Source organism: Pseudoalteromonas sp. Z1A8 (assembly GCF_011378855.1).
Lineage (GTDB): Bacteria > Pseudomonadota > Gammaproteobacteria > Enterobacterales > Alteromonadaceae > Pseudoalteromonas.
The window spans coordinates 57,672-102,565 of record NZ_WTLB01000010.1 but is presented as its reverse complement, the minus strand read 5'-3'; the positions used below and the strand labels follow the sequence as shown (position 1 = coordinate 102,565).

Below are 44,894 nucleotides of genomic sequence, written 5' to 3'. Positions count from 1 at the left end.
GTAATAAAAAACCAAGAAGCGTTTAAGCTCCAAGAAAGTTAAATACGACCTTGAAGCTTAAAATGAGAGATGGTATCTACAGGTGTTTAGGCGGGCTTTGCTTGTTGATTGAGGTAATGAGCTAGTTACTAAAGAGCTAGTTACTAAAGAGAAAGTGCGATGTAAAATCGCACCTGCGGGGTTGGTGCTTACGTTTGGTAGGTGAGGTTTTATACCTCGCTTTTAAATACATTTTTTACCACAGAAAAGTGAATTATTGTTCTAGGTGTAGCGAGCCGCAGCTCTGTGCCCTTGGTGATAAAAAGTGTTGTTGCATGAGCGCTATAAAAATTTGTGCCTACGTTTCCGGTGTATAAATTTATGTAGGTGGAGTTTTATATCCCACATGGCGTAATTTTGCTCTCTAAGTTTTAATTACTGAAACGCTTTAGTTAACAGTAACAGCCCCCAGCCTGCTATATGTATAAATGAGGCTACTTTAAACAGGGTATTTTGGTTGTGTTATCAACGAGGCATATTCGGGAGGGACCAAATATGCCTTTAACCACTAAATTGTGAACTGAAAGGTTTTCGTTAATAAAGGCAGCATCTCTGCTTTTATTGGTATTGGTTTACCATTGCTGAATCGCTTTGGATCAACGCTAATGAATCCCCAAAACTGTAAGCAGCGATTTATAAATCGAGATTCTATTAATAAGCCCAGTAGACTTTTTGAATCATGATATTCATTAGGCGTAAGTTGCAGTAGTAAATCTGGGAATGCGGTAGCTACTTCTTCAATTAACCTTTCAATCGAACCGTGGCTTTGTACTCGCCAAAGCATGAATACCCAAAAATCACGTAAATCTATATCATCGGGAAAGCTGTCGAAGTAAGCCCAATTATATTTTGTGGTTGCAGCTTCGAACATAGGTAAATAAAAGGCTTTAAGACCATGAGTTTGATACTGCTTTTGCGCTGTCTTTTTTATATGTAAACGCCCACTTTTATTGTAAATAATGCCTGCTGCGATCGCTAAAATACGTGTGTAATGTAGCGCATTAAACTTATCTTCATTACTACCAGCAAACTCATTAATACTAACCGGGGTAGAGTATTCGGCGACTGCAAATTTAGGGAGTAACTCTGTAGCTTGTTTTACTAATTTAGCTGGTAAGTTGCCTTTGCTTGTTGTTTTAAATGAACCACCTTGCTGCATGGCTTCGTCAATAATCAACGCTAAATAACACATTACAGGGGACGTTGATAAATCAACTGGAGTATTAATTATAACGCCTTCCAGTTCGCTAAAGGGGGCGTATATCCAATTGTGCATTTGGGCTGGCGAAAGCCCTGCAAAGTCAGCATTAGCTTTATTATTACGCTCTGTATTTTTATGCTGTACTACAAGGTTTAGTTCATCAAGGCTTAGCTCGGGGCTCATTGCTACAGTTTGAGTTATATCGTCAAATATTGAGGTATGCTGTTTTGATATATTATCCATACAGCAGTGTTTATATTTTTTACTGCTGCCGCAAAAACAAGGATCGTTTCTTCCTGGTGCCATTTTAAGTTACCTTTAACCCTGCTACATTTTTAATTATATTAGCCTATTATACTCAAATCATTTAGCAATACCCAAGCCTCAATTTTTTAAACTAACCTTTACTTATCGATGAGCTATCAAAACAGAATTCTATTCTCGGCAAACACCAAGTGCTTAATCTTTTTAAAAACGATGCTTGCACATGGATGTGCTTTCATCGCGTTTACGTTCATATTAATTTAGTGTTTAAAGATAAGTGAAATTGAGTGGCGCTGTGGGTGACGAATGACCAAAGCGTAGCTTTGCAGCTTGAGGAAGTGGAAGCATGGATGCTGACAGGAACCCGGCTTCAGGGATGAATTATTAGCAGCAGAGCTTATTTGAAGAAGACCGCCCCTTGGTTGCCATCGCCAATGCGATATAAGTAAATTAAATTACAAACCAAAAGCGCGAGGTAAACTCCCGCCTACGGCTTTTCGCGCGAGCAAACTTGGCGCCAGCAGGTGTTTGGGTGAGCTTTGTAGCGTTGATTGGGGTAATGAGTTAGTTACTAAAGAGCTAGTTACTAAAGAGAAAGTGCGATGTAAAATCGCACCTACAAGTGCTAAAGCTTAATAGGCATACTTGTCTCACAATCTTTGCACACTAAAGAGTAATTTTCTTTACGTTTGCTTGTTTTAGTATTAGTGCTTGAGCACTTAGGGCATGGTGATTTCATTGGCGTATTTGCATTGCAATTACCGCATTTTACAAAGTAACCATAGCGTCCAGAAAGAGGCTGTAAATTACTCGAGCTATTACATTGCTTACAAGCTAATGTTATCTCTTTGATTAGATCAGTTTTAGGTTTTACTTGTTCAGTAATGGTTTGCTCAGAAGCGATTAAAGTATCATCGTAAACAGATTCTGGTTCGCTTATTTCCGCAGATACATATGAAGGCTCTTGTAAGTTAGGCGATATATTTTGCTCTAAAATAAATTGGCAAATTCTATCGAGTGTTTCTTCACTGAACCACGGTCGAACGTTTGTTGTAAAAAGGTGAAACGCATTAGGTTTAGACGCAGGAAGCTTCATTATTTCGAGTAATTTATCAGTTATAAATTCTGATTTAACCAATCGATCTTCAATTGCTTTTGGTGTGTTTTTTCGGTTAATAATGGCGTTGCTCGATATGGCACAAATACTATGCCACTCTCTGCCACCAAACCCCTGTTGCAGTTTGCCAAATAATTTAGTGAGTAAGTTAGGTGCATTGTCGCGCATTAGGCTTTTTAATAGTTCTAGTTGTAATTCAACCTGTTTTATTGGCGATGGCATACCTTGCCAGTTACCGCGATAACTGCGACTCCATTCTTGATGTTCATTAATCGTTACTTCCCCTGTAATGCTTTTAGATTCGATAAGAATAAAGCCATAGGTGTATGCGATTAGGTGGTCTATTTGTGCGGTTTCGCCATTGTGTTTAAATTTCACATCGTTAAACACAAATACCTGACTATGATCTTTAAAGGCGCGGCGTAAATAAAAGGCAATGTCGAGTTCTTGCTTTTGACCTGCTTGTATTTTAGCCGAGTTGCTGCTGATGAGGGTTTTATCTTTTAGAATCATGAGGCGTCCTTTCAATCATGTATTTGCTTAGAATATCATTGAAGTACCGAATAATAATACTGCTTAAGTTCAAAAAATGCGAGGTAAACTCCCACTTACAATTTAAAAGCTACGCTTTTCGCGCGAGCAAGCTGGGCGCCTACAGGTGTTTAGCTTGGCTATTAAGCTCAAAATGTCATTAACTTACCATAAGTAATTTATGCTTTACTTATGGGGTTGGGTTTTATTTTACTGCCTATAAGTAAAGTAAGATTTACTTATAGTTGATGAATATACATTCAAACTTAAAAGTAAGTTATGTTTGACTTTTGGGAGGGCTACCACGGATGCAACTACTTATGAGTCAAACTGTTGACTCTGTATTAGCCGCAATTGATACGGCTAAAGTTTCTGCTGTTAAAAATAACTTATCTACTGCTGAATTAGCACACATTGATTTATGCATAAAAATAATTAATAACGCTGCAAATAAGCTGAGTGAGCAAATAATACAACTACCAAATATGGATGCATTTATTTAAGTTGATTTAGGTTCGAAAAATAAACACGTGTATTTTGATCGCTAGTGTTAGCGCGATATAAACTCCCACCTACAACTTGAAAGCTTTAGTGTCTGTGTCAGTAAATAATATGCCTGTAAAAATGAGGCAATTAAATTGTTATTCGCCTCACCATGTGAGGCGAATAGGTGTTTAATTGTTGTAGGTGAGGTTTTATACCTCGCATGGTGTTTTTATAAAGCCAAAGCGCGAGGTAAAATCGTACCTACAATTTAAAAGCTTCGCTTTTCGCGCGAGCAAGCTGAGCGCCTACAGGTGTTTAGCTTGACCTTATTTAAAAGCCAAAGCGCGATGTAAACTCGCACCTACGGGTTTGTTGAGTGCGGTGGTTTAATTATTGTAGGTGAGGTTTTATACCTCGCGGGTGCTTTTTAAAAACCAGGCACAAGGTGAACTCCCACCCACAGCTTTAATTTTTGCTTTTTGGATTAGTAATGTTGATGTGTTTTTTCACATTTATAGGTACACTCTTTTAAAGTTTTAATTCAGGGAATGAATAATGATTAAATGGGTTGTACTGGTATTTATTAGCGTATTTACAACTTTCCCTCAAGCTGGTGAGGCTTACACACAAGCCCAATGCGATAGCATTAAAAAGCAGCGCGAAGCTATTCGCTCTCAATTTAGAAGTGGCTACAGTAATAAAGAAGGTGAGCGTTTAACTGCGCGCGATAAAGCGCTATTTACCTTACTTGCTAATCACTGCCGTAAACCTAAAAAGAGTGGTAGCGCTTATCAGGCTACTTCTTCTACCCCAACTCGTACGCCTAATAGCAATTGGTTACTCAATCAAAAAGTGTCAAACATGTCTTTGCACAGCGATAGCTATAAAGGTGCCGCTAAGCTTGATGCTTGGTCAAAATTTTATAAATTGCCTAAACGTTGCCGTAAAAAAGGGATGGAGTCGGCCGATTTTGTATGGTGTAGCGAGTATCGGGGTAAGCAAAAAGAGTTGTTTGAAGCACAGTGGCAAGGGCGCCCATAAATATGTTTAAAACAAAATTACGCGTGGTGTTTGTATTTTTTGTGCTGCTAATTGCATCGGCGCTCATTGCTAATCATTTTACTGGGCGGGTATTTAATTATCATGATCCTATAGGCGAGGTTAAACGAATTTATAGTAGTTTATCGTCGCAGGTAGTTACTGAACCGTTAGCAACTAAACAGCTCAAAAATATAAGTACGGCTACTTTACAAAATGTATCAGTACCTGCCGATAATCATTTATCGCAAGCTAACAATACGCGCTGCGTGGATGTATCGTTAGGGCAGGTTAAATATAAACGTAATGGCGATATATTTACGTGGACAGACAGTGACGGTGTGCCGCATTTTAGTGACAAAAAACCGGATTTTGCGGTAGCAACTTACGATACTGGTTTTATTGAACCGTTAGATTACTTTGACCTCACTTTAAATACGCCTAATTTACCTTCGTCATTTAACCAAGCGTTACGCATAAAACTCAATACTGTATTTAAAGTATATGGACAGATTATTGGCGTGCATGCACTTAAAAAGGTAAAGCTTAATTTAACGGTATTGCCTACGCGCGGCGCTTATGAAGCCGTAATTAAGCAACGCAGTGCTGACCCTACAAACACTGCGGGTATGTATTTTCACGCGAGTAACTCTGCTTTTATTCATTATGATAATGCACACAGTGCAATGCGAACCGCCGTACATGAGGCAGTGCATGCCATTAATAAAGCAGTTTTAGGTTATACCCCTAGATGGTTTAATGAGGGATTTGCTGAATACTTTGAGCTTACTAAAAATAATATGCAAATAGCTATTATTGAGTCTAATAGTTCATGGACGAAAAATAATAATATTACTAAAAGTGTATTTTTAATTGATTCGTTAGTGGGTTTAGATGACTCGTGGAAAAAAGGTGATACCAGCAAGCTGTATGCAAGCAGTTGGGCTGCAATTTACTTTTTAATGGATACGCAAGCAGGGAGAGCGTTACTTAAGAATATAATGCTTGCTGAGCAAGAATTCCTTTGTAAAAAACTATCTGAAAAGCAATTAAAAATGATGATGAATAAGCAATTTCCTAACCTTAATCGTGAATATTCTAAGCGGTTAAAAAGTCCTTTAAAAGCGCATATATTTTAAATTACAAACCAAAAGCGCGAGGTAAACTCCCGCCTACAGCTTTTCGCGCGAGCAAGCTGAGCGCCTACAGGTGTTTAGCTTAGCCTTATTTAAAAGCCAAAGCGCGATGTAAAATCGCGCCTACGGTTTTGATGAGAGTGGTGGTTTAATTAATGTAGGTGAGGTTTTATCTATGAATCTTTGTTTAGCTCTGTAATCGCTTTAATACTAAATGCGTGCATAGTTATGTAGTGTTGCTTTTTAATGATTGTTTTTACGATACTTTGATCAATATTTAAGTAATCGTGAACAAGTGCATTTCGTAAGCCTATAATTTTACGCCATGAAAGTAGTTCCGCCTCGCTCAAAAAGCCTAAATTAGTAAGTTCGCTAAATGTTTGATAGGCGTTGCTACTGGTACTACTTTTATGCTGCTTTAGCCAATGCTTTGATAAACCAATACACACCTCGGTCATTAACTGTAGTAATCGCTCTGCAGCTCGGTAGTCTCTGCTATTAAGTGAATCGATTTGACTGAGTTCGTCGAGTTCTTGTATATATTCGTCAATATGGCGTGTTACTTCACTTAAATAAAGTGTAATTCCGGTATCAGTCATGTTTACTCGCTATGGTTTCAAATTCGAACTGGCTATATATACGCTGCTGCTCTTTCATCGCTCTAACACTATTATTGCTTATAATTATTTTTCCATATTCAATAACGTTGAAAGCTAAATAACTTGGAATAATATTTATATCAACAATCGAAATAAGTTGTTCATTAAGGTTAAGTGCATTACTTATTTCAAGCTCAAGCTCTTTTGGCCTAAGGCGCTTATCGAACGATTCCAGATCAAAGTTTTTAAATGCTATGGCTAAGTCAATGTCACTATGGGGCTGGGCTGTCCCTTTTGCGTGGGAGCCATATAGCCAAACTACATCAATGTCGGTGTTTTGATGTAAATACTCAATTATTTTTTGTATAACTTTATTTACCACGAAAAGTAACCATTGATAAAAACAGTAATAATAACCTATCAGTTTTATAGTGAACATTAAAACTGATATTTGTTTTATTTAATTTAAAAGCTTCGCTTTTCGCGCGAGCAAGCTGAGCGCCTACAGGTGTTTGGGTGAGCTTTGTAGCGTTGATTGGGAGTTATGAGCCGTTACTAAAGAACAAAGCGCGATGTAAAATCGCACCTACGGGTTTGTTGAGTGCGGTGGTTTAATTATTGTAGGTGAGGTTTTATACCTCGCGGGTGTTTTTATAAAGGCAAATCGCGATGTAAAATCGAGCCTACAATTTAAAAGCTTCGCTTTTCGCGCGAGCAAGCTGAGCGCCTACAGGTGTTTAGCTTGGCCTTATTTAAAAGCCAAAGCGCGATGTAAAATCGCACCTACGGTTTTGATGAGAGTGGTGGTTTAATTAATGTAGGTGAGGTTTTATACCTCGCTTAAAAATGGATTGTTTTTACCATTGAAAAATGAATTATTGTTCTATGTAGCCCTTAAAAGTAATGAGGCAATTAACTCTGCTATTCGCCTCATTGCATGAGGCAAATAAATAACATAAACTGAAGCTAATTAATTTTAGGACTAAAGACTATGTGGATATGGCAACAGCAAAACTGGCCAAACTTTACGTGGGATGCTGCGGCGCTTGCTCCTTTACTAAGGGAGCTTTCATATAATCAAGGTTTATTAGTAGGGCGTATGGGCGTGCAAAGTGCTCAACAAAAGCAGCAAGCTCTTGATACTTTACTAGCAAATATTATTCACTCCAGTGCGATTGAGGGTGAAAAGCTTAATGCATTTTCGGTTCGCTCTTCACTTGCTAAAAAGCTCAATATTAATGAGCAGCCTTACCCAACAACTGTGCAAAGCGATAATCTTGCAGAGATTATGCTTGATGCAATAAATAACACAGATTCTGCGCTTAATTTAGAACGAGTGCTTAATTGGCATCGCTTATTGTTTGCAGGTGAGCAAAGCTTATTTACTAAAATTGAGGGCGGGCAATTGCGTGGTGACGAGCCAATGCAAGTGGTGTCGGGGCGTTTAGATAAACCGGTATTACATTTTACAGCGCCTCCTAAAGAGCGAGTAAATAAAGAGCTTTCGCTATTTTTTAAGTGGTTTAACAATACGCAAAACGAATCACAAATAGACCCTTTTATTCGGGCAGCTATCGCACATTTATGGTTTGTAACAATACATCCACTTGAGGATGGTAATGGGCGTATTACACGCCTTATAACCGACCTAGCATTAGCGCAAGAACATGCTGAGTCAATTCGATTTTACGCTATGTCGGTGGCTATTTTAGAAGACAGAAAAAGCTACTACGAGGTGCTTGAAGCGACTCAACGTGGAGATCTTTGTATTACAAAGTGGATTAAGTGGTTTTTACGTACGCTCAATAATGCGATACACCATACGCTTAATAATATTGAGCAAACAATTTTTAAAACCAATTACTGGGCAAATAAAGATCAAACAAAGCTAGGTGAGCAGCAAGTAAAAGTGCTTAATAAGTTACTTGATGGCCAATTTGAACAGGGTATTAGCGCGAGTCAGTATCAAAAGGTGGCTAAGGTTAGTCGTGCAACCGCAACACGCCATTTATCGGACTTGCAAACGCTTGGATTTTTAACAAAAACCGCCGCAGGTGGGCGTAGTACACGTTACAAGGTTGCCCAATGAGGCAATTAAATCGTTATTCGCCTCACTATGTGAGGCGAATAGGTGTTTGAATTGTTGTAGGTGAGGTTTTATACCTCGCATGGTGTTTTTAAAAAGTCAAAGTGCGATGTAAAATTTTAAAAGCTTCGCTTTTGCGCGATGTAAAATCGCGCCTACAATTTAAACGTTTCGGTTACCTCTTATCCCAACCGCGTTACTTTCACTTTTATTTTACCCGCATTAGCGCCATAAAAGCGGCTTAGGTCGTTTGCAAATGGGCAAAACTCGCCTGATTTATCTATTTTAATATCGGCACCGTCGGCTATTTCAAAAAGGTGGTCGTCGTTTTTATTAATAGCACCAATGAGTGAAAACCATTGCGCGCGAGGGAATCGTCTAAATGGTTCAAGCACGGCCATTGGGATTTCTTTTACGCCAAGTTGAACGTTGTCTCGGTTCCAGCCTAATGGCGTGCACTTTATGCCATCGTCAAACCAGTATTGATTTGGGTATGGGGTAAAGCGGTACGTAGCGCCTTGCTCTAGCATGAGGCCGGTTGTGTTGTATTGCTCAGAGGCAAATACCACTATATCTTGGCTTTGGTTAATGCTCAGCACACTCATGTTTTGATTAGCGAGCTCTATATGTTGGCTTAAACCAATAAAGCTAAGCGTGGTGTTGTCGTTGTAGCTAATTTTGTAATGCAGTTTTTTAAGCGATTCTGGGCGATAGCTGGTTAGTTTATTAATGCGTTCGGCTACGCTGTAGTGCACTAAAGGCTTAAGGTTGCTGGCTTGATCATCAATTAATACATAGCACTCTCTATCTACTAATTTAAAAAACGGGTTAAACCAAAAGTAATTTTGCTGATGACTTAATGCGAGTGGGTCGGGTGTTACGGTTACGTCATCTTGTGCTACTAAGTTGCTGTCGGGGAGTAGGGTTTCGTAATCTATGTCGTGGCTAGTGAGTAACGATATATTAAGCGGTTGTTCTATTAACCACTCAAGTGCATAGCGCAAGCTAATATCGGCTAGGCCATCGCGGTAGTAACCGCCGCCAATGTCTGAATGCGCACCTGCAAACCATAGCTCAGTAATATTGTTTTGATGGTTCATGAGTGTGGGTTCAAATGCGCGGCGTTTTTCGTCAAGGGCTACGCAGTGCAGCGCGTGAGTAATGTTGTTGGCAATGGTGTGGTTTTCAAAAATAACATGCTCTGCGCCACGTGTGGCTTTACTTACTTTTGACAAGCCAATAGAGGCAACGGTATCAAACACACATAGATACACGTTGTTGCTTATTAAGGGTTCTAAACATTTAGCAAAGCGTCTGGCAAGCGCGGCGCCTCGGCTAAAGCCCGTTAGCAGTATAGTGTCACCTATTAGGTAGTGATCTTTAAAGTCGCTTAACGCTTGATTTAAAATACTGGCTACGTCGTCACCACGAGGTGCAAGGGTTTGGTTTAAAATACGTTTAAGCCGGCTGCCTTTAGTACCAATACCTTGATAATAAAAACTGAGTTGGTTAGCAAAAGGAGTAATGGGGGAGTCTTCTAATTTACCGCCAAGCAGTAAATGCAATTTTAGAATGTTGGTAATATTAGAGTCTTCTTTAAAATGCTCTGAGCTAAATTGTTCTGCGTCACGGGGCTCGTTTCCTGTGCCGTCAAAGTTAAAAATTAGCGTTTTACCCGTCATAACCCAATTCCCTTAGTTGTTTTAAATACTCTACACAGACAATGTTAAAAATTAAAGACAATATTCATCAGGTAATGACGAGCTAATTTATGGCTCGCCTGCTATGAAGATCAGTGATTATAAAAAGTATAGCTATTTAACGTTGTTTCCTCTAATGGTTTAAGCGCAGAGTTAAGTTGTACCAACTGCTGATAAACTTCAGGGTAAAATATTTTTAATCGGGCAACGCGAGAAAAGTGGTTTGGTTCAAATTTTTCAACAAGCTGCAAAGCTAAAGGAACCATTGGGCTTAACTCACCTTTGGTGTAGCTTTGTTCTAGCGCTAAGTCGAGTATATCTACGCCAAGTTTACTGGGAACAGTCGGTATTTTGTTATCAATTAGAAATTGGACTGCTTCGACAGAAGACGACGCAGCTTGTGTATAAACGTCGCGTCCATGTATATCGGTAATCGAAAAATCAAAACCAAGTTGTGCAAGTTCTTGCCATTGACTAAGCGGAATCCAGCTTAGTCTAACCAACTCTGTTGGAGGGATAGGTAGCGTTCGACTATTCCAAATAGGCACTAAGTCATATGGATTCTTAAGTAACCTAATAAATAGCACGTTTGTCTCTGTTTGATTTAGTGGAGTTGTCTGGCTGTATTCATGTGCTTTTTGAAATTCTTTTTTAGCTAAATACTCACGAAATACACTATCGCTTCTATCTGAAGAGGTGCGGCGGGCAAGAGTGTTCCACCAATAATTAACTAAAACAGGGTCTATATTTTGTAATACGTCTTCAAAGTTACTGCCATACTCTTTTTCAATTTTGCGCACTTTGTCGTAAGCATCACTATCTCGTATGAGCTTTTGGGCTGCAAACAGCTTTTCTGTTAATTGATTACAATTGCTTGAGGCTGAATCTAGGTCTTCTTTTTTATGTTGTAGCTCTAGTAAAAATTGAGATATTTCAGAGTTATCTGGCTCAGTTACTCTAGGCAGCATAGAGTTTTCAATTATAGATATTTGGCTAAAGTAGAGGTAACTTAAAGGGTTTGTTTGCTCACTAATAAAAGTACCTTGTTGATATTTAAATTTGTTTTCAAAAAGTAGAGTCTTATCTGATGAATTTTTATAATTAAACTCACCATGGGCTTTATATCCTTCGGCGATTAAGTAATCCAGCATATCAGTCTTACTTTTATCTAAATCTTCTAAAGTTAAGTTTCCGTTTTTAGGTAAATTAATTATGGCAATATCTAACGCTGTAAATAGGCCTGCTTTATTGGTTGGCGAGACTCCTGCTTGTTTTAATGCTTTTACTAAGGGTAAATTAAATTGGCTAATAGCTAAATCGGCTAAGTTATATAAAACGGTAAAATTGTCATAAATAGGCATATCATTAAGTGAAGGTACTTGCTTCATTAACGCAAAAATATACTCATTAGGTAGACCGTTATTTATAGCTACTGCGAGTTCATTTACCGTAAATTGATTTACTGCGATTACATGCTCAAATTCGTCAATTGAAAGTTTATTTGCATTGAGCATAAGTAGCGTGGCGGGAGAGATAACATTACTACCTTCAATACGAATAAACGACTGCAAATAAGTGGTAAACGTGTCGGAATTGTTTAATAGTGCATAGAGGGTTTCTTTTTTTACATTTTCATCAAGTGGAACGTTAAATGTTAAACCAGCAGGGCTTTGGGTAGCCGAACCTAACTGCTGCACCATCTCTTTTACTTTATCAGTGGTGAAATTTTGAATAGCTTCAATGCCTTGCCAGTCAGCTAAAATAGCTATGCTTTCAATTATTTTATAGTCTTTTTTTTGTTTATCTTTAATCGCTTCTTTAAGTAGCGTTGTATATGACTGATAAGATGCCTCATACAAACCTGAATACATTAATAGGTCGGCGACAGAAGTACCTTTGTTGAGTTCATTTTTAAAAAATAAAGTAAGCGATTGGTTTATTTCATTTATTTTGTATGCTTTATCAGCCGATTTATTTTTACAAAGGCTAATTTCGTGTTTTAGTTTTACTACTTTCTGTTGTGGGGATGCTTGAACGATCTGCTTTTGTTGTTTTATTTTGGGCTGAACTATATTTGAGGCAGGTTTTAAATTTTGCTTTACTACTGGTGAGCTGGATTGAGCTATAAATATATAAGTTGCCAATACAACCGTAGCAATGGCAATAAGCGCCAGGGGTCCTTTTTTCATAAACGTTAATCCTTTAGGTTCACTATTTCAATTATCCACATGGTACTATTTTAGATACTAATAGTGTAAGAGGCTTTAATAAAGTATTAATTTATTAAAGCCATTTTATAGGCTGCTAATTCAGTTTGCTTTTAATGCAATTTCATTTTAGGACGCACTACACGCAGTACTTTTTCGCTTATCCATAATGCAAAGGTTTTTGCGCTGCCATGTATGGCGCGTTGATGCATACGGTATAAAGATATATACATAAAGCGGGCAATTTTACCTTCAATAAAAAAGGTATTGCTGGTTAGGTTGCCCATTAAGTTACCTACCGTGCTGTAGCTCGATAAGTTAACTAGCGAGCCATGGTCGCTGTATTTAAAGCCGCGTAGTGGTTGCTGCTTTAACGTGGCGATGAGATTTTTTTCGACGCATAACGCCATTTGATGCGCCGATTGTGCGCGTGGTGGTACTTGCTTGCCGTCGGCTTGGGTAAATGCGCAGCAATCGCCTAATACAAAAATGCTTTCGTCTACGGTGCTTTGTAAAAACTCGTTTACTTGAATTTGATTGCTGCGAGTAAGCTCAAAAACACCTAAGTCTTTTATAAAATCAGGTGCTTTTACGCCTGCCGCCCACACCATAATATCGGCATCAATGTGCTCTTCGTCTTTGGTGATAAAGCCTTGTGCGGTGCCTTCTTTTACTTGTGTGTGCTCGCGCACGTTTACGCCAAGTTTTAATAGCTCGCGTTTGGCACTAACGGCAATACGCTCTGGTAATGCAGGTAAAATACGTGGGCCGGCTTCAATTAAATGAATATGTAATCGCTTAGACGACATATTAGTAAGCCCATACAACTTTAATAGCTCAGACACATGGTAAAGCTCAGCTGAGAGTTCAACACCGGTAGCACCGCCGCCTACAATGGCAATATTAAGTGATTGCTGTTGGTTGTCGTCTTGATGAAGGCGGGTAAAGCTATCTAGTAATGAGTGCTGAAAGCGCTCTGCTTGTTGGCTTGAATCTAAAAAGTAGCAATGATCTTTTATGCCGGGGGTATTAAAGTCGTTACTTACGCTGCCAATGGCAATAACAAGGTGATCGTAGCGTACGGTACGCCCAGGTAAAATAGTGTGGCCTAATTCGTCGTTAAGTGGTGCAAGGGTAATTGTTTTATTGCTTTGGTCTATATTGCAAAAAGTACCAAGTTGAAAGTTGTAATGATGTTTTGCGGCATGGGCTGAATACACAACGCCATCTAAATCGGGGTCAATAGAGCCTGTCGCTACTTCGTGCAGTAACGGCTTCCATATGTGGGTACGGTTTTTGTCTATTAGTAGAATTTCTGCTTGTTTTTTCTTTCCTAGTTTATGACCTAATTGCGTTGCGAGTTCTAATCCGCCAGCACCACCGCCAATAACGACAATTTTAGGTGTAGTAATATTCATAACGTTGCCCTCAAAAATAATATACCCAAATAATCTGTATTATTTTTATTGTTTTGAGGTTACTTGGGTATGGAAAAAAGTTATTTTTGGCAAACGTGACTATTAATTTTTACGCTATTAGTCTGCGCCTAAATAAAGGATATGTCAGCAAAAAATGCTGAATAAAGGCATATAAGTTATACTCACTTTTTTATCGTTTAGCTGTGCAGTTAAATTGCTGTTAAAACACCAAAAGGACATTTATGACCACGCCACTAATTCAATCACTTGAGCAGCACTTTGGTTTTAGCCAATTTAGAACAGGCCAACAACAAACTATTGAGCAGCTTTTAAATGGTCAGTCGTCGTTGGCTATATTTCCTACGGGCTCGGGTAAATCGTTGTGCTACCAGCTAACTGCGTTGCATTTACCCAACTTAACCTTAGTGGTTTCGCCTTTACTTGCATTGATGAAAGATCAAATTAGCTTTTTAAATAGCAAAGGTATTTATGCTGCCAGCCTTGATTCGAGCCAAGATCAAATGCAAAGCAGCACCGTAATGAACGATGTGCGAAACGGTAAAATTAAAGTATTAATGGTGTCGGTTGAGCGTTTTAAAAATGAGCGCTTTAGAGAGTTTATAAGCCAAGTTGCGCTTTCTATGTTGGTGGTAGACGAAGCGCATTGTATATCTGAATGGGGCCATAACTTTAGACCCGACTACCTTAAATTGCCGCGTTACCGCGAAGAGCTTAATATTCCTTTAGTGTTGTTACTTACGGCAACGGCCACTAAAAAAGTTAAACGCGATATGGCTGAGCGCTTTGCTATTGCCCCTGAGTGCATTGTGCAAACGGGTTTTTACCGCGCTAATTTAGATTTAAGCGTGCTGAGTGTTAAAACCGCCGATAAAAACACCGAACTTGCTAACATTGTACGTGCGCAAAGTGGCCCTGGTATTGTGTATGTAACGCTGCAGCAAAGTGCCGAGCAAGTAGCAAACACACTGAGTGCGCAAGGCATTCATGCTGTTGCCTACCACGCAGGGCTTGAAGATACGCTACGCTGGCAAATTCAAGATGACTTTATGGGCGGTAAAATTAACGTTGTTGTGGCAACTATAGCCTTTGGTATGGGCGTTGATAAATCGGATATTCGTTTTGTTATACATTACGATTTACCAAAATCGATTGAAAACTACAGCCAAGAAATTGGCCGAGCAGGGCGCGATGGTAACCCATCAAACTGCTACACGCTTGCTAATTTAGATGGCCTAAACACAGTCGAAAACTTTGTATATGGCGACACCCCAGAGCTTAGCGGTATTGAACATGTAATTAACGATATTCGCCAAAGCCACCAGCAATGGGAAATGCAAGAATATAGCCTTTCAAGCGAAAGCAATATTAGGCAACTGGCCCTTAAAACCTTACTTGTACAGCTAGAAATGCAAGGCGCTATAACGCCGCAATATGCTTACTACGCCGATTTTAAATACAAATTTTTGGTTGATAAAAACGAGCTACTTGGTCATTTTGATGAGCAACGCCAAGCATTTTTAACACAAATATTTAGCCATACCGATTTTAAAAAAATATGGGGCACGCTAAATTTTGACTCCCTTACACAAGCCGCGCAGGTTGATCGAAAACGCGTAGTGGCAGCGCTTGACTACCTAGCCGAAAAAAACCTAATAACGCTCGAAACCAAACGTATTACCCAAGTATACAAAGTGCATGAAGAGGTTATAAATAACCCTGAACTTGCCCAGCAACTTCACGACTATTTTACTGACAAAGAACAAGCCGAAATTAAACGTATTGCTGCACTGGTGCGCTTTTTTGAGCTACAAAGTTGCTTAAGCTATAACTTAGCGCGCTATTTTGACGATCAAAATGCACCACAGCAATGTGGGCATTGTAGTGTGTGTAGAGGTTATGCGGTTAAGCTTGAATACTCTATAGAGCCTGCATATATTGACGAGCAACTTATTTATCAAAAGGTAGATGAGTTTTTAGCGCATATGGCAGGCAAAGGTAATCATAATGTGGGTGTTGAAACCCAATGCCGCTTTTTAGCAGGGATGAGTGTGCCGTTATTTGCGCGTAATAAAGTGCGCCAATTGAGTGGTTTTGCGCTGTGCGAGCAAATGCGTTACAGCGATATTAAAGCAAAACTACTAGCGCGTTAAATTAGTTACTGTATCCTAGTGGCTTATTCAAAAAAGTAAGCCACTATGCCTCATATTGTTATCCCCGTTGAAAATATTTCTACTACCCCAGAGCCCGTTACGTGTGCTAACTGCCAAGCCTGTTGTTGCCAATTAGAAGTGCGCATAGTAACCGACACCGGCGTGCCTTTTAACTATATAGAGTACGATAAATGGGGCAGCGAAGTAATGAAACGCGCTGACGACGGCTGGTGCCAAGCACTCGACCGTAATACGCTTATGTGCTCTATTTACGAAAACCGCCCATTAGTATGTCGCGAGTTTGAAATGGCGTCGGGTGAGTGTATTACCGAGCGCGATTTAGCGGGTATATAGTCCGCTATTATTAAAGTACATAAACAACAAAGGGGCTTAAAAGCCCCTTTGTTTATTGCTTACTATAAAAATTAAACTTTAAAGTAGCTAATATACTTTTTAAGTGTGTTTGAAAGGTCAGCTAATGCAACAGCTTCTTGTGCGTTACTGTTAAGCGACATGCTGGTTTCTTTGGACATACTGGCAATTTCTTCAACGCCGGTACTAATTTGCGCCACGGTGGCTACTTGGTTTGATGTTGATTCAACAATTTCAAGCACGTTACTTAATGAGTCGTTAGCTTGTTGCTGTATTTGATGCAGTAACTCGTTTGCTTCGTGAGTAAGCGTTAAGCCATTTTCTACTTGTGGTACTGTGGTTTCCATAGCTGTTACCGACGCTTGCGTGTTTTCTTGTACTTGCAAAATCATCTTTTCAATATCGCCTGTTGCGTCGCCAGTGCGCTGGGCAAGTTGTCTTACCTCGTCAGCAACAACAGCAAACCCTCGGCCTGTTTCGCCTGCTCTTGCTGCTTCTATTGCCGCATTTAGTGCAAGCAAGTTTGTTTGATCAGAAATACTGCGGATCACACTTAAAATATCGCCAATGTGTTTTACATGTTCTTGCAAAACATTTACTTGGGTAACGGTAGCTTTTACGGTTACTGAAATTTGCTCAATTTCGGCCGCTACTTTTTGCACAGCAATACTACCTTGCTGCGATAATTGCGCGGTTATTTTTGAGTTATCTTCTGTTTGTTTAACTGAATCGGCTACGGCATGAATACTACGGCTCATTTCTTCTAGGCTGCTTACTGCCGAGTTTGTATAAGTTACTTGTGCGTCAGCGGCACTAAGTGCTTGCTGCGAGCCAGACGCTACGCTTGCAGAGTGAGTAGAAAGCTCTTCAGATGAATTAATAATGCTATCTACAATGGTTTTTAATTTAGATTGCATCACCCCTACAGAAGCCATCATGCTATTTGGGCAACACGACTGTACATCGCCTCTTAAGTCGCCTTGTGCAATAAGGGCAATTACTTCAGCAGCTTCTTGTGGTTCGCCACCTACTGAATTTCTGATCAGTTGGCTAATAACATACGCAACGCTTATGCCTATTAAAACAGCAATTACAGTAAGCGCAATCATCCAGGTTTTAAACGAGCTAGCTACTTCGCGGGTATCAATTGTTGTTATTTGGTTTGCTTGCTCTTGCAGGTTTATAAATTGGTTTATAACATTTAGCCACTGGGTAAACGCAGGGCGTGCATCAGTTAATAAAATGCGCTCTGCTTCGTTTAGGTTTCCAGTACTTTTAGCGTTTATAACACCTTGAATAAAAGGCTGAGTGCGTTGCTCTATTTGATTTATTTTATTAAGTAATGATTGCTCTTCACTCGACATTTTGTCGGTAAGGTCGCGCATTGCGCGGCTAGATGTTTGGTAAAAAGCATCTAGCTCTTTTATGTTATTTAAAACAGTGCGTAAATTGTTTTGGTCGGTAATTAACACTACATCGCGCACGGCTATGGCTCTGTCGTGTACGCTGCCTCTAAAGTTAATAGCGTAACGCTGTTTTACCGAGTTTACGTCGGTCATGTGGGTAATGTTATTATTAATGAGGCTAACGCGGGAAATGCCAATGATGGTTAAAATAAGCATCATTGATAAAATTACGCCAAAACCGGTCGCTAAACGCATGTTTATTGTCATGGATGATTCCAAGTTTGAGTTAATACCAGTAAGGGGAGCCAGCATTATTAGTGATAATTTCAAAATAATATCGGCATTATGCCCTATAAACTGAAGCTTTATTAGCAATAAGGGGGTATTTGTTAATTTAGTTTACAAGCGTAACTTTAGTGGGGTTGTTTTACAGGTATATTTTACTGACATATTTATAGGCATAAAAAAGGGGCTAAATGCCCCTTAGTGTTACATAAAAAGATTATATAAAAAGATTATATAAAAAGATTATATAAAAGTAGTTAGTCGTACTTTGCTTCTAGCTCATTCGCTGTATGAAACTTCTCATGGCTTTGTAATTGCTCGTCGTATTTAACGAGGTTTTTAAAGTGCGCTAATTGACCTGAATTTTTAACAATTTCAACAATAAACGACATCATAAAATCAGCGCCCGTTAGGGTATCGCCCACTAAATAACGCTTACCTTCAAGGCGGTCGTTAAAGTAGCTAATTACTTTAACTGTTTCGGCGTCGGCATAGCCCTCTAAAAACTGCGTTTTAGCGCCGTCTTTTAGTACAAACATTTTAAGTAAAAGTGGCAAAATTGCTGAGCTTTCTGCAAAGTGTAGCCATTGCTGATAATCAACGTATTCAGCGGTATCTACTTTTGGTGCAAATTTAGCGTTACCGTATTTAGTAATAAGGTAGTCGGTAATAGCGCCTGATTCAGCAATAATTAGGCCGCCGTCTTCAATCACTGGCGACTTACCAAGTTGATGTATATGCTTTAATTCGTCAGGAGCTAAGAAGGTGTCTTTATTGCGCTGATAAGCCACAATTTCGTAATCAACATTTAGCTCTTCTAAAAGCCAAATTACGCGTTTTGAGCGTGACTTATTTAAATGGTGTAGTTTGATCATGTCAGTCCTTTTGAGCTTATAAGGGCTAAGCCCTTATAAGCTATTTAAATTAAAGAGGGTTATTAATTTTAACCACTGTTTTACCAAAGTTTTTGCCGCATATCATATCGTTGAACGCGCCTACTGTATTTTCGATGCCTTCTACCATGTGTTCACGGTATTGAATTTTTCCGTCTTGCAGCCATTTTTGCATGTCTTGTGCAAACTCGTCATAACGGTCGCCGTAATCATCAAAAATGATAAAGCCTTGCATTTTAATACGCTTAGTAAGCAATTGACCCATTAGCATACCTAAACGGTCTGGGCCTTCTGGCAAGCTAGTGGCGTTATATTGCGATACTAAACCACACAGTGGTACGCGTGCTGCGGTATTTAGTAGTGGTAGTACGGCGTCGAATACTTTACCGCCCACATTTTCGTAGTAAACATCAATGCCTTTATCACAGGCTTTTTCTAGCTGTTCTTCAAAGTCATCTGCTTTATGATCAATACAGGCATCAAAACCTAGCTTTTCAACAGCATGTGCACATTTTTCGCTACCACCAGCAACACCCACTACTTTACAGCCTTTAATTTTAGCTATTTGACCAACCGTTGCGCCCACCGGGCCTGTTGCTGCTGCAACTACAACTGTTTCACCTTCTTTAGGCTGGCCAATATCGAGTAAACCCATGTACGCGGTAAAGCCAGGCATACCCATAATACCTAATGCGTAAGAAGGATTAGCAGGCTCTTTACCTAATTGCATTAAGCCTTCGCCATTGGTAATGGCGTAGTCTTGCCAACCAGTGTAGGCAAGTACCCACTCGCCTTCGCTAAATTTATCGTTTTTAGATTCTTCTACTTGGCACACTGTTGCGCCAACCATTACATCGCCAATATTAACTGGGTCAGCGTACGACTTAGCATCACTCATGCGACCACGCATATACGGGTCTAGTGATAGGTAAATAGTGCGCAGTAAAACTTCGCCGTCTTTTAATGCAGGAAGCTCTACCGTTTTTAATTTAAAGTTTTCGTCTGTTGGAGCGCCATTAGGGCGTGATTCAAGAGTAAGTTGGCGACTAGTCGTAGACATATAAGATCTCCTATTAATATAAATAAACTACTTACCGAATGTTTACGCTTTAAAAATCGTGTTCAGCTAAACAATAATGCGCGCTAAGTAGTATAAGCATGTACAAATTTGTACCTTATAACAGGAGTTTTGGGCGGGGGACTGGTAATTCAACCCTTATAGGCAGAGTATTTATTCTAAATACTTTATTTAAGCTTGCTAAAAATGTGACTACTGTAAAATTCTCCATTTTTATAAATAGCTTGTTTTAGGACGGCTTCTTGCTCAAAACCACTTTTAGTAAGTGCTTTTATAGAGCCGGTATTACCAGCAAACACAGTGCCAAAAATTCTATTTAGGTTAGATTGGGCAAACGCTTCTTCGCAAATAAGTGCAATAGCGCGAGTAATAATGCCTTGTCCCCAGTAGGTTTTATTTAGCCAATAACCAATTTCGCCACTGCGGCTGTATTCAAACTCTCCTGGGGTTATGCCAATACAGCCTGCAAATTGCTCATTTACTACAATGGCCTTAACCGTTGCATCAATTACGTCATTTTTAGAACCTTGGTTTATCCACCAATCAGCGTCGGCTTGCGTATACGGAAATGGAATTTTTGACGATAAATACCGTGTTACCTGCTCATCGTTTAAGGTTTCAATAATGTGTGGCGCATCGTGCGGTTGAAAATCTCTGAGCGTGATCATAGCGATAGTTAATTATTAGTTGAATACACACTAACTTAGCAATCATTTAAACCTTGTACAATCATTAAGATTAAACGGTTTACGGCTATTACTTTGTTTTAAAGTACTCTAATATAAGCAAAATATTACACCTGTTTAGATGCCATTATGCACCCACATATAGCCGCCCTTTATAATAGTGCCCAAAAGCCAAGCCGTTTAATTATTGGTTTAATGAGCGGTACCTCGTTAGATGGGCTCGATGTTGCACTCTGCAAAGTAACGGGCGCAGGCTTAAATACACACATTGAGGTTTTAAATTTTACCACCGTTGACTACAACGACGACTACAAAACCAAAATAAAGCAGGTATTTGCTAAGCGAGAATGCGATTTAGAGCTAGTTACCTTACTGCACCCTTGGGTAGGTAAGCTGCACGGTAATATGGTTAATCAGTGCTTAGCTAAGTGGAATATAAACCCAGCAAATATTGATGTAATAGCAAGCCACGGGCAAACCATTTACCACTGCCCGCAGTCGCAGCATAACCATAAAGACTTTAATAACGGCACCTTACAAATTGGCGACAGTGACCAAATAGCCGTTACTACCGGTATTACTACCATTGGTGATTTTAGGCAAAAACACATAGCCGCAGGAGGCGAGGGCGCACCACTGGCGGTGTATGGCGATTATTTATATTTTTCAAGCGCTGCTGAAAGTCGGATTTTGCTAAACATGGGCGGCATAGCTAACTTAACGTTCCTACCCAAAAATGGCGATGCAAACGGTGTGTTTAGCGCCGACATTGGCCCCGGTAATACCATTATGGATGCCTACGTACAGCAACACTTTGCAGGGCTACATTATGACGACGGTGCAAAAATAGCAAAAGCAGGCAAGATAAATACGCCATTATTGAATGCATTATGTAATAACGCATTTTTTAAACTCCCAATGCCTAAAACAACTGGCCCTGAGGTATTCAACTTAGCGTATTTAAACGCCGCACAGCAGCAAACACATACTCAGCATTTAAGCCATGAAGATGTTATGGCTACCTTAAATACCTTTACAGCCACAGTAATAGCAAATGCATTAAATGAGTGTGCGGAGCGCGCACAAAATTGTGTGGTGTATGCAAGTGGTGGCGGTATTCATAACCCGTTACTAATGGCGCAACTTAAAGCGCTTTGTCCACGTATTAAGGCTTTTAAAAACACCGACGATTTAGGTATAAATCCCGACGCAAAAGAGGCTGTGTTATTTGCTATTTTAGCAAACGAATGCCTAGCAGGAGAGCAGCAACACCTAAGTAATACTGCACAAGGTATTGCGGGAGTTACTATGGGTAAAGTAAGTTTTGCTGATTAAGGTTTTATAAGTAGCGTCGCGTAATTTAAGTACAGCCAGCACTAAAACAGTGATAAAAACGTAGATCCCATACTCGCAAAGTAACTACGAACGCCCTGAGGCTTAGCATGTTCAGTTGTTATGTGTTCAGGAATATAGCCTTGCTCAAATGCTTTAATGTACACATCGAGTTGTTGGCTTTCTTTTAAGGTCGTGTTTTTTCCGTGCAGCATCATTTGCACTACAAAACATTGGCTTTGTGTAATGTTACTTAAAGTAAGGTTGACAGTACCAGATTCAAGGTCGTCATTGCTCAGCGTTTTTTCAGTAAAATACTGCGCTCCACGTGCACTGGGCTGCGTAGCACTTAGTGAAATAACATCGCTCTCATTTGCGCCATCAGGCAACACACACTGCAGCGTAATGTTATGCGCAGCATTGGCTTTTAGCGATAGTTTTTCGTATTCCATAGCGTGGCTCATCGCCGCAGACATAGAATCATCAAATGATTGCGGTGCAAATGTTAGTTGCACTAGTGGTGTACTCATCTTACTTAGTCTTCTTGATTATAAAAAATACAGTTCGAGTTTGAATTATCATCTATTTTGATTGCACTTTTATGACAAATTGCACTTAATCGGATAATCACTGTTTTTTGATCAAAAAAGATCGCTATAAGCAAAGCTGTTTTAGTAACTTATGAGGAACATGAGAATTGTATCGGGCGGTTTCAATAGCGATTACTTTATATATAAAACAAAGCAGCCATTAAAACAGTTAAGAAGTATTTAGCTGCTTAGAAATAATACTTAAAAGCTCTTCAGCATCACTATATTCAATTTGAACTGCTCTGCTTATATCTAGTACTAAATTGTCTACTTTGGACTCAACATTGAACAATTTTTCATTAATGAACGAAAGAACTTCTGCGTTAGCGATGTTGCAAGCATCAGTGGCTAGTTTCATTGTGCTCGCTTTATGTTCATCATAGTCTTGTGCGTCCATAAAATCATCTTCATAAAGTGAGTCTGTGATAGTAGGTATTTTTGAGTAGTGCCTAGTAAGATAAAAAATATCCATTGCGTCTTTACGTCTAACGCCATGCTCCCTTTCTAGCCATGAGATTAACTTCAACAGTAGCATTCCAGCAGGCGATGCAACTTTAATATTAAGGTTGGGGCTATTGGTAATTTTTACGTCAAGTGCATGTTTAAATGCCTCGTTAAAGCCTGTTACTGATATTCCAATATCGTGCTGTGGCGGCCAAGTAATAGAGTTACCATCACCAGCAATATTTCCAAATGGAATAATATCAATTTCCCATTTTTCACCGCTAGGAACGGTAGTTACTAGTTGGTGTACTTTTGTTTTATCAGGTGTAAAACCATTTTTTAGGAGATGCTCCTTTAACTGTTCAAACTGATCCCAGTTTTGGAATTGTATACCAAAATCAATATCTCTTGTACCTCGCTCAATTGCAGCACCGTAACCATGATGGAGTATAATGTCTCTGGCGGTAGCACCTATGACTAGGTAAGGGATCCCTAATGCTTCAGTTTGGACGTTTATTTTTTGATAAAGGCTAACTAACCCTTGTGGTAATTTACCAACGACATCAAGCAATGTGCTTTTCATAAAACCTCGTTGCGGCATCTATGTTTCTTGCATCTCTACTAGCTAATAAATTGGCATAGATTAAATACGGGTGTGCTAAATTAACCTTTGGGCCGACAAGTTTTTCTATGGCTAAAAATGGCTCCACTAAAACTACTTTTGTTAGTGCATCGTTTATATCATCTTCTGCTTTTACTTTTCGTAATCGTGCGGTTTTTAAAATGACTTTTTTATGTTCAGGATTTACGTAAATTAGATAATTTTTTGCATTTAAATAATTGTCATATTGTTGAACAGCATATTCGCCTCCCCACATCGCTTTTACATTATTTAGTTTAAGTTTTTGTAGTAGCTCTGTGTTATCAGTGGTGAAGATTTCTTGTTTTAATTTAGCTTCAACAGTTACAGGGTAAGCGTCTAACCACTTATCTAGTAAAGCTTTTGAATTGTAGATTATTTTAGTGTGTTGGTCTTTTTGAACTATAAACTCTTGATATATTAAATCGTCAATTACTTGTTTAACCGTTCCCAGTGCAACTTCGGCCACCTTTGCAATTGTGCGCATGGGTTTATTTACTAGCTCCGGCTGCACTAAAAACATAAATACTACTTTCATGCCCTTAGGTTGAAATGCCTTACCTAATTGTTTAGCCAAGGCTATTTTATTGTGGGCTTTTTCGGGCTTATTTCCCTGAATATCAATATAAATTGGAGGGCAATTAATATACGTGTTACCAACACAGTCTATAAAAGATATTTTTTGCTCTTTTAATAAGGCTGCTTGATTTTGATTGATGTACTCAGTAATTAATAGGGCATCGGTTATCTGATTCTTTATTTTGAATTCAGCAATATACTTTTGTAAGGTGGTTGTATGTAGGTGTTTTTTGCATTTAATAATTAAATTGCTTTTAACATTAGGCAAAGTGAGTTCGCCCTCAACACACTCTTTTTTAAAAGTTTTATACTCTGCGCCTAAACCTGTTTGCAAGTTTAGTTTTTCAATAGCTGCCTGTATTAGCCCTTGGTTTATCATTTGTTCACTAAATTAAACTGTTCATTATTTGTGAACATAGATAAAATTTGAACGACAGTCAAGTTTTGTTCACTAAGGTCGTATGTTCATTGTTATTGAACAGCTACTTTTAATGAACGCGGAGTATGGTAAGTTCTATTCTTTATAAAAGCTCAATATAAATAGCCCCTGTGTTAAACGTAAAAAAGCAGATACCTAATTAGCATCTGCTTTTATATTTAAAAACCACAGTGCTAAGCGCTGTGGTTTTTAATTTTTAACGAAGAATATTTAATTAAGCTTGAGGTTTAATTAAGTACTTTTCGCCTGTTGCTTGTTTAGAATAAGCCGCGATTGATTGTAAATGTAATACCTCAGCTAATGACACTTCGTGCGTATAGTTGCTCGCAAATGTTGTGGTGATTTCGTCTACAATACGTTTGCGCATTTTTATTACTGTATCTGTGCCTAATTTACCTAAGGCATTAAATAATAAGAACCCGTTTACACCCCACGCAAAACCAAAGTTACGGTTTAATGTAATAGGGCCGCGGTCTAGTGCGCCATAAATATACACTTGTTTGTAAGTGTCTGAGCCATAAACACTGTGCTCTTTCATATCGCGTGCAGCTGCAACTTCCATACAGTTAAGAATATCACTTGTTAGTTGGCCGCCACCGATTGGGTCGAACGCTATAGTTGCACCCGTTTCAATTATTGCAGCGGTTAGATCAGCAATGAAAGTGTCGCTGCTTGAGTTAACAATATATTTTGCACCCATATCACGCAGTAATTTTTCTTGTTCTGGTTTACGAACAATATTAATTAAATCAACGCCATCAGCAATACAAATACGGTTTAGCATTTGGCCAAGATTAGAAGCTGCAGCCGCGTGAATAATAGCTTTATGGCCTTCAGCGCGCATGGTTTCTACCATTGCTAGTGCGGTAAGTGGGTTAACAAAAGATGATGCACCTTCTTTAGCGGTAGTCCCTTTTTTTAGCTCTAAGCAACTTTGTACATTGGCACATATAAATTGACGATACGTACCACCGCCAATTACAGCAACGGTTTTACCCATTAATGCTTGTGCGGTTGGTGATGAGCCTGCTGCTACTACGGTGCCTGCGCCTTCATTACCTACTTGTGTGGCTTTACCTACGCGTGTTTTAAGTGATGGCATAAATTGAGCTGGAACATCGGCAGTAATTACTGGATTTTCATCAGTACCCGATTGCTTTGCAGTAGACATATCAGCTGCACTGAATAAAACGCCTAAGTCTGATGGGTTTAATGGTGCAGCTTCAATACGAATAACCACTTCATCGGCACTAGGCTTTGGCATCTCGATGTTTTTTAAGGCAAGTGTTAGTTTATTGTCTTCGCTGATAGTTGAAGTAAGTTGGATATTTTTATCTGTCATTATGTTTGCTCCCACAAAAATGAGTATTGATTACTGTTATAGCTAAGGGCTTCTTATATAGTTAAGGGCTATTTAGCACTTGCTGCTTGAATTTGTGCTTTCACTTTTTGCATAAAACCAGCCATATTTGCTTGGCGGTCGGCCTCTATGCTTTGTGCAATGGTTAATTGACTCATTGATTCGTTCCACTCTTTCATGCCGGGAACTTGTGCTAGTACATCCCAATCAAGCTGGCTTGAGCCAAAGGCGCTAACAATGGTGTTTACGTAATAAACGTAAATGTCTGCCATTGTGAATTGCTCGCCTGCAATCCAAGGTGAAAACTTACCTAGTTTGCTTAATGCAGTAACGCCGCGAGTTAATACTTGGCGTACTTCTGTTTTAAGAGCCTCAGGAACTTCATTACCCGAAAATACATAAGGGATGAACCGTCTGCTTGGCAGTTCAAAATAAAGCTCTGCTATTTTCATAATTTGACGAACAACTGCGCGCTCACCTGCATCTTTAGGGTATAGCGGAGTTTGTGGGTACGACTCCTCTATAAAGTCGCAAATAACACTCGACTCAGAAATATTAAGGCCATTAGCTGTTGTGATTGCAGGCACTTTGCCTGCAGGGCTGATTGCTAGTAACTCTTCACTACCGCCGTAAACAAGGTGTTCTTTAAATGGCAGTCGTTTGTGTAAAAGTAGATGTTTAACTAGGTTGTAATAATTGCTAGCAGCAAAACCGTGCAAAGTAATCATAAGTCAGCTTTCCATTATTAACGTGAGGATACGCATTGCCAAATAATGCAATTTTGGTCACCGTGTTTAAGTTGAGCCTATTATTACTTGTTTTAATTTGCTTATATATAAGGGAAAATGCGAATCACTTTTGTCTTTAAGACAATAAAGAATTTTATTTAATGGAGAGGCGACTTGGATCAACTAAAAGCCATACGGTATTTTATTAAAGTGGTTGAAACGGGCAGTTTTACCAAAGCTGCAAAAGCATTTGGTGTGCCGCCTTCGTCGTTGTCGAGGCGAGTTGCCGATTTAGAAAAAAGCTTAGGAGCAACACTTTTAAAACGTTCAACCCGCATAGTTAAGCTGACCGAAGTAGGGCAAATTTACTACAGCGATGTACAAAAAATAGTGAACCAGCTTGAGCAAAGCCACGAAACGGTTCGAAGTTACCAAACAACCCCAAAGGGGCGTTTATCTATAAGTTGCATGGTAGGTTTTGGCGACAAAATGCTCATGCCGCTGCTTGATGAGCTTAGCGCGTTATACCCCGAAATAATACTCGATGTAAGCTTAAGCGATGAGCTGTCGACACTTGGCCGTGACGATGTTGATATTGCTATTCGTGGTGGTTATGCACCCAATGAGCGCGTGATAGCAATAAAACTTATGGATAATGGCTTTATACCTGTGGCGTCCCCCTGCTATTTACAAAAACACGGAGTGCCAAGTAACGCCATGGAATTAAAGCACCATAATGGGCTTTATTTTAAAACGCCTTCAGGGCCAACGCCGTGGTTATGTAAAGTAGATGAGCAATGGCATGACGTTTCTGGGCCTGCGGTCGCTATTTCAAATAACGGGTCGTGGCTTGCCAAAAAAGCATGTAACGGGGAAGGTATTTTAATGTCAACTCGATGGGCACTGGCTTCATATCTTGAGCTGGGTGAGTTACAAGAGCTTAAGTTTGAGCATGAGGTGGCAATAACTCAAAATTCTAATATGGCTGTTTATTTGTTGTATCAAAAACAACGTTATTTGGTACCAAAGGTAAAAGCGGCGGTCGATTTTTTAGTACAAAGAATAAAAGAAACAGGTGAAGGTAGTAAGCAAATAAAATAGCCCTTAAGAGTAAGGTGAGTTGATTAATAGAGTGTCGGATGGCGCTGCGCTTATCCGACCTACGCTTATCTGGTTTATCTTATCTGGTTTAGATTTATGTTTGTTTAACTTATTAATAAATTATTTGTATAAATAATAGGTAAAAAATGCGCCTTTAGGCTAAAGCTTTTAACTAAGCGCCCGATAAGTTACTTAATAGGGTTTAGCGATTAAGGATAATCATGGTTAATAATATATTAGGCAGTCAGGCTAATCTAAGCACTATGATTGCCCTATCAGTTAATAACGCCAACCAAACATCTGCGACACCTTCACTGCACAGTAGTGGCGACCTTCAAGCTATTAATGATTTACAAACTAATGCCTCAAAAATAACCGACGAGCTACTAAGCCAGCTAAATGATGAAACGATTTACGAAACGATAAGTAGCAATCAAAAAGTAGGGGATATTTTACAACAGCAACTTACCTCGCTATTTATTATTACAAGCACGCCTAGCACGCTTAACTATAAACTCTCCGATGAAGAACTCGCCCTGCGCACCGTAATAAGTTCTCGGCATGAGGGGTTATTAAAAAACGAAAACAGTACCCAATTAATTGAGCGATTAAATACATCCGTTAAAAATATTCAGGGTGCTTATGCTAATACCAGCGATATTTTATCAAGCTTGGGGCAACTTGGGCATGAGCAAAAAACGTTTTTAGCCTCAAGCCAGCAACGTGTTGAGCGCACGCTTAATCCTTATATGGAAAGTGCTAATCGTAGCAAGTACGAGGATGACGATAATTATTTATTTGAGCTCTCGGTAAAAACCAAAGAGGGTGATGTTATAAACATTACCTTTAACTCATCGCAAGGCTTTGATGAAAAAACGGGCGAAGCCGTTGATGGCTTTGGCATAAGTTACGAAGTAAATGGCGATTTATCTGAGGCTGAACATGCGACTTTAACGCAGGTTATGGCGGGTGTTGGCGAAATGGCCGATGAGTTTTTTAAAGCGAGTGAAAACTCATTTAATCCTATTATAGTGCCAAACCAAACAGATATGAGTTTAGATTTTTTATCAGGCTTTAATAGTGAGCAGCTAGCGGGTTTTAATGTGTCGTTTTCAACAACGCAAAATGATGCGCTTGATACAGGCGAAAACACGCTTGATTTAAGTTACTCAATTGATGAAGCGACAAATCAGCAAGCACTTGTGTTTAAATCACAAAGTGGGAAAAACGAAATCGACTTTGCACTCGATATGTCAACCATTGGCGCTAAAGACACACAGCAAATGCAGCAATATTTAGCGTCGCTCGATCAAAGCTTAAAAGATAGTCGAGTAAACAGTACCGAAGATAGTAAAGACTCGGCATTTGGTCGCAAAGGGGATGAGACAATGCAACAAGGTTTTGCATTGTTTAAAGGTGCTTTTGCAAGTATGTCGTCGGCGGCTGAACGTTATAGCAATTTAGAGTCACTTGCAGAGCAGCAATTTAATGACGGGCGCGCCATGGTTGCCGATTTGGTTGATAACATGATCGAAAACGATCCTCGTTACCAAGGGTTAGGTGATAAAGCGCCAAATACATTGGGGGCGGGTGTGTCTAAGCTCGCTGATTTTGATGCTACCTTTTCGTATGCGCTGGATAGTGGCGACTATCAGCCTAAAAGTACCATTGAGCTAAGCCAAGCGACTGAGCAAACCCAATTAGGCGAGCTTAGTGGTTTAACACAAAGTAAAAATGTAAGTAGCCACTTTGATTATCAATATAGTCGCCCCGACTACTACGACAAAGAAGAAAGTTATAGCGTAGGTACCGCAGTTAAAAATAAAGAACTTGTGGGGCTTGATCAGTCTCACGAAGTTGATGTTGATACAAAAATGTATGCGTTTAACCCGCAAACAAATCAATACGAGCTGCAAATGGCGATGCAAGAGCAAACCGTTAGTAAAAGTGACATTCGCTTAATTGATGATATTTGGCTCGAAGAAAACGAAAACAGCTACAACATGAATAAAAAAGAACGTGTTGAGAGCGATGAAAAGCAAGACGAATTTAAACAAACAAGCAGCCACTCTTACAATAAGTTAGTTACCTTAATTGGTGATTTAGATAAGCTTGCCGAGAATAAAGACGTAAGACGCGAGTATTTAACTAACTTATCGCAAGTTAACTTTTTTATGGATAAAAAGTAACGGTCTGAGTTGTTCACTCCACACTCAATATTGGGTATAGTCTTTAAATGCTTAATTAAACACCTAATTAAAGAGTACCTTATGTTTAAACAATTAATTTTATTGTGTGCTTTAAGCATGCCCCTGGTAGGCTGTGCTGCCAATGCGCCGTTTTCGGGCGGAATTACCGCCGATGTACTGCTAAGCGACTACGACAAGTTTAGCGAAGAATACAAAGCTTTTACGCCAACAACACAAGATATTGCGTTAATGCAAAAGCTAGAAGGTAAAGAGCTTATTGTATTATTTGGTACGTGGTGCCACGACAGTGAGCGCGAAGTGCCAAAGCTCATTAAGTTACTTTCTACGTCGAAAGTGGAACTTGCAAGCATTGAGTATGTGGCCGTAGGTTACAACAAGCAAGACGATGCAGGCATTGCACAGGCTCACGACTTACAATACACACCTACGTTTATTGTTAAACAAAATGGCAAAGAGTTAGTACGCGTAATTGAAAAACCAACGGGTACATTGGCACAAGATTTAACGCAGGGTTTGTAAGGTCTATTCTTATGTTAGGGTTTACCGATTTAGCTAATAGGTTTATAGGTTAGCTGATGAATGATATAAACGATGAGTTGTCAGTTAATAATTGTGATATATGAAGTCAAGGTTTAATGATTTGACTTTTTCTGATTATAAAAATGGGATCGTAGTGAATGTTAATTAAAGGAATACTTAGTAATATCAAGAAGAAAGCAAATAGGAGAATATCTGAAAAGTTAATAAGGTCAGAGAAGCGAGGAGGCAAAGCATTTACTGGAACTCGTAAACACCCTCATAAAAAATCTAAATTAAAATCAGAGATTAAAATAATTGCGCCTAAGTTTATTGATCTCTATAAAGCAAGAAATCACACCAAAACAATGGACTTCATACAGAAGCTCGAAACCTCCAGTTTTCAAGCGGTAAGAAGTAATGCAACGTTAAGAATATGTTTTCGTGAAACGATGGTGATTAGTGCAGCAGCTGGAATATTACTTTTATCAACTATCGAAATTATTGCTAAAAACCACCCTAGCTTAAAGATAACTATCTCAAGACCCCCTAATAGTAAACAAAATGGTGATAAAGGTACTATTAACGTTGTTCATGCAGTTTTACAAAGGATTGGCTTCTATAAAGCAATCCGTCTAGGACCCTTTAAAACAAAACCTTTTCCCCATGTAGATAATTGGTATATTGGCTCTTCAACTCAAGTTGACGGGCAAAATTTAGCCGATGCGATCAAAATTACCGAAGATTTAGGAGTAAAAACAAGCGAGTTGTATCGTAGTGGTATAGAGGCTATAAGTAACGCTGTAGAGCACGCATATTCAGATAAAGTACCGACTAATAAAGCTTTTTCTTTAAAAAAATGGTGGATTTTCGTTGGTGTTATCGATTCAAGACTAGTCATTCTAGTATGTGATAGGGGCCATGGTATTCCTGAAACTCTTCCTTACACACAAAGCACTAAACTTCTAGGATCAATTAAAGCTCATCTAGCTAATTTTTATAAATTAAAAACAGCTAAAATAGCTCATGATGGTGATGTTGCACAAATTCATGCTGCTACATTGGTCCAAGAAACTAGGACTAAACTTGGTCATCGTGGTAAAGGGGGGAAAGACATAAAGAGTTTTGTTAAAGCCAATAAAGATGCAAGACTAATTATTTTTTCTAATAGAGGCCAATATAGATTTGTGAAAAAGAATTCAAGGCACGTTGATTTAGGATACAATAACCACCATTCTATAGGTGGCACCATTATTGAATGGTCTTTACCTATACACGTTGATTAAGAGAGTGATAAGTGGAAACTATAAAAGTTAGTGATTTTTCTCATTATCCAGGCCCTCGTTATGTCAAGTTGGGCAAATATAGTGGTGAAGAATTTCGAGATGAAAAACTAATACCCGCTATAAAAGTTTATGGAGATAGTATCCAGATTGATTTAGATGGAGTTGCTGGGTATGGCTCATCATTTTTAGATGAAGCATTTGCAGGGCTGATTAGGTGTGGTGTTGAAAAAAGCATAGTGCTTAGATTGGTTGAGAATTTAAAGTCTGATGATGACCCTTATCGTATTGAAGAAATTAAAGAGTATGTTGATGATCAAATAAAGGCGAAAAACTAGTTTGTTTGAGCAAGCTCTACATATCCTTTCATATATATGCTTTTTCATAAGGTATCTTTTCAGTATTGATTTTTCATGGATAACCTCTTTAAGCCCGTTTTTTTTACTTCTTATTGGTTCATTTGTAGGTTATTTGTTTAAAGGACATCTGCAAAGAAGAGCTTCTAAAACAGAGGTAATAAACAAATTGATCGATAGTATAGAGTCAACTTCGACAGAGATGAGAAAACAAGCATTTCGCCTTCTTAAAAGCAATGATAATGGGACAACAGAAATAACTCATCATATATTCGTAGCTTTAAACACTAAGTTAAAAAGGTTGTGTGAAGATATAACACACCATGATAGTAAGAATTACAAACAAATTCCTAATAAAGAGTTAAAGGAACTTAGACAAGCTTGTGATGAGATTATTGAGAATCATAGTGATGCTTCTGTGTATGGAGCTCTAATAACAAAACAATCAGACTTACAAGCATACTATAGGTACGTAGTAACAAATTGATGAACTTGCTTATGTCATACTCATTACCTTCAGGCTGCAAATATTATAAGCTAAACAGGCTTTTTTCGAATGCTTGCGCAGCATGAGAAGACGGTCTGTCTTTGTAGTGTAATTGGTATAATGGTCTTGATAACTCGACGTTATTTGGCTGTTCTAGCCGTGTTAATTTACCTAGCTGTACTAAATCTTCTGTGACTACATTAGGCAATAAAGCAACGCCCATTCCTTGTGCTACTGCTCTTGCTATTGCTTCATTACTTCCGAGCTGCATACAGTTTTTTGCTGTAATTCCGTGTTGCTGTAGTAATTTAACCGACACCTCTAAAGTGCCAGAGCCCGGCTCGCGCAGTAGCCAAAATTGTTTGTTTAACCATGCTTTTAAGTCTTTCGTGGGCTTAAAGTTACTGGGTATAACCACACTCATTAAATCGTTTTGCCAGTGCTTACTTATTATATGCGACTCAGTCGGCGTGCCTTCAACCAGTGCTAAATCGATGGTGCATTCAAGTAATGCGTGCTCAATTTGCGCGGTATTAGCCACTTGTACTTCTACTTTTATATGTGGAAACTGCGCGCAAAATTTAGCTAAATAGGGGGGCAGCCAATAGCTGGCAATGGTGGTGCTGGTGCCTATAACAAGTGTGCCGCGCTTAAGCCCTGTGCGCGATTTAATATCTTCAATAGCGGCTTTTTCTATGGCAAAAATACTACGCGCATGTTCAAAAAGCGCTTGCCCGCCTTCACTTAAAGTGAGTTTTTTGCCTTTAGATGCACGTTCAATAAGTTGTATGTTTAGTTGATACTCAAGCTCTTTTAGCGCTTTAGATACCGCCGGCTGACTTATAAAAAGCGCCTCGGCTGCGCCTGAAAAACTACCAAGCTTTGCTACCGTATAAAACACCCTAAGTGCATGTAAATTCATTGCGCCTCTCAAATTACATAACCTTAAATTATCGAATCATGATTTTAATATATTGGAGTTATATTTTGGCCTTTATTAAAATGAAGTCAACTAATTAGAGTTGTTTGATTGAGGGAATATTATGCTTAGCGCTATTAAAAATGGGTTACAGCCTTTAGGTGTTAACACTAAACAGTATGGTGACTCTCGCTGGTGGATTGGCATGTTACTGGTTATAGTACTTGCGGGCGTTGCTGTTGCGCTTAGTAAATTACCAATAATGCAAACTGCGCAATTTAGCTCACTCACCATTGGTATTGTGGTTGGTATTATTGTGGGTAACAGTATTTTTTCGCGTATAGCGACTCATACCGATGTGGGTGTTGATTACGCTAAAAGTATTTTGCTCAAAGCGGGCGTTGTGTTGTTTGGTTTTAGAATAACCTTTACGCAAGTAGCGGGCGTTGGTTGGAGTGGCTTACTAACCGACATTGTTATGCTTGTTGGTACATTTATATTAGCAATTCAACTTGGCAAACGTGTATTTAAGCTAGATGAGCAAACAACTATATTAATTGGCGCGGGTAGCTCTATTTGTGGCGCTGCAGCGGTGATGGCAACCGAGCCTGTTATAAAAGCACAGGCGCATAAAGTATCAGTAGCGGTAGCAACGGTGGTGGTGTTTGGTACGCTAAGCATGTTTGCCTACCCAATAATGTTTGAGTACATGGGATTGAGCGAGCACGCGTACGGTATTTTTGTAGGCTCAACCATTCATGAAGTAGCGCAAGTGGTTGCGGCGGGCACTGCGGTAAGCGCTAACGCGGCCGACACCGCTGTAATTGAGAAAATGCTAAGAGTGATGATGCTTGCGCCATTTTTAGTGGGTTTATCGTTTTGGCAAAGTAAAAAAAGAGCAAAGGCAGGTAATGCTGCAAGCAGTGAGGGCGATAAATCAGATATTACTATCCCTTGGTTTGCGGTGTTATTTATAGTGGCCAGTGGTGTGCATTCACTCTCTATTATTCCTCAAGTGACTACAAACGCAGTTGTTTGGTTTGATAATATATTATTAACGATTGCGATGGTGGCTTTGGGTTTACGCACACATGTTGGGGCAATTCGCCAAGCGGGTATTAAACCGCTGTTACTGGCGCTGTGTTTATTTTTGTTTTTAACGTTAGGCGGCTTTGCCATTAATATAGGTATTGCTGAGCTGTTTTAAACGTTGCTTTGCAAAAGTTGATTGGCTTAAATTGGCCAATCAACTTCGTTTAAGTCATCCAGCTGCGCGCTGGTATTTTTATTACCTTGCCATTTATTAGTGTAAATACCGAGCGGATCAAACTGTAACGTTTGCTTCTCAATATTAAAGTGCCTACCGCCACGCGGATCTACACCTACGCCCGCTATGTATTGCCAGTTGCCCCAATTTGCGGCTACGTCGTAATCAATCAATTGCTGTTCAAAATAAGCTGCGCCATAGCGCCAATCAAGACCAAGTTCGTTAACTAAGCAGCTCGCTGCAACTTGCCTTGCTCGGTTTGATATATAACCAGTGGCATTAAGCTCATTCATAATGGCATTGACCAATGGGAAGGGTGTTGAGCCATTACACCACGCAGCAAATCGGTTTGGTATAAACGTTGTAAGGGGTTTTGTTTGCTTTTGACCTTTAAAGCTAAATAAGCTGTTGCCCGCATTGAGTGCATGCCATTTAAAATACTCTCGCCATAGCAATTCAAATTTAATCCAATAAGTAGATTCGTTTGCGATATGTTTATGTTCGTACTCCTCAACTGCTTTATACACCTGTTTTTCACTTACACAGCCAAAGGCAAGCCAAGTACTAAACTTTGTGGTGTTATTAAAGCCATCAAGCTCGTTTCGAGTTGTTTTATAGGTACTTGGCAGTAAGCCCGAAAAGTACTGCGCCAAATGAGCTTGCGCACTTTTAAATCCGCCGTGCATCATCGCGTTGTTGTCATCAGTATGCTCAGTAAGCTCAATTGGTTTGGCCGCGCATAATGTTATAGGTTGAGGGAGTAAACCTTCAGGTGTCGATGTTGTTATAGGTATGTTTATCGCCTCTACCTTTTTACGAAACGGGGTAAAGCTTTTAGGTAGCTCGTTTAAATCAAAAGGTAGGTCGCTTTGTTTAAATAGGGTGTCTTGCAGCACGCCTGTAAATTTTGTATTTGGGCAATGCGCTTTAAGTAAACTTATTTGGCGCTGCTCGTATAAACCAATTTGCTCGCTAAATACAACCTCATCAATATTTTGCTTTGCAATACGCGCTTTTAAAAGTGCTATTGGCTCGCCTTCAAGCACGTGTAGTGTTTGCCCGCGTTCAATAAGTGCTTGTTGTAGTTCAAGCAGGCTTTGCATTAAAAACTGTTGTTTATGCACGCCATATGGTTTTTGTTGGTAGTTATTATTTTTAAACCAATGCGGATTTATTACAAATACAATATCGAGTGCACATTGCCCAGTAGCAAGTTCACTTAAAATAGGGTTGTCGTCTATTCGTAAATCGTTTTGTAGCCAATATAAAATGCGTTTGCTCATAGGTTTGCTCAGGTTTTTAAACTCTAAAGTATTACGAAGCAAAAGCGGGTAGGGATTAATTATGTGTTTTTTAGTAGACTTTTAATAAGAGGCGGTTACTAAACTGCCTCTTATTTTATTAAAGTATTGTTTTTAAATAGCTGATTTTTGCTCTGCTATCCAATCGTTTATTACATCCTCAAGTACCGACATAGGGAGCGAGCCTTGGCCTATAACGGTGTCGTGAAAGCTGCGAATATCAAATTTAGCGCCTAGTTCTTTTTCAGCTTTTGCGCGTAGCTCTCGTATTTTTAGCTCCCCCATTTTGTACGAAAGCGCTTGGCCTGGCCATGAAATATAACGATCTATTTGATCTTCCACTGCGCTTTGTGGCAATGCAGTATGATCTGCCAAGTAGTCTATTGCCTTTTGGCGGCTCCAGCCAAATGCATGAATACCGGTATCAACTACTAAACGCACCGCGCGCCACATTTCGTAACCTAAACGACCAAAGTCGCTGTATGGGTTTTGATAAAAGCCGGCTTCTTTACCTAAGCGTTCGGTGTAAAGTGCCCAGCCTTCGCCAAATGCTGAGTGGCTAAGTGTGCGTCTAAACTGGGGCACGTCTAACTCCATTGCAATGGCGTTTTGTAAATGATGCCCTGGTATTGCTTCGTGTAGGCTAAGTGCTTCTAAATTATATAAAGGTTGTAGCTTAGGTGTTGAGGCTAAAAAATAAGTACCCGGTGAGCGATTATCAGACGGTGGCATATAAAACGCGCCACGACTCGCTGAGCCTTTTATTGTAAAGGTGTTACGTGGTAAATGGCCAAAGTAGGTGGGTAACTTGCCATACATTTTTTGCGTAATAAAGGCTGTTTTTTCAAGCAAGTCTTGCGCGTCTGTAGCGTAAAATTGCTCATCGGTTGCTAAAAATTCTAAAAAATCGCTGTACGTGCCATCAAAGCCTACTTTATCAATAATGTTTTGCATTTGCGTTTTAATGCGCGCCACTTCTTTTAAGCCAAGCTCGTGTATTTGCTTGGGTGTTGCATTGGTTGTGGTGTAATAATTTACCGCATATTTATAATACTCAAGCCCGCCTTTAACGCTTGAAATACCTGGCTCTGCTCTGCAATTAGGCATGTAATCGTTTTCAAAAAAGTCGTAAAAGTGCTGATAAGCCGGGACTACTTTTGAGCCAATTAAGGCTTTAGCTTTGTTTTGGTATGCGGCCTTTTGCTCTGCTGTAAACGTATTTGGTATACGGGTAAAGGGCTCGTATAAGGCGCTGTTTTCAGGTTGCTTAACTATATGAGCGCTGATGCTTTGGCTGTAATTTTCAAATGTTTTGCAGTAGTGGGTGTAACCCTTTTCAATACCTTCTTTCATCAAGTTAATGTTTTCTTGATTAAAGCGAGGATAGTCGGCAAGGCTTACTAAAAATGCGTTGTAATCATCAGGCGTTAAAAATGCCATATTAGCCGGTGCTTCGGCAAAGTAGGTATGCCAGCCACTTAAAAAATTAACCTGAAAATACTTATCTTGAAAAAGGTAGCTTTGCTGCTCTGTTTCACGCTCGTATTTAAATAAGCGGTAGTTCATTAGTTGTTCGTTGTTGAGCGTTTTTGGGTCAATGCTGGCTAAGCTTTTTAGTACGCTGTTGTTATAAGCTTGGCGCTTTGCAATGGCTTGCTCGCTCCAATTTGGTAATGTGCCACTGGGTTTCCAACCGTCTGGGTCGGTACGAAAGAATATTTTTTCGACTTTTGCGTTTTGCCAGTGGCTATCAATAATCGTTTTTAAGTCACTGTTACTATCGGCAATGCTTGGCAGTGATGTAACTGTTAAGCAAATAGCTAAAATACTTTTTTTAAACATAGTCATCCATTTATTGCGCGTTAATTTTTATTAGTTTTCGTGTATTTATCGTTTTTGTTTTTAATATAGTACCAAGTTAACTTTATTAATGCGCTTAATTTAATAACCTGTAACTATTGGTTTTTCTTTTTGATTGAACAAATTTCACTGTGCAAGTGAGTGGCGCACTAGTTTATTGCTTTATCAGCGTTTAGAATGATTAAAACTAATTATAATAAAGGTCGTCATGTTTAATAAAGTAATAGCGCTGATTGATGAAGCGAATAATCAAGATCCTAATAGCGAACAACACAATGGCGAAAATTTCCCAAAAGAAAGTTTATACGCCCTACGCATGAGCGAAATGCTAACTCGCTTTAAACCTGATGCCGATGAACTTATGCAAATTGCAGTGCGCGCACAGCATATTCAGCGTTGGAAGTCGCCACGTAGTGACTTTGAAATGAATAAGCAGGGCTATCATCAGTGGCGCAGTGCACTTTATATATTTCATGCGTCACGTGTTATTGAATTAATGAAACAAGCTGGGTTTAACGATACAGACCAAAACCGGGTTTATAACGCTGTTGCTAAAAAAGATATTAAACGTAACCCAGACAGCCAATTAGTAGAAGATGTAGCTAGCTTGGTATTTATTGAACACTACATGCTTGGGTTTGCCAATGCAAAACCAGATTACAATGAAGAAAAGTGGATTGGTATAATCCGTCGTACTTGGCAAAAAATGTCAGATGAGGCACATGAGTTTGTACTTGCAGGTAATATTACATTACCCGCGCCGCTAGTTGGACTTATCCATAAAGCGCTTGAGTAGGGCGTGTAAATTAAGTATTAAAAAAACGGCGTACTAAAAAGTATGCCGTTTATATTGCAATAAACTAATTTTTAACGAATTTATTTATTACGGTTTTCTTTGGCAAACGCACGTATTTTACGTTTTTGCGACAGTGTTACTTTATTAACACGGCCAGCAAATGGGTTTTCACCTTCTCTAAATTCGATTTTAATAGGTGTGCCCATAATTTTAAGCGCTTTACGGTAATAGTTCATCAGGTAGCGTTTATAGCTATCTGGTAAATCTTTAACTTGGTTACCGTGAATAACAATACGTGGTGGGTTATAACCACCGGCATGCGCATATTTGAGCTTAACACGACGACCACGAACAAGTGGCGGCTGGTGATCGGCTTGAGCCATGTCCATAATACGGCGTAACATTGCAGTACTTATACGCTTAGTCGCTGATTCATACGCTTCGTCAACAGACTCAAACAAATGACCAACACCTGTACCGTGTAGTGCAGATATAAAGTGTAAGCGTGCAAAGTCAATAAAGCCTAAACGGCGATCGAGCTCTGATTTAATACGATCTTTAACGTAATCGTCTAAGCCATCCCATTTGTTCACGGCAATAACCAATGAACGACCTGAGTTAAGAGCAAAGCCTAATAAGCTTAAATCTTGATCTGAAATACCATCGCGAGCATCAACAATTAATAACACTACGTTACAATCTTCGATTGCTTGAAGCGTTTTAATTACTGAGAACTTTTCAACAACGTCGCTTACTTTTTTACGTTTACGAACACCTGCTGTGTCAATTAACACATACTCTTTTTCATTTCGAGTCATCGGAATGTAGATAGAGTCACGTGTTGTGCCAGGCATATCGTATACAATTACGCGCTCTTCACCCAATATGCGGTTTGTAAGCGTTGACTTACCAACGTTAGGACGGCCAATAATCGCAAGCTTTACAGGTTTATCTGCAAATGCTTGATGATCGGTATCGCTGTCTTCATCTTCTTCGTAAAGATTAATAAGCTCTTCGTCATCGCCTGTTACGTCTTCGTCTTGTGCAGCTAATTCAGCAATAAGCGGCTGAAGTGTTTGCTCAAGCAGTAACGTAATACCACGGCCATGCGATGCAGCAATATGATGTATTTCACCTAATGATAATTGGTAAAATTCAGCACAGTTTGAATCTGCATCAATACCATCGGTTTTATTAGCAACAACAAAACACTTTTTATCTTGCTTGCGCAAGTGATTAGCAATTGCTTGGTCAGCGACGGTCATACCAACACGAGCATCTACTAAAAACAGAACAATGTCGGCTTCTTCAATGGCTAGCAGAGATTGATCTGCCATTTCGATTTCGATGCCTTCTTCTGAGCCATCAATACCGCCCGTATCTACCACGATAAATTCATAGCCATCGTAACTAGCTTGGCCATATTTTCTATCTCGTGTTAAACCTGGAAAATCGGCTACGAGTGCATCACGAGTACGTGTTAAACGGTTAAATAATGTGGACTTGCCCACATTGGGTCGCCCAACTAGAGCGATCACGGGAAGCATAAACTACCTCTTTAAAAAACAACAAAAGGCTTCGCAGTGCGAAGCCTTACAAAAAACCTTTTAGTGTTAGTGACTTAGTTTGGTATTTTTACCACACTAACTTCACCATCACGGGTGTATAAAATTAACTTGTCGTCGGCAACAACGGGCTCAACAAAAAAGCCTGAGCTGTCAAAGTCTTCACGAGATACTAGCTCGCCAGTTTCTTTATTTAGCCAATGCAGGTTACCTTCTTGGTCGCCTATAGCCAAATGGCTACCTGCAACAGTAGGGCCTGTTAGGTACCAACCACGTAGAGCGGGTTGGCTCCAACGCTCAATACCTGAATCTTTATCTAATGCGTAAATAACACCATCGCTATCTACTAAATAAATTGTTTGTGCATCCATCGCAAGGTCGCGGTAGCTGCTGTATTCACGTTTCCATACAACATTGCCAGAGCGAATATCAACAGCAGCTAAGTTGCCGTTATACGCAATAGCGTAAGCATATGGGCCGCTAATAAGTGGTTGAGTGTCTACGTCAACTAGGCGTTCAAATTCTGATGCGCCTTTGGCAACCGCAATTTCTGCGCTCCATGCTGAGTAACCACTGTCTGAAATTAATACGCTTAGCTTACCTGTTTCTAGGCCAACTAATACACCACCGTTAGCAACTGTTGGTGAGCTTTGTCCGCGTAATGTTAGTGGTGGAACCTCTTGTTCAAAGTTCCAACGCTCTTCGCCTGTATCTGGGTGAAGTGCTAACAGTTTACCTGAGCCTAAATTAGCAAATATTAAGCCATCGCCAGCTGTCGGTTTAGACAGTGATTCGCCTGGTACGTTTTTACGCCAAACTTCTTCACCGGTTTCGCGATCAAGAGCAATAATAAAGCCGTGTTCAGAACCTATATAAATTTTACCATAGGCTTGCAAAATACCACCTGATAATTTTGCATTACCGTTATCAGCCCATGGCCAAAACGATAAATCTTGGCGTACATCGGTTTCCCACTTGGTATCGCCATTAGCAAGCGAAAACGCTTCTACTTGGCCTTCGCGGCTAGCAACGTATACGGTATCTTTATAAACAGCGGGTGTTAAACGAGAAAAATAATGCTCTACGCCATCACCTACAGACTCTTGCCAAACAACGTCTGTCTCAAACTGGTTTACAATTTCAGGAAATACGAGCTCTTCTTCATCATCACTCGATGAACAACCCATCAATGTTGCCATACATAGTGCAAGGGCTGCTGTTGTTAATTTTTTCATGCCTAAAACCTTATGCCGCTGGGCTAGTTACTGCTAGGTCATCTAACTTAATTTGTAATAGTGGATTACTTGTTAATCCACCCGCATCTATTGCTGCTTGATATGCAGTACGTGCTTGATCTTTATTACCTTGCTCAGAGTAAATATCGCCTTTAAGTTCGGCAACGTTTGCGTTGAATGCTTCAGGTAATGGTGCATTTAATGTCGTTAATGCATCGTCATATTTAGTTTGCGCAATTTGAATACGCGCTAAACGTGTAATCGCAATTGCTTTTAATTCTGTGTTTGATGTATTAGACACTATCCAGCTTAGCTTTTCGCCAGCTACGTCTAGCTTTTGTGCTTCTACTGCATCTTTTGCTGCTACAAATGCTGCAAGTGTTGCGTAGTTTGTATCTTTATTTTCGCTAATAAACGCATCAGCTGAAGATAATACATCATCGCTTTCAACAAGTGTTGTATATGAATCTGATGCTTTTTCAGCTGTCGTAATTTGGTTTTGGTTATATGCTTTCCAGCCATATAAGCCACCTAGGCCAACAAGTATACCTAGCGCAAGTGAAATGCCGTTTTCACGGAAAAAGCGTTTAATGGCTTCTGCTTGTTGTTCTTCTGTTGAATAAATGTCCATTCTTACCTCTAATGTTCGCTTAGCCGTTAATAAGCTCAGCTAATAGCGCTTTAGCTTGTTCTAATTCTAATGTGACTTGTTCTTTACGCTCGCGTAAATACTTGATGGTCACAACGCCTTTTTCTAATTCATCTTCGCCAATAATCACTGCAACAAGTGCATCGCTTTTATCAGCACGTTTTAATTGTTTTTTAAAGTTGCCGCCACCCGCATGTACCATAACGCGTAAACCTGGTACGTCTTTGCGTAGTTGCGCTGCAATTGCAGGAGCTTGAATGCTTGCTTTGTCGCCCATTGCTGCTAAATATACATCAGCATTGCGACGAATGTCACCTACGCACTCAAGTGCTTGTAGTAATAACACTAAGCGCTCTAGACCCATTGCAAAACCAACTGCTGGTGTTGCTTTACCACCAAGTTGTTCAACTAAGCCATCGTAACGTCCGCCAGCACATACAGTGCCTTGTGCGCCTAAACTGTCGGTTACCCATTCAAATACAGTGCGGTTGTAGTAGTCTAAACCACGTACTAACTTTTCATTAACCGTATATGAGACGCCAGCCGCGTCTAAACGTTCACATAAATTTTCAAAATGTTCTTTTGATTCAGCATCTAAATTTTCAGACAATTTAGGCGCATCAGTTAAAATTGCTTGTACGTCTGGATTTTTGCTATCAAGTACGCGTAATGGGTTTGAATACATACGACGTTTTGAGTCTTCATCAAGCACATCAATGTGTTGCTCAAGGTAGGCTACTAACGCATCACGGTAATCTGCACGCGCTTCGTTAGATCCTAGAGAATTTAGCTCTAAACGAACGTGGTCAGTAATACCAAAGGCTTCCCATAGTTGCGCTGTTAATAAAATAACTTCTGCGTCTATATCTGCTGTAGCAATACCAAATGTTTCTAAACCAAATTGGTGAAACTGACGGTAACGACCTTTTTGCGGACGCTCGTGACGAAACATTGGACCCATGTACCAAAGGCGTTGTTCTTGGTTGTATAGTAAGCCATTTTGGTTGCCAGCACGTACGCATACTGCGGTGCCTTCTGGGCGAAGTGTTAATAAGTCGCCATTGCGATCGGCAAAGGTGTACATTTCTTTTTCTACTATATCGGTAACTTCACCAATAGAGCGTTTAAATAAGTCGGTTGATTCTACAATAGGAAAACGAATTTCTTGATAACCGAACGATGCTACTGTCTCGCGTAAAATGTTTTCTACTTTCTGCCAAACTTGTGTATCGCCCGGCAGACAATCGTTCATACCGCGAACTGCCTGAATTTGTTTTGCCACTGATAAATCCTAAATGCTGTTTTTTGTGTAATGAAAAATGCTTACACAACAAGAATGCTAAAAATTGACCCGTCATTATATACCCAAATGACCCCATGATGCGAGTTTCAGTTGGAATTAAAAGCGATTTAGGCAAGGCATTGATTGAAAGTAATAGTGGTTCTATTGTTAAAATCAATAACGCAGTATAAATCGCTTTTAAACCAACCCGTTGGGCGGTTCACAGACACTTACTCTCATCGTTGTTACTTTTTAAAAGGGATTGCCATTCTTGCAAAGTAACGCCTTGATATTAAGAGCCTGTGAAACGCTGAATTCTGTATCTTGGGGTCGTTTGGGTATCCACTAGCTATAAAGGTAAACGGCAAACCACGGGGTTTGCCACCTTAAACGGTATTTATTCGACTATTTTTATGTCAATCGGTGTTTGTTTTTGTCTTTTAGCAATAAAGTCGCGTACATAACCTTCAAGCTGATCAACAATGTTGTTGTTATCAATGCGCGCTTTTTGGCGTTCGCCATTTATATACAAACCAGAACGACGATTTGCACCGGCAAGCCCTATATCACTCACAAGCGCTTCACCTGGTCCATTTACAACGCAACCAATTACCGAAACTGACATAGGTTCGATAATATCCTCTAAGCGCTCTTCAAGTTGGTTCATGGTGCTTACTACATCAAACTCTTGGCGTGAGCAGCTAGGGCAGGCAATAAAGTTAATTCCACGCGAACGAATGCGCAATGAATTTAAGATATCAAAGCCGACTTTAATTTCTTGAACAGGATCGGCAGCAAGTGATACACGCAGGGTATCGCCAATACCTTCGGCAAGAAGCATACCTAAACCTACTGCAGATTTAACAGAGCCTGAGCGCATGCCGCCCGCTTCGGTAATACCTAAATGTAGTGGTTGGTCTATTTCTTTAGCGAGTAAGCGATATGCTCCTACAGCTAAAAATACGTCAGACGCTTTTACTGATATTTTAAATTGGTCAAAATCAAGGCGGCGCAATATATCTACATGGCGCATTGCTGATTCGAGTAGTGCTTCTGGTGTTGGTTCGCCGTATTTTTCTTGTAAGTCGCGCTCTAGTGAACCGCCATTTACACCAATACGAATAGGAATGTTATGCTCGCGTGCTGAGTCTACTACGGCTCTAATACGCTCTTCACTACCTATATTCCCTGGGTTTATACGCAGGCAATCAACGCCGTATTTTGCCACTTTTAAGGCTATAC

General features: G+C 39.6%; 39 protein-coding genes (1 of these 39 only partly in view). 15 read left to right on the top strand and 24 right to left on the bottom strand.

Annotated elements, in window-relative coordinates:
• Positions 1-547 precede the first annotated feature (547 nt).
• Both GQR55_RS06135 and GQR55_RS06130 read right to left on the bottom strand, forming a co-directional pair.
• Positions 548-1,546, bottom strand: coding sequence for an SEC-C domain-containing protein (locus GQR55_RS06135; protein ID WP_166419879.1), 999 nt, complete (start codon positions 1,544-1,546; stop codon positions 548-550).
• 583 nt (positions 1,547-2,129) lie between these two features.
• Positions 2,130-3,134, bottom strand: a complete 1,005-nt coding sequence (locus tag GQR55_RS06130; protein WP_166419878.1) for a nuclease-related domain-containing protein — start codon at positions 3,132-3,134, stop codon at positions 2,130-2,132.
• Between the two features lie 338 nt (positions 3,135-3,472).
• On the opposite strand from GQR55_RS06130, the gene GQR55_RS06125 reads away from it, so the two are divergent.
• The 3 genes from GQR55_RS06125 to GQR55_RS06115 all read left to right on the top strand — a co-directional run bounded on the left by GQR55_RS06125 (position 3,473) and on the right by GQR55_RS06115 (position 5,815).
• Entirely contained in the window at positions 3,473-3,655 is a 183-nt protein-coding gene (locus tag GQR55_RS06125; protein WP_166419877.1) for a hypothetical protein, read from the top strand.
• A gap of 538 nt (positions 3,656-4,193) precedes the next feature.
• Positions 4,194-4,679: a hypothetical protein gene (locus tag GQR55_RS06120; RefSeq protein WP_166419876.1), complete on the top strand. Its 486-nt coding sequence runs from the start codon at positions 4,194-4,196 to the stop codon at positions 4,677-4,679.
• Positions 4,680-4,681: 2 nt separating this feature from the next.
• Positions 4,682-5,815, top strand: a complete 1,134-nt coding sequence (locus tag GQR55_RS06115; protein ID WP_166419875.1) for a DUF1570 domain-containing protein — start codon at positions 4,682-4,684, stop codon at positions 5,813-5,815.
• Between the two features lie 170 nt (positions 5,816-5,985).
• Here the strand turns inward: GQR55_RS06115 and GQR55_RS06110 are convergent, their stop codons facing one another.
• Positions 5,986-6,411, bottom strand: a complete 426-nt coding sequence (locus tag GQR55_RS06110; protein ID WP_166419874.1) for a DUF86 domain-containing protein — start codon at positions 6,409-6,411, stop codon at positions 5,986-5,988.
• Positions 6,404-6,793, bottom strand: a complete 390-nt coding sequence (locus GQR55_RS06105; RefSeq protein WP_166419873.1) for a nucleotidyltransferase domain-containing protein — start codon at positions 6,791-6,793, stop codon at positions 6,404-6,406. The genes GQR55_RS06110 and GQR55_RS06105 overlap by 8 nt, the downstream gene beginning before the upstream one ends.
• A gap of 609 nt (positions 6,794-7,402) precedes the next feature.
• Here GQR55_RS06105 and GQR55_RS06100 point away from each other — a divergent pair.
• Complete coding sequence (locus GQR55_RS06100; RefSeq protein ID WP_166419872.1) at positions 7,403-8,500, top strand: Fic family protein; 1,098 nt, start codon at positions 7,403-7,405, stop codon at positions 8,498-8,500.
• Positions 8,501-8,679: 179 nt separating this feature from the next.
• Here the strand turns inward: GQR55_RS06100 and GQR55_RS06095 are convergent, their stop codons facing one another.
• From GQR55_RS06095 to GQR55_RS06085, 3 genes are all read right to left on the bottom strand, one after another.
• Entirely contained in the window at positions 8,680-10,179 is a 1,500-nt protein-coding gene (locus tag GQR55_RS06095) for a DUF2235 domain-containing protein (protein ID WP_166419871.1), read from the bottom strand.
• 110 nt (positions 10,180-10,289) lie between these two features.
• On the bottom strand, positions 10,290-12,386 hold the full coding sequence (locus tag GQR55_RS06090; protein WP_166419870.1) for a cupric reductase: 2,097 nt from the start codon (positions 12,384-12,386) through the stop codon (positions 10,290-10,292).
• A gap of 131 nt (positions 12,387-12,517) precedes the next feature.
• The gene (locus GQR55_RS06085) at positions 12,518-13,822 is read right to left on the bottom strand and encodes an NAD(P)/FAD-dependent oxidoreductase (RefSeq protein WP_166419869.1); all 1,305 of its coding nucleotides are present in this window, start codon (positions 13,820-13,822) and stop codon (positions 12,518-12,520) included.
• Between the two features lie 242 nt (positions 13,823-14,064).
• Here GQR55_RS06085 and GQR55_RS06080 point away from each other — a divergent pair, with 242 nt between their 5' ends.
• Positions 14,065-15,993, top strand: a complete 1,929-nt coding sequence (locus tag GQR55_RS06080; RefSeq protein ID WP_166419868.1) for a RecQ family ATP-dependent DNA helicase — start codon at positions 14,065-14,067, stop codon at positions 15,991-15,993.
• Between the two features lie 45 nt (positions 15,994-16,038).
• Positions 16,039-16,347 carry a YkgJ family cysteine cluster protein gene (locus GQR55_RS06075; protein WP_010554993.1) on the top strand — a complete coding sequence of 103 codons (309 nt, stop codon included), beginning with the start codon at positions 16,039-16,041 and terminating at the stop codon, positions 16,345-16,347.
• Between the two features lie 71 nt (positions 16,348-16,418).
• On the opposite strand, the gene GQR55_RS06070 is transcribed toward GQR55_RS06075, so the two are convergent.
• The 4 genes from GQR55_RS06070 to GQR55_RS06055 all read right to left on the bottom strand — a co-directional run bounded on the left by GQR55_RS06070 (position 16,419) and on the right by GQR55_RS06055 (position 20,695).
• Positions 16,419-18,038, bottom strand: a complete 1,620-nt coding sequence (locus GQR55_RS06070) for a methyl-accepting chemotaxis protein (RefSeq protein ID WP_166419867.1) — start codon at positions 18,036-18,038, stop codon at positions 16,419-16,421.
• A 275-nt stretch (positions 18,039-18,313) separates the two neighbouring features.
• Positions 18,314-18,931: a glutathione S-transferase gene (locus GQR55_RS06065; protein WP_166419866.1), complete on the bottom strand. Its 618-nt coding sequence runs from the start codon at positions 18,929-18,931 to the stop codon at positions 18,314-18,316.
• A gap of 49 nt (positions 18,932-18,980) precedes the next feature.
• Positions 18,981-20,009: an NADP-dependent oxidoreductase gene (locus tag GQR55_RS06060; protein ID WP_166419865.1), complete on the bottom strand. Its 1,029-nt coding sequence runs from the start codon at positions 20,007-20,009 to the stop codon at positions 18,981-18,983.
• A 185-nt stretch (positions 20,010-20,194) separates the two neighbouring features.
• Positions 20,195-20,695, bottom strand: a complete 501-nt coding sequence (locus GQR55_RS06055; protein ID WP_166419864.1) for a GNAT family protein — start codon at positions 20,693-20,695, stop codon at positions 20,195-20,197.
• 147 nt (positions 20,696-20,842) lie between these two features.
• Here GQR55_RS06055 and GQR55_RS06050 point away from each other — a divergent pair, with 147 nt between their 5' ends.
• Positions 20,843-22,048 carry an anhydro-N-acetylmuramic acid kinase gene (locus GQR55_RS06050; protein ID WP_166419863.1) on the top strand — a complete coding sequence of 402 codons (1,206 nt, stop codon included), beginning with the start codon at positions 20,843-20,845 and terminating at the stop codon, positions 22,046-22,048.
• A gap of 41 nt (positions 22,049-22,089) precedes the next feature.
• On the opposite strand, the gene GQR55_RS06045 is transcribed toward GQR55_RS06050, so the two are convergent.
• The 5 genes from GQR55_RS06045 to GQR55_RS06025 form a co-directional block, all read right to left on the bottom strand.
• Positions 22,090-22,575 (bottom strand): hypothetical protein, encoded by a 486-nt coding sequence (locus tag GQR55_RS06045; RefSeq protein WP_166419862.1) that lies wholly within the window; start codon positions 22,573-22,575, stop codon positions 22,090-22,092.
• Between the two features lie 229 nt (positions 22,576-22,804).
• Positions 22,805-23,662, bottom strand: coding sequence for a nucleotidyl transferase AbiEii/AbiGii toxin family protein (locus tag GQR55_RS06040; RefSeq protein WP_166419861.1), 858 nt, complete (start codon positions 23,660-23,662; stop codon positions 22,805-22,807).
• A complete protein-coding gene (locus GQR55_RS06035) occupies positions 23,643-24,632 on the bottom strand; it encodes a type IV toxin-antitoxin system AbiEi family antitoxin (protein ID WP_166419860.1) in 990 nt (329 codons plus the stop codon). Before GQR55_RS06035 ends, GQR55_RS06040 begins: the two co-directional genes overlap by 20 nt.
• 319 nt (positions 24,633-24,951) lie before the next feature.
• Complete coding sequence (locus tag GQR55_RS06030; protein ID WP_166419859.1) at positions 24,952-26,079, bottom strand: zinc-binding dehydrogenase; 1,128 nt, start codon at positions 26,077-26,079, stop codon at positions 24,952-24,954.
• A 68-nt stretch (positions 26,080-26,147) separates the two neighbouring features.
• Complete coding sequence (locus tag GQR55_RS06025) at positions 26,148-26,825, bottom strand: glutathione S-transferase family protein (RefSeq protein WP_166419858.1); 678 nt, start codon at positions 26,823-26,825, stop codon at positions 26,148-26,150.
• A 174-nt stretch (positions 26,826-26,999) separates the two neighbouring features.
• Between GQR55_RS06025 and GQR55_RS06020 the strand changes: the two genes are divergently transcribed.
• The 6 genes from GQR55_RS06020 to GQR55_RS05995 all read left to right on the top strand — a co-directional run bounded on the left by GQR55_RS06020 (position 27,000) and on the right by GQR55_RS05995 (position 32,778).
• Entirely contained in the window at positions 27,000-27,926 is a 927-nt protein-coding gene (locus GQR55_RS06020; RefSeq protein ID WP_166419857.1) for a LysR family transcriptional regulator, read from the top strand.
• A gap of 221 nt (positions 27,927-28,147) precedes the next feature.
• On the top strand, positions 28,148-30,115 hold the full coding sequence (locus GQR55_RS06015) for a hypothetical protein (protein WP_166419856.1): 1,968 nt from the start codon (positions 28,148-28,150) through the stop codon (positions 30,113-30,115).
• A gap of 81 nt (positions 30,116-30,196) precedes the next feature.
• Entirely contained in the window at positions 30,197-30,655 is a 459-nt protein-coding gene (locus GQR55_RS06010; protein WP_166419855.1) for a thioredoxin family protein, read from the top strand.
• Between the two features lie 158 nt (positions 30,656-30,813).
• A complete protein-coding gene (locus GQR55_RS06005) occupies positions 30,814-31,938 on the top strand; it encodes a sensor histidine kinase (protein ID WP_166419854.1) in 1,125 nt (374 codons plus the stop codon).
• Between the two features lie 11 nt (positions 31,939-31,949).
• Complete coding sequence (locus GQR55_RS06000; RefSeq protein ID WP_166419853.1) at positions 31,950-32,273, top strand: STAS-like domain-containing protein; 324 nt, start codon at positions 31,950-31,952, stop codon at positions 32,271-32,273.
• Between the two features lies 1 nt (position 32,274).
• Positions 32,275-32,778, top strand: a complete 504-nt coding sequence (locus tag GQR55_RS05995; protein ID WP_166419852.1) for a hypothetical protein — start codon at positions 32,275-32,277, stop codon at positions 32,776-32,778.
• Between the two features lie 43 nt (positions 32,779-32,821).
• On the opposite strand, the gene GQR55_RS05990 is transcribed toward GQR55_RS05995, so the two are convergent.
• Complete coding sequence (locus GQR55_RS05990) at positions 32,822-33,700, bottom strand: LysR substrate-binding domain-containing protein (RefSeq protein WP_166419851.1); 879 nt, start codon at positions 33,698-33,700, stop codon at positions 32,822-32,824.
• Positions 33,701-33,821: 121 nt separating this feature from the next.
• On the opposite strand from GQR55_RS05990, the gene GQR55_RS05985 reads away from it, so the two are divergent.
• Positions 33,822-34,904 (top strand): YeiH family protein, encoded by a 1,083-nt coding sequence (locus tag GQR55_RS05985; RefSeq protein WP_166419850.1) that lies wholly within the window; start codon positions 33,822-33,824, stop codon positions 34,902-34,904.
• Positions 34,905-34,930: 26 nt separating this feature from the next.
• Here the strand turns inward: GQR55_RS05985 and GQR55_RS05980 are convergent, their stop codons facing one another.
• Positions 34,931-36,247: a DASH family cryptochrome gene (locus GQR55_RS05980; protein ID WP_166419849.1), complete on the bottom strand. Its 1,317-nt coding sequence runs from the start codon at positions 36,245-36,247 to the stop codon at positions 34,931-34,933.
• A gap of 132 nt (positions 36,248-36,379) precedes the next feature.
• Positions 36,380-38,107: a DUF885 domain-containing protein gene (locus tag GQR55_RS05975; protein WP_166419848.1), complete on the bottom strand. Its 1,728-nt coding sequence runs from the start codon at positions 38,105-38,107 to the stop codon at positions 36,380-36,382.
• 226 nt (positions 38,108-38,333) lie between these two features.
• Between GQR55_RS05975 and GQR55_RS05970 the strand changes: the two genes are divergently transcribed.
• Complete coding sequence (locus tag GQR55_RS05970; protein WP_166419847.1) at positions 38,334-38,921, top strand: DUF4202 domain-containing protein; 588 nt, start codon at positions 38,334-38,336, stop codon at positions 38,919-38,921.
• Between the two features lie 80 nt (positions 38,922-39,001).
• Here the strand turns inward: GQR55_RS05970 and der are convergent, their stop codons facing one another.
• From der to ispG, 5 genes are all read right to left on the bottom strand, one after another.
• Positions 39,002-40,468: a ribosome biogenesis GTPase Der gene (gene der, locus GQR55_RS05965; RefSeq protein WP_033017497.1), complete on the bottom strand. Its 1,467-nt coding sequence runs from the start codon at positions 40,466-40,468 to the stop codon at positions 39,002-39,004.
• Between the two features lie 74 nt (positions 40,469-40,542).
• Positions 40,543-41,721 (bottom strand): outer membrane protein assembly factor BamB, encoded by a 1,179-nt coding sequence (bamB, locus tag GQR55_RS05960; protein WP_166419846.1) that lies wholly within the window; start codon positions 41,719-41,721, stop codon positions 40,543-40,545.
• A 10-nt stretch (positions 41,722-41,731) separates the two neighbouring features.
• Positions 41,732-42,352 (bottom strand): tetratricopeptide repeat protein, encoded by a 621-nt coding sequence (locus tag GQR55_RS05955; RefSeq protein WP_166419845.1) that lies wholly within the window; start codon positions 42,350-42,352, stop codon positions 41,732-41,734.
• A 19-nt stretch (positions 42,353-42,371) separates the two neighbouring features.
• Complete coding sequence (gene hisS, locus GQR55_RS05950) at positions 42,372-43,652, bottom strand: histidine--tRNA ligase (protein ID WP_024591179.1); 1,281 nt, start codon at positions 43,650-43,652, stop codon at positions 42,372-42,374.
• Between the two features lie 397 nt (positions 43,653-44,049).
• Positions 44,050-44,894 carry the 3' portion of a flavodoxin-dependent (E)-4-hydroxy-3-methylbut-2-enyl-diphosphate synthase gene (gene ispG / locus GQR55_RS05945; RefSeq protein WP_166419844.1) on the bottom strand. It continues 274 nt past the right edge of the window, so 845 of the gene's 1,119 nt are visible here — the last part of the coding sequence; its start codon lies off the right edge, out of view; the stop codon is at positions 44,050-44,052.

What these genes read in the sequence shown, in the direction of transcription:
- GQR55_RS05975 (WP_166419848.1), bottom strand. Translation starts at nt 38,107, where the DNA reads ATGTTTAAAAAAAGTATTTTAGCTATTTGCTTAACAGTTACATCACTG.
- GQR55_RS06115 (WP_166419875.1), top strand. Translation starts at nt 4,682, where the DNA reads ATGTTTAAAACAAAATTACGCGTGGTGTTTGTATTTTTTGTGCTGCTA.
- GQR55_RS05985 (WP_166419850.1), top strand. Translation starts at nt 33,822, where the DNA reads ATGCTTAGCGCTATTAAAAATGGGTTACAGCCTTTAGGTGTTAACACT.
- GQR55_RS06030 (WP_166419859.1), bottom strand. Translation starts at nt 26,079, where the DNA reads ATGACAGATAAAAATATCCAACTTACTTCAACTATCAGCGAAGACAAT.
- GQR55_RS06040 (WP_166419861.1), bottom strand. Translation starts at nt 23,662, where the DNA reads ATGAAAAGCACATTGCTTGATGTCGTTGGTAAATTACCACAAGGGTTA.
- GQR55_RS06075 (WP_010554993.1), top strand. Translation starts at nt 16,039, where the DNA reads ATGCCTCATATTGTTATCCCCGTTGAAAATATTTCTACTACCCCAGAG.
- GQR55_RS06120 (WP_166419876.1), top strand. Translation starts at nt 4,194, where the DNA reads ATGATTAAATGGGTTGTACTGGTATTTATTAGCGTATTTACAACTTTC.
- GQR55_RS06130 (WP_166419878.1), bottom strand. Translation starts at nt 3,134, where the DNA reads ATGATTCTAAAAGATAAAACCCTCATCAGCAGCAACTCGGCTAAAATA.
- GQR55_RS06070 (WP_166419867.1), bottom strand. Translation starts at nt 18,038, where the DNA reads ATGACAATAAACATGCGTTTAGCGACCGGTTTTGGCGTAATTTTATCA.
- bamB (WP_166419846.1), bottom strand. Translation starts at nt 41,721, where the DNA reads ATGAAAAAATTAACAACAGCAGCCCTTGCACTATGTATGGCAACATTG.
- GQR55_RS06045 (WP_166419862.1), bottom strand. Translation starts at nt 22,575, where the DNA reads ATGAGTACACCACTAGTGCAACTAACATTTGCACCGCAATCATTTGAT.
- GQR55_RS06010 (WP_166419855.1), top strand. Translation starts at nt 30,197, where the DNA reads ATGTTTAAACAATTAATTTTATTGTGTGCTTTAAGCATGCCCCTGGTA.
- GQR55_RS05970 (WP_166419847.1), top strand. Translation starts at nt 38,334, where the DNA reads ATGTTTAATAAAGTAATAGCGCTGATTGATGAAGCGAATAATCAAGAT.
- GQR55_RS06055 (WP_166419864.1), bottom strand. Translation starts at nt 20,695, where the DNA reads ATGATCACGCTCAGAGATTTTCAACCGCACGATGCGCCACACATTATT.
- GQR55_RS06095 (WP_166419871.1), bottom strand. Translation starts at nt 10,179, where the DNA reads ATGACGGGTAAAACGCTAATTTTTAACTTTGACGGCACAGGAAACGAG.
- der (WP_033017497.1), bottom strand. Translation starts at nt 40,468, where the DNA reads ATGCTTCCCGTGATCGCTCTAGTTGGGCGACCCAATGTGGGCAAGTCC.
- GQR55_RS06065 (WP_166419866.1), bottom strand. Translation starts at nt 18,931, where the DNA reads ATGATCAAACTACACCATTTAAATAAGTCACGCTCAAAACGCGTAATT.
- GQR55_RS06015 (WP_166419856.1), top strand. Translation starts at nt 28,148, where the DNA reads ATGGTTAATAATATATTAGGCAGTCAGGCTAATCTAAGCACTATGATT.
- GQR55_RS06085 (WP_166419869.1), bottom strand. Translation starts at nt 13,822, where the DNA reads ATGAATATTACTACACCTAAAATTGTCGTTATTGGCGGTGGTGCTGGC.
- GQR55_RS06135 (WP_166419879.1), bottom strand. Translation starts at nt 1,546, where the DNA reads ATGGCACCAGGAAGAAACGATCCTTGTTTTTGCGGCAGCAGTAAAAAA.
- GQR55_RS05955 (WP_166419845.1), bottom strand. Translation starts at nt 42,352, where the DNA reads ATGGACATTTATTCAACAGAAGAACAACAAGCAGAAGCCATTAAACGC.
- GQR55_RS06025 (WP_166419858.1), bottom strand. Translation starts at nt 26,825, where the DNA reads ATGATTACTTTGCACGGTTTTGCTGCTAGCAATTATTACAACCTAGTT.
- GQR55_RS05990 (WP_166419851.1), bottom strand. Translation starts at nt 33,700, where the DNA reads ATGAATTTACATGCACTTAGGGTGTTTTATACGGTAGCAAAGCTTGGT.
- GQR55_RS06050 (WP_166419863.1), top strand. Translation starts at nt 20,843, where the DNA reads ATGCACCCACATATAGCCGCCCTTTATAATAGTGCCCAAAAGCCAAGC.
- GQR55_RS06110 (WP_166419874.1), bottom strand. Translation starts at nt 6,411, where the DNA reads ATGACTGATACCGGAATTACACTTTATTTAAGTGAAGTAACACGCCAT.
- GQR55_RS06100 (WP_166419872.1), top strand. Translation starts at nt 7,403, where the DNA reads ATGTGGATATGGCAACAGCAAAACTGGCCAAACTTTACGTGGGATGCT.
- GQR55_RS06080 (WP_166419868.1), top strand. Translation starts at nt 14,065, where the DNA reads ATGACCACGCCACTAATTCAATCACTTGAGCAGCACTTTGGTTTTAGC.
- GQR55_RS06125 (WP_166419877.1), top strand. Translation starts at nt 3,473, where the DNA reads ATGAGTCAAACTGTTGACTCTGTATTAGCCGCAATTGATACGGCTAAA.
- GQR55_RS06090 (WP_166419870.1), bottom strand. Translation starts at nt 12,386, where the DNA reads ATGAAAAAAGGACCCCTGGCGCTTATTGCCATTGCTACGGTTGTATTG.
- GQR55_RS05980 (WP_166419849.1), bottom strand. Translation starts at nt 36,247, where the DNA reads ATGAGCAAACGCATTTTATATTGGCTACAAAACGATTTACGAATAGAC.
- GQR55_RS06060 (WP_166419865.1), bottom strand. Translation starts at nt 20,009, where the DNA reads ATGTCTACGACTAGTCGCCAACTTACTCTTGAATCACGCCCTAATGGC.
- GQR55_RS06005 (WP_166419854.1), top strand. Translation starts at nt 30,814, where the DNA reads ATGTTAATTAAAGGAATACTTAGTAATATCAAGAAGAAAGCAAATAGG.